This is a genomic window from Herpetosiphon gulosus, from assembly GCF_039545135.1.
GTDB lineage: Bacteria > Chloroflexota > Chloroflexia > Chloroflexales > Herpetosiphonaceae > Herpetosiphon > Herpetosiphon gulosus.
Genome location: NZ_BAABRU010000031.1, coordinates 1 through 41696, shown reverse-complemented (window position 1 = coordinate 41696; position 41696 = coordinate 1). Strand labels below are relative to the sequence as shown.

Here is a 41696-nt window from a genome sequence, read left to right as displayed (position 1 = left end):
CGGGTTGGTCGGCGGTCGTTGGTGCGGGTTTGTGTTTTGCTCGTGGCATGGTATCCCCTTACAAGCCTATTCTGGAAATGCTCGTCTTTGGGTTGGGAACCAAATACACACGCTATTGTACAGTCTCCGTTTCGCCTCAACAATCACGTCTGAACCCGCTTCCTTGATATCGATCCCTCTCCCATTGGGATAGGGACTTTACAGAGCCATTTATCGAGCGTACTCTTTCGAATGTAGCCGCATGCTTCCTATGTCATCGCCACCTGATGACTTATTCTTCCCACACTTTTCTTCAGTTGTTGGTGTGCTTCGCCCAATCTATGGGTGGGATCACACCCCGCAAAGCTCTACGATGCTCATCAGATCCACCACCGAAAACCCTTGCCCAACCAAGTACTGAATTATTGGATAGCAGCGCAGATCAGCTGTTTGAGACCATACGCTGTGCTTGGATGGGCGAATGGGTTGTGGCGTATCTTGGTTATGGAGGAACTTCCCTATGCGTATCATCCATCGTTCAGAACAAACCATCCAAACGGCGCATCATTATGCTGAACGTGCAGCGCATCATGGAGATGCCGTATTTGATGGGGTAATCATTCCGCCTGAGATTAGCGCACGCAACTGGGCTTTGGAAGGAACCGTGCATAGTACCAAGATTGTGACCAATCAGCTTGATAGCACGCGCTATTTCCTAGGACCACAAGTCTGTATTACCCACGATGATAATCGTCGGATAACGTGGGCGGCCCATGTCGAACATTCGCAGGCTGATCAAGCCCATGGGCAGTTGATTTTGAGCCAATTTATTGGCCCAAACCCTGCCGCAGCGGCGGCCTCGCTCAGCCCTGCAATGCGCTACGTTCCACAACTTGAGCGAACCATCATCGCAGAGGGTGAGATTTGGCGCTATCATCTTACCTTGAACAAATTTACTGGAACAATCGTTGCAACGTGGATTACGCGCAGTGCTAAAGGTCTACAATTGTGGCTCGATGGAACATTGGTTAATACCGAATCGTCTGAAGTTGATTTTCCCTTTTTCGGCTTGAGCCAAGTTGCGGTTGGGCATGTTGCGACCGCCCCGCCACCATTCGGCTTGCTGAGTTATAAATGCCGTAATACAGGTCGCCTGTTTATTCGGCGGTATGTTGATGGCCAACTGGGACCAGAAGTTGGCCTTGATGTTGGCGAAATCCGTGGAGGGATCTCATTTGGCATTAGTGGTAAACAGATTCTGGCACGGGTTGATCGGATTACTGCAGGTGGATTAGTTCCAACCCTGCTGCGATCATCGGATGGCGGAAAATCGTTTGATAAGCCCTATGCGATTGATCTTGGTAGCTATGACCAAGATTTTAAGCTTATCCCTGGCTATACCGAACCAATCGTTGATAAAGGTGGCGCGTTTCATGTGCCGATCATCCTCAGTAATGGGCGTGAATCGGTTGCGCTTAATTATATTCCTGAGCATGAGACGATTGTCGAAGCCATTCGCGTGACTGGTGGCAATCCATTGGGCAAACTTGCGGTATTTCCAAGCACAGTTGGCAGTAAAACATCCTTTGGCAATGGCACGAGCGATGGTCATGGCCTAATTATGATTCTTGCGACTGAAGGCCGACTGTTTACCAGTAATTCTTCGGCTGGCGGAATCTATTTTCCCGAAGCTGTTTTGCTGAATCATGAAATGCCCTTAATTGCCGGATTCGCCGCATCGGAATGCTATAGCAGTGGCTTAAAACCCAACGTTGTCAGTATGGATTATATTTATCTTGAAGCAAATTCAATTGGGCAGGTAGCTTCCCCAACGCTCCATTACGAAACATGGGATATGCCGCTGCCATTGCCGCAAGCCACGGCAAAAAGTAAGGGGGCATCAGTGGCTATCACAATCCAGTCTGATGCTGATGTTGAGCCAGGCAAGGTGGTCTTTAACTTTGATGACCCATCGATTGTAATTACCAATAGCACGATCACAAGCCTGCGCACCGCCACCCTTGAAACGAATACCCCCAAACTTTCAGGAAAAAAGGTCTCTTTTGATGTTTTGACCCTTTTTCATCGGCATTATGGCGAGGCGATGATTGATTAATCAGCCAGTTTAGACCCTGTTCGTGTCATAAGTATCACCACGAAGCGATTCCAATCAGCGTCTGTCGTTGTGTTTATCATGCGATAGTGCTATACTAGGTAGGTGAAGTATATCAACTGTATTTCACCTACCTACCTCTTAACTCGGCCATATCCCCCACTCGATAACTATTTTGGTTATCCTATCATTCCGAGTTTTCACTATCAGATTTATGTTAATGATTGTCGGTGTGTTGAACACCATCATTGTTGCTGGCGAAAACGCTACCATAGCGTAATGGTCGCTGGATAGCTGCAATGATTGGTTATTTACGCCTACAAAAATCCCGCATGGTGACGCGCAGTTGCATCGGCATGTACTTAAAGGGATACGTCATCAAGCTCCGAGTCATCCACATAGGGATGGCTTGGAATTAATTGTTGTTGTATGCACCCCTGTTGCTGTATGCACGTTCAATCAACCCGCTGGCTGCGCCGCGAGATAGGACATTTTGATGAAGCCGAATGGGATGCAGATCTTATTAATTGACCATGATGGGCATGGCATCCCCCTCATTGCGTCGATCATCACGGCAATTCAAACCGTCCAGTATCGCCTGATTGCGGTAGCCGACCTCCACCATGGCCTGAGTATGCTGGCAACTCGCCGGATCGATGCTATCTTGGTGCGGCTTCCATTAATGGATAATACAGGCATGATCATCCAAACGCTGTCTGATCATGCATCAACCTATCCACTCATTCTCTCCGCCCCAAACACCGATGATCACACCTTGATCCCTATGCTGCACGTCGGGGTTCATGCCACGTTGTTCGACGATGAACTTACGCCAGCACTTTTTCAGCGGACACTCGACTATGGGTTTGCCCGTGTTGCTCAATTAGCGGCAGAAGATCATGTCCAAACCCTCACCAGCACGCTGGCAGTGGCGCTTGATACAACCCATCAGATTGAACATCATCTAACAATAGCGATTCATGAACTCCAAACGCCCATCAGTATTTTGCTCGGCTATATTGATCTATTTGAGCGACGGGTTGCCACATGGGGCGGAATTCCCCTGCGCGAACGGCAAATGATTAATACGATGCGGATGCAAGCGATTCATGTAGGACGATTGGTTCCAACGCTGCTTGATAGCACGCTGATGACTCACAATCTGGGGCCGATTCAGCGTCGTTCGCTTGAACTAAGTGCGGTGCTGCGAACGGTCGTTGGAGCCATGCAAGGAATGCGAGCTTCGCATCTCTTAGTGCTGCGAGTCCCCGATGTAGCCGTATGGGTTGATGGCGATTATGGTCGCTTAGTCCAAGTGTTTCAGAATCTCTTGCTCAATGCCCTGCACTATAGCGGGATGCATAGTGAAATTACCATCACCCTCGCTGCTGATGGGCAGATAACCATTCAGGATTATGGGGTAGGAATTTCCGCCGATGATCTGGTGCAGATTTCTCGTCCATTTTTTGACACAGCTGATCCTCATGGGGCGGCAAGGATTGGTCAAGGACTTGGCTTGGCAATTGTTCAAGAACTCATCCAGCAACACGAGGGCAGCATTACGATCGCCAGCACGGTTGATCATGGAACAACCATCACTATCCAGTTTCCCTGTAGTGTCCGGCCAACCCGCCTACCGGAACATACTGCATCAATGCTGGTGAACTATCCCAACATTGCTGGTATTCAAGGGAGCACGTTATGAAAAAACGCTATGTTCTACTCTGGCTGAGCCTGATTGGTGGGCTGATGCTGTTGGGGAGTGCTAGCCCCCAACCACAGTTGACGATTGGTGGGCTGAACATTCTCGTGTGGCACATGCTCATGGCGATCGTTCTCACCATGCTGAGTGAGTTAGCGCTGCGGTTCATTGCTTTCCAATATCATGAGTATCGCACACTCTACAACCACCCCCCCACCCATTGGAATCAATGGCCAGATGATCCGCTGCCATCGAAACCGTCCATTCGCTAACCCAACGGCTGTTCCGGAAGGGAGTTCGTTATGGTGGCCTTTTCGCCCACCACGCTCATCGAAACCGTCCTGATGGCCATGCCATGTCCTGATACGCTGGGCGCATGCACGGTGCAAACCATATTTGATCGCCAGCAACATCAGTACCTGGTGGTGGTTGCTGGTTGGCATGGCCAACATCGGATTCATCAGTGTCTGGTGCATATTGCCTATCACGATGAGCGCGTTTGGATTCATTGTGATCACACGATCCATGGAATTCCTAGGAGCTTAATCGCCGCTGGAATTCCTGCCACTCGTATTTTGCAGGTTTTCCCGCTTGCTAACCTGCGCATGCCCTAGCGGCCTATGACGCTCCCGATCATTTAAGAAAGGGGCTATCAATGGATAGTCATTGGTTTACACCCGATCATCAGCACTATTTTCAGGTTGGGATTGATTCCTATCCGCATCCCGTTCCAGTTACCAATGCCCTGCGTTGTCTATTGTTTGGGTTTAGTCAGCAGGATCATCCGCTGGTGATCCATCCTCTGACCTTTGCTGAGCCGAATCATTTTGGCACCTTCACGCAGCGCTGGATGAGTCCTCTGATGCACGGGAACGCGATTGCAGGCTGGACAGGCTTTATGGCTTTACGCTATCTATTGGGCTACTTTAGTCAATGGGTGCTGCTCCCACCTGCTATTCGCTATCAGGCTTGGCATCCGACCGCCCGCACGGTTACGCCACCAGTTCAGGTGATTGCCGCCATTCGGGCTTGGGATGCGGGCTGGGAACATCAGCTTGATAACCTTTTGCCACGGATTGAAACATTGCGCCACCCACAATATGCCGCTCTGGCAGGGTGATTGCTTCCAGTTAGTACAGGAGGTGTGGCATGCCTACACCGAGTCATTCATCGATTCGCTCAATCTTAATTATTGGGAATTATGCTCCACGCCAGTGTGGCATTGCAACCTATACCACCGATTTACGCATGGCCTTGCTTGAAGCGTATCCTCAGAGCAGGATCGAGGTGATGGCCATGAATGATACGCCTGCAGGCTATGACTACCCTGATTCAGTTGTCTTTACGATTGATCAGGATGACCCATATGCTTATTATCAAGCTGCCGATTTTATCCGCTTGAGTTCCTATGACCTTGTGTGTATTCAGCACGAATATGGGATTTTTGGTGGGGCATCGGGGCGTAATCTGCTCTTGCTCATTCGTGCGATCACAATTCCAATTGTGACCACCTTGCATACGGTGTTACGCGAACCAACCGCTGATCAACATACGATTCTGTGGGAGCTTGCTCAACGATCACAACGGATTATCGTGATGAGTTCGCATGCAGTCGATTTAATCCATACGATTTATGGCATTCCATTGGCTCAGATTGATTGTATCCCGCATGGCATTCCTGATCTGCCGTTTCGCGATGGCTATGAGGATAAACAACACGCCAATCTGACTGGCAAGCAGGTTCTGCTTACCTTTGGCTTGCTCTCGCCAAATAAAGGTATCGAAGATGTCTTGAATGCCTTGCCGTCCCTGATCAAACAGCATCCGCATGTGCTCTATGTGATTGTTGGGGCAACCCACCCAACCGTTCGTCAAACCTTTGGTGAGGCTTATCGGGAGATGCTTCAAGCCTTAGTCGAGCAACTTGGAATTCAAGCGCATGTGCGGTTTCACGATCAATTTGTGAGTTCCAGCGCTTTAGCAATTTATATGGGTGCGGCTGATGTGTATATTACACCCTATCATACCCAAGAACAAAGCGTATCGGGTACTTTAGCCTATGCGATTGGGGCTGGTAAGGCGATTGTCTCGACACCCTATTGGTATGCAACCGAACTCTTGGCCCATGGTGGTGGCATGCTGGTTCCGTTTCATGATCCAGCGATGCTTGCTGAGCAGGTTAACACGCTTTTAGCCGAACCCCAGCTGCGTCAAACCATCCGCGAACAGGCCTATCAACGTGGGCGCACGATGCTCTGGTCGGTTGTTGCTACGCACTATATGCAGAGTTTTGTGCAGGCACGGACGCACCCACTCCATCCAGTGCTAGTGCTAGCCAATCAACCAATCATGCCTGATTCACCGATCATCCCGCCGTTATGTCTTGATCATCTGATCGCCATGACCGACGATATGGGCTTGATCCAACATGCGATCTTGAATATTCCCAATCATCACGAAGGCTATGCGACCGATGATAATGCGCGGGCTTTGATTGCCACGATGCTGCTCGACCCTATCCAAGAACCACAGGCGCAGCGCTTGGCAATGCGCTATTTAGCGTTTCTCTGGTATGCCTTTAATCCAGCTACCCAACGGTTTCGCAACTTTATGGGAGCAAATCGGCAATGGCTAGAGGCGACAGGCTCGGAGGATGCCCATGCTCGCAGTATCTGGGCACTTGGCATAGTGCTTGAACAGAGCCATGATCCGGGCTTGTGCGGCGTTGCGCAACGACTCCTCCGTTTTGCGCTTCCGGCGGTGTCTCAGCTGACCCACCCACGGCCATGGGCCTTAGCATTGTTGGGATTCGCTGCCTATCGTCAACGCTTTCCTGGTGATCGCACGGTTATGGCCAGCCAATTGCAACTCGCTGAACAATTATTGTCCCGCTTTCAAGCGGCGCATCAGCCTGATTGGGAATGGTTTGATGACCATCTGACCTATGATAATGCGGTTCTGCCGCATGCGTTGATTGTCAGTGGTCAAACCCTTCAGCGCCCAGATATGGTTGAGGCTGGATTAACGGCCTTGACCTGGCTCTGTGCGATCCAGCGGCCTGAGGCTGAACATTTCAAACCAATTGGTTCGAATGGTTTTTTCCAGCGTGGGCAAGCTCCAGCACACTATGATCAACAGCCAATTGAGGCTCAGGCAACCGTGTTAGCAGCATGTGCAGCCTTTGAAAGCACAGGCGATTCAGGTTGGTACGATGAAGCCCAGCATGCCTTTTATTGGTTTCTCGGCCACAACGATGCGGGTGTAGCGCTCTACGATCAGCGCACCGGTGGCTGTGCTGATGGATTGGAAATTGATCGGATTAATCAAAATCAGGGGGCCGAATCAACCCTCGCATTTTTAATTGGCCGATTGACGATTCAAACACTTACGCCACCAATCAGGCGCGGAACAGCGGAAAACACTTCAGCCAGCGTTACCCGACCACCGCGCATTCGGGCAGATTTGATTCCACCACGTGATTCAAGTTCATTAAGGCCACTGTAGTGTCTCATGGCGAGACAGTCTGGAATAAATGATGATGCAACATAATCGACTCGATCTCTTCGCACGCCATCCAGCCAACCCGATTTTACAAGCAAGCGATTGGCCGTACCCGATTAATAGCGTGTTTAACCCTGGTGCAACTGTGCTCGCCGATGGCACAACCTTGTTGTTATGCCGCGTTGAAGATCGGCGTGGGCATTCGCATTTCTGTGCAGCTCGCTCGGCCAATGGGCTTGATCATTGGCAAATTGATGCCCACCCAACCTTTGCGCCTGATCCACAGCAGTATCCCGAAGAACGCTGGGGGATTGAAGATCCGCGCATTACCTATATTGAGGAATTAGCAGCCTATGGGGTTGTGTATACCTCCTATGCGACTGGTGGGCCTGGGGTTTCCTTGGCAACAACCACCGATTTCAAGACCTTTACTCGCTATGGAGTGGTGATGCAGCCCGAAAATAAAGATGCTGCGCTCTTTCCCGTTCGGATTAACGGCTTATGGGCGATGATTCATCGCCCGATTGGCGCACAAGGGTCGCATATTTGGATGTCGCTCTCACCTGATTTACGCCATTGGGGCCAGCACCAATGCATGCTTGAGGCCCGTAAAGGCGCATGGTGGGATGCCAACAAAATTGGTTTGTCACCACCGCCGATCGCCACCGAGGAAGGCTGGTTGATGATCTATCATGGCGTTCGGATGACTCCTGGTGGTTGTCTCTATCGGCTTGGCGTAGCCCTGTTCGATACCGAACATCCTGAGCGCTGTCTGCGGCGTGGCGAACCATGGGTCTTGAGTCCGCATACGGAGTATGAACGCCATGGCGATGTCCCCAATGTGATTTTCCCCTGTGGCGTGACCGTCCTAGCTGATGGCGATACCCTGCATGTCTATTATGGAGCTGCCGATAGCTGTATTGCGGTTGCGATTGGGAGTATTCGCCAGGTTCTCGATTGGCTGACGATCTATGGAGTGGCGACATAAGCCCAAGCCGCTGAATTGCTGGAAGGCTGTTTGGGCAACTGAACCGCGAATATGCTATCAAGCTAATTGAAGGAAGATCGAAGTTCAGTCGTTCTCGTAGGCACTCAACCAAAAACTATTAACCTCGTTGTGCATAAAACTGTCTCGATATAAAGATACTTGACATGAAGATAAATTACTTATATCTTGATGTCAAGATAAATTATCAATCCCATCAGGATTGTCGCTAGATAGTGCTGATGGGATTTAGCGAAGGCAGCGGCGATGCAACGACTATGGAATATGCTCTTGACCGCGATTGCTCCAATTTTATGGGGCACAACCTATGTCATTACTACTGAGTGGCTGCCAGCCAACCGTCCGTTGTTGGTGGGCGTGATGCGGGCCTTACCAATTGGCTTGATCTTTTTGGCCTTGGGTCGGCAATTGCCCAAGGGCATTTGGTGGTGGCGTTCGTTGGTGCTGGGCGCGTTGAATATTGGCTTCTTCTTCCCATTATTATTTATTGCCGCCTACCGCTTGCCTGGCGGGATTGCCGCCACTTTGGGCGCATTGCAGCCGTTTATCGTGGCCTTTTGGGGCTGGGTGGTGCTCAAAGAGCGGGTCACTTCGCGCTTGCTGTTGATGGCTGGTTTAGGTGTGGTTGGGGTTGGCATGATGCTACTCAATCCACAGGCTCAACTTGATGCTTGGGGCATGCTGGCAGCTTTTGGTGGCGCGATGCTCTATGGCGTGGGCATTACCTTGAACAAACATTGGGGTCGGCCAGTGCCCTTATTGACCTACACCGCTTGGCAATTGGTGGTTGGTGGCCTGATGATTGTGCCGATCGCTTTGTTGATTGAAGGGCCACCGCCAGCTTTTACCGCCAGCAATTGGCTGGGTTTTGGCCTGATTGGGCTTGTCAACACGGGCGTGGCCTATCTCTTTTGGTTTCGCGGCATCGAACGTCTGAAAACCTCCACCATGTCGTTTTTGATTTTGCTTAGCCCAGTTTCGGCAACCGTGCTAGGTTGGTTGGTGCTCGATCAACGCCTGAGTTGGTTGCAAATGTTGGGCGCGTTGGTGGTGCTGGCTAGCATCGTATTAAGCCAACTGCCGAGCCGCCAGCCAACCCCGCGTTTGCAGGTGGCACGCGGGGCTAGCGGTCAGGGGTAAGCGATCAGTAGCATTGAATCCTCGCTGCGTACAAAACTCGTTAAGTTTATCGCACGTTGCCTGCCAACCACCAATCGTCCTTGAGGGGTGCAGGGGATTAAAGCCCCTGCGTCTCCCGCCTTGAGGTTCGACGGAAGGGTGGTGATCAATCCAAATCATGGCTTGAATCGAAAATATATAAAGCCTAATCTGGCTGAAATAAGATTTCCGTGAGCCAATTTAGGTTGCTATAGCCTTCGCGATAGCGCCACCAATAACGATGCGGATCATAAATCAAATTTGGATTTCTCGGTGTATCAATCGATTCTAATTCGTTAATAAATGCTTTGGGCATGGCAATCGTCAAGGCAAGATTGAGCATGATTGCTTCGATTTGCCATTGCGCTGGGTCATCTGCAAAACAGTGTGGTCCCAATGCATCCATTAAGTCGCGGACTGAGAGCAAATTGTACAAAAGGTAGCCACAAGCCTCAGTGTATTCATGCGCATTCGCGCCATATTCATCTTCGAGTGTACCAAAAAAGCGCTTCTGATACTGCTGATAATCCTTGACCAAATCCAAACGCTGCTCATCTGTCCAAGGGTGCGCTTGCACAAGGCTGTGCATAATTTCCCACTGCTTGCGGTAGCGCTGGTTCTCAGGATCAGCGGAATCTTCAAGTAGGTAGCCTTCGCTTTCGATTTCCATCGTTTTATCGGCAATAATCAACTGGCTCATCAAGGCTTGGTCATGGTGATGCAGTTGCCCAACTAGCCACTCACCTTGCGGCGAACGATAACCGCGCATAACTGCCAGTAAGGCACTTAATTGAGTGTCAGGAGAGAATACAAGTAATGGGGCAAATACACAAGGTTCATGGGTCATTGTTGCTCCAAAATATGTAGAAATACTATTCTCGCTATTGCCAAATGATTAAACCACCCGACCTTTGGCAATCGTCTGATCAGCAATCCGCAACACGAATTTTGAGCCTCGTGGCAACGCTTTGATATGTTCTTTAATGCCATGCAAATCGAGATGGCCGCGCATAGGCTGGCCGATCGTAACCGTTTGGCCTTCCTCAAGCAGTAGCAGCCGTTCAGTACCATTCAATTCGTAATTCTCACCTTTGAAAAGCGTGCCGTAGACAAAACCATAATGCTTATGCGAGGCCTTTTGAAATAGCGCCAGCTGCTTGGCCTCAATCGTTAAGTTTGCTACAACCGATCGCCCCTTATCTTCAAGCAGCTGAATGCCTTGGCCTTTGGCCAGAATGGGGTTATTTATTCGAGGAAATGCCGCATTACTGGCATAATTTTCAGTAATCATCCATTGCTGTTGTTCTGCAAGCCAATGTTGATTGCTGCTTGCAGCTTGATTTAGGCTACTTGCCTCGATTTCGAATGCTACTGGAATATACTGCTGCTTCGTTATGATCGATGCTTGCTCCTGTGCGAGTTTCATGTAGCCATTGTGCAGATCATAATCGTTCAAATGCTTGCCATAGAATAATGAATAGACTTGGCTTGGGTTATTGGCTGGCATTTCTAGGAATGTGACTTCAACTGGCAAATCATACTTTGCTTTTGCGCGAACAGCTTGCTCTAAATGCAACATCTGGGTCACATGGCCTGTACCATCAAGCCGTCGCCCTGAACGAATCCAAAACTTTCTACCAACTGCCATTTCTCCCAGTTGATAGTGTGGGTTGAGAAACCAAAAATCGGCCAGAATGGCCCCACTTGGCAACAACATGCGATTGTGATCTGCACTGACGCGAATGTCCCAACCTTGATAGGAGTCGGGACTAAAATGTAATTCGCCGTGAGTGAAGTATAATGCCATGAGCAGAGCACGTTCAGGGTCTTCGTCTTCGAAGGTAATTTCAGCCTCAATGTCATACAGACTATTCATGCTCATCTAGCTCTCCTTTTGCTTGAATCAGCTTATTCTAAAGCATAAATCCTCTCATTTGCCAGTGTTCCCAGCATCTCCCCAACCTGTATTTAGCAAACATCAGCAAGCTGCCCGATTCGCCGACTGCTGCGGAGCGGCTTGCAGCAGCTCTTTTTTGCAGAATATTTCTAATCTAAAATTAATATAAGATAGATTGACATTTATTATCAACTTAAGTTACACTTTTTAGCAGATGAACTGATACTTCGCGAGGTATTGATGAATCCTATCTTGACTCAGTGCCCGGTTTGCTCGGGCGAACTAACCAGTACCCGTTTGGAATGTGCAATTTGCAACACGGCGATTGAAGGCCAATTTACTCTAGGACGCTTGGGTCGCTTGACCCGCGAGCAACTGAGCTTTGTGGAACTCTTGGCACAACATCGAGGCAATGTCAACCAAGTCGCCACTTCGTTGAGTGTCTCATACACCACTGCTCGTATGCGTATGGACGAAATTGCCGCCGCTTTAGGTGCACCGCCTTCAATCACGCGCCCTGATTCGCGTGAGGTGTTGCGTCAACTTGAAACAGGCGAACTGAGTGCGGAAGAAGCACTCAAACTGTTGCAAGGCTAGGGAGGTATTTCAAATGGCAACCGAAGAACGCATGCGCATTTTGCGCCTGATTGAAAATGGCCAGTTGACTGCCGAAGAAGGTGCGCGTTTGTTGGGCGTGATGGAGCCAAACAATCGCGTTTCCCGCCCAGTGCGTGCCCAGTGGGTTCGGATTCGGGTCACCGATTTGAAATCCAACCATCACAAAATCAATGTCAATATTCCGGTTGGCTTGATTAGCATTGGCTTGAAACTCGGCGCTCGTTTTGCTTCCAACAAGCATACAACCCTGAACTTCGATGAAATGCTTGAGGCAATTCGCGGCGGCATGACTGGCAAAATTGTCGATATGGAAGATCTCGAAGACGGCGAACGCATTGAAATTGTGGTTGAATAAGGAGTTTGGACGATGCAACAACGAATTAATGTCGGTATGAATCCAACCGTAGCGGTCCGCATTTGCGAAGGTAATTTGCGGGTAATTGCCCACGATTTGCCCGAAGCTTGGTTTGATGTTGATGAAGATAGTATTAGTTTTCGTGCCCAAGAAGGCCACCTCTCGATCGAGCGCTGCTCCGATGATTTGGAATTACGCCTGCCCCATGGCACAGTTTTGACCCTTGATCTGGTTCATGGCGATCTTGATCTGACAGGATTGAGCGCTGTGCATACCCGCCAAATTGAAGGCGATATTAGCGCCCGCGATGTGCAAACCTTTGAAGGCGATGTGGTGCACGGCGATGCTTCCTTTACTAAAAGCGCCAAGCTTAGCCTTGCCAACCTTGATGGCGATCTCAAAATCTATGAGAACACTGATACTGTGGTGATTAAAAATGTCAATGGCGATGCCAAAATTAGCCAAGCCCAAAATCTAACAATCATCAATGTGCATGGCGATTTGAGTGCGAGCGATTTGTTTGGCGATGTAGCAATTACCCGTGTTAGTGGTGATGCTACGCTGCGTGGCGCGATCAAAAGCCTTGCGCCAATTCATGTTGATGGCGATTTGAAATTGGGCATCAATTGGCTCCCTGAGCAAGTGTATCGCGCTAGTGCCAATGGCGATGTGGTGTTAGAAGTTACTGACGATGCTAATTTGAGCGTCAATGGCTTTGTGCAAGGCGATGTCTCAGGTATGGGCGATCGCGAGCCTGGTTCGATTAGCTTGACTTGGGGCACGGGCACGGCTCGTTTAGAATTGAATGTTCAAGGCGATTTGAGCATTCGCGGCGGAGCCGCCAGCCAATCCAAGAGCGTTGGTGGGAATAGCTGGAGCGCTAACTGGAATTGGAATAATGACGATTTCAACCGAGCCATTCGCGATTTCACCGATGATCTAGCCTCGATGGGCCGCGATATTGCTTCCCAATTCCGTGAAATGAGCCGCGATTGGCGCGATGGCAAGGGCGAACGCACTGCTGAACGCGCTCGCCAAGCGACTGAACGCGCCGCTGAACGGGCTGCTAAAGCCGCCGAACGAATGAGCGTGCGGATCAACGAACGTGAATATCGCTTTGATCCAGAGCGAATTGAGCGTTTGAAAGAGCAAGCCAAGCGGGCTGCTGATGAAGGTATTAGCCGTGCTTACGAGGCGATTGGTCAAGCTTTGGGTAATATCGAAAAGAATATTGCTCACCCAAATGCACCCCGCCCACCAGCACCACCAGCACCGCCTGCGCCGCCAGCCGCACCCCATGCGCCGCATCGGGTGTCGATCAGCGAAGATGATGGCTCATCGTCAAGCCAACATGTGGCCTACACTGGCGATACCGTGCGGATTTCGCCAGAGCAAGCCACCGCTGCCCAAGCTGCAACCGCCGCCCCAGCCGAAACGCCAGCCGTCGATAAAACCCAAGAACGCTTGGCAATTCTGAAGATGGTACAAAGTGGCAAGATTAGCGCCGATGAAGCAGCGCTCTTGCTCGAAGCCTTAGGCTAAAATGTTCAGGCAACAGGATTGGACTAGTTCATATTAACAATCCCTCACCCCCCCAGCCCCCTCTCCCGCCCAGCGAGCGAGGGGGAACCATCTCATCATGAAGGTTGCAATACCCCTCTCTCGCCGCCGTGGGAGAGGGGTTGGGGGTGAGGGAACATAAACCTTTTTAATTCCAATGAACTCATTCAAAGGAAAACTAGCTTGCTAGCTCACATGTTGCTTTTTAAGCCTCATTAACTGGATTACGAACCTCAGCAATCGTCATGGTCGTGAGCAATTGCAAAAATACTTCAACGACTAATGGATCAAAATGCTTGCCCGCCTCGCCCGCCAAATAGTCCATAATCCGCTGATCCGTCCAGCCTTTGCGATACGGTCGATCAGAACGTAAGGCATCCCAGACATCAACCACGGCGAATACTCGTGCCGCCAAAGGAATTTCTTCGGCTTGCAAGCCTTTGGGATACCCGCCCCCATCCCAACGTTCATGATGATAGTGCGGAATATCGAGCGAGCCTTGTAAGTAGCCGATTGGCGCAAGCAGTTGGTAGGCATATACCGGATGCCGCCGCATAATTACCCATTCTTCATCGTTAAGCGGCCCAGGCTTGTGCAAAATTGCATCGGGCACACCCATTTTGCCAATATCGTGCAGCAAAGCGCCCCGCCGCACGTGGATTAACTCTTCGGCACTAAATTGACCCATCGCAGCGGCCAACCGTTCGGTCATCCAGGTAACCCGCTGGGTATGGCCTTCAGTTTCGTGGTCACGCAAATCTAAGGCGCGAGACCAACCTTCAATCGTCATATCGTAGGCGCTGGTAACTTCGCGGTTGATCTGTTGCAAATGTTGGAACATCAAAGCATTATCCAAAGCGGCGGCGACTTGGCTAGCATAGGTTTGCAGCATATCGTTGCGCTCAGCTTGGAAGAAATCGGCCTGATTGCTCTGCAAATTGAGCATCCCAAAGGTGTGGTTATGACTGACCAATGGAAAGGCCATGGTTCGAATTGGGCCATTGCGGGTGGTGGGTTGGGCCGATTCAATCTCAATGTGAACACTGGGCAAGGGTTGTTCAGGGTTATGTTCGTGATACTTGAGCTGATCAGCCTGATTGAGCGTGAGCCAAGCCCGTTGTGCGCCAAAAATACTGACACAACTATCAGCCACATCGCGGGCCAGTTCCTCAACTTTGAGCTTGGTTGTTAAGCGTTGCGAGCTATAGTAAAGCGCTGTCAAAGTTTGCATTTGCAAGTCAAGTTGGGCTTGGGTATCTTTATACGAGCTAAGATCCTCGATCATCGCAATCATAAATAGTGGCTGATCAGCAGCATCCTGCACTAACGATGCGCACAATCGTCCCCAAACAACCCCACCATCTGAGCGAATAAACCGCTGCTCAATTTGATACGAATCGCATAATCCGGCGCGAAGTTCTTGATTTAAGCTGATTTCAAATTGGCGATCATCGGGATGGGTAAGGTTGACAAAGGCCTGTTGTTGCAATTCCTGCTCGCTAAAATTAAGCAGCATACAGGCAGTTGGGTTGGCGCGGAAGGCCAAGCCATTATTATCAATTAAGACGATCCCGATTGCTGCATGTTCGAAGATTGCTCGAAAACGCGCTTCGTTGGTGCGCAAGGCTTGTTCCGCTGCCCGTTGGGTGGTGTTGTCGCGCAATGTGGCAATCGTCACTACTTCATCATTAATTACCCCGAGATCAACATTGACCAAGGCCCAAACCAATTGGCCATCATTACGGCGAAAAGCCATCTCGCGATCGCGAATCTTGCCAGTTTGCTGGGCTTGCTGAATTAAACTAGCCCGTTGATCGGGATCGGCATATAAATGTTCAAGTTTGATTTGCATAAATTCGGCATGGCTATAGCCCATCATTTGGCTGCCAGCTGGATTGATCGCGATGACCGTGCCATCAAGTTTGGCCATGCCAATCCCAATTGGGATGGTGTCGAACAAGAGGCGATATTGGGCTTCAGAATGGCGTAATTCTGTTTCGATGCGTTGACGTTCGTGTAATTCAGCTTGGGCTTTTTGCAAAGCGTTATAGACCAAGCGCCCACTTACCATCTGAAATACCAGCATAATGCCCAAGTAAAAGCTATAACTAAGCCAACGCGAAACTGGAGTATACACAAGCACTGAGGCTGGTAAAAGCTGATTCAACTCAAGTAGCACGGCCACAAATGTTGCCGCCAAACTCAGACCGCCGATGATCAGACTCGCTCGTTCGCTCAACAAAAAGCTAGCCGTAAAAATGACGAAAAAATAGGCAATAATCGAAGGTGAAGCAATGCCACCAGTGCTCAACATCAGACCAGTAAACAACAACCAAAATAACCCAACAAACAGCTTGCTTGCCAGATCCAGCTTGTCTCGTTTGACTAAGAGCCATATCCCGCCACAAAGCAGATTGACGATTGCTAGCAACAATAGGCGCGGCCAACTCGTGGTTGTCGAGGTGAAACTCAAGATCAATTGGATAGGATTAAAGACCCAAAAAACGCTTTTGAGCATGACAATCAATAACTGTTGACGTGATTGGGAATCGGCTAATGTGCGTGGAATAAACGAGCGCCAGTGCATAACTCTCACCATAGATAGACTAGCGTGGTTGAGCGATGTTGGGCAGCAATGCGGCTAGGTATTCGCAGAACGTAGTGGGTTAAGTATACTATAGGCTTGGTATAAGTCGATGGGCTAAATGTGCCAACTTCTTGACAAACAGCGAAAACCGACAGACCATACTCTTTGTTTGTGTGAGGGCCGTTCCCATGCATTTTCCCAGCGATCTCCGCGCCTATGGAATTGAATCGCATTGGCTGAATACTGCGCCAATGACCCGCCGTTTGTTGTTTGTTTATGCTCATCCCGATGATGAGAGTTTTGGCAATGCTGGCACGATCGCCTACTATGCCCATCATGGCGTGAGTGTGCATTATATTTGTGCAACCCGTGGCGAGGCTGGTGATGTTGACCCAAGTTTATTGCAAGGCTACGGCGATATTGCGACCTTGCGTTCAACTGAATTAGGTGATGCAGCAAGTGCTATGGGCTTGGCGGCCTATCATTTCTTAAATTATCGTGATTCGGGGATGCCCAATACGCCAGCCAACGAGCACCCCGAAGCCTTGGTACAAGCCCCGGTCGAAGCTGTTGCCGCCAAAGTTACCGCCGCCATTCGCGCAATTCAGCCACAGGTTGTAATTACCTTTAATGAATATGGTGGGTATGGCCATCCTGATCATATTGCCATGCACCATGCCACGCATTTGGCCTTTGCGCGGGCGGGCGATGGATCATGGCTGCCTGAGCAACTTGATGCAGGCTTGCCAACTTGGACACCACGCAAACTCTACTATTCGACCTTTAATCCCTTACTGATCAAAATGATGCTGCGTTTGTGGCGACTTTCAGGCCGCGACCCACGTAAGGGCGGCAATAATGGCGATATCGATTTTGTGAAAATTTTAGAAGCAGTGAACCCGCCAACCGCCAGCATCGATTGTTCGAGTGTGGTTGACCAAAAAGTTGCTGCTTGGCAGGCTCATCGTAGCCAGCTTGGCCAAATAGGGCTAAGCCTCAAATTGCCACGCCTGTTGCGCCAACGCTTTCTTGGTCGCGAACAATTTAGCCGAGTTATGCCGCAACCCAACGGTTACGAACGCGATTTGTTCGAAGGAATATGATTGGAAGAACAGAGAGCATAGAGGTCAGGGATCAGGGGCTAGGGGCCAGAATTTGAACGCAGAGGGATGTGAAGTTATCGGCTTAGGGCTATCGGAGATTGATTGGAATACCCAAAGCCAATAGCCGATAACCAAATCTTACTTCGCGCTCTTCGCGGTTCCATTTTTCGTATTTTCAACGTTTTATAAATCAACTACTGGCCTCTGATCCCTGATCTCTAGCGCCTTCGTGCTCTTCGTGGATTAAATAATTAATTGTAGGAGAAGTAGAGTATGCAGCCACGTCGTGAGCGGGCTACACCCAAATCTGAACGGAATTGGTGGCGGTTTTTGCCCGTGTTGGGCGCAGTTGGGTTAATTGGCTTGATGCTGGTATTGACCTTCATGCCAAGTAGCCTTGATGAAACCAACCCAAACCCCAGTGAGGTCGCTTTGCTGGGCTCAGTTACGCCAAGCATTCACTCAAGCGCTACGATCATTACCGCGCCGTTTCCAACCACAATCCTTGAACAACCACCAATTCAAGTGGTTGCTGCTACGCCGCAAGCGAACAGTGAGCCAGTGCTTGTTGATGATGCGACACAGCCAATCCTTAATCCTGATTCGTCCGTGTATGCCTTGTTGCATTCAGAAGATGCAGAGTTTGATCGTTTGGTGCGGATTGTAGATGGACGAGTTTTGCCAATTGCGGCTGTTGATTCTGGTAGCGTAAATTCCACGATACTCCTTCAAGCTGAACAGACCTTAATTATTAAACGTGATCAGACGCTACTTGGCTTGGCTACCACAACTGGCGAACTCCGCTGGTCGTTTGAAATACCTGCCGATAGTTTTGATCCTCTGGTAGCTCTTGATGTTACAGCGACAGGGATTTATGTCTTGCATGAGTATGGGGATGAAAGTTGGCAACTCCACCATCTTCGGCTGGCTGATGCTCAGGTATTAACCCCAATGGTTGAGTTTCAGTTGTCGGTAGTTTCCGTTCCCGATTTATTAACAAAAACAGGTCAAGTATGGTTTATAAACAATCAAGAACTCTATCGTATTGACCTCAAAACCAATAGTTATCAGAACTTTGGCAGAGCACTCCATAATGTACTCGTTGGTGATAGTCAAAGTGATGCGATTGGACTATTTCGTTCACCAACCCAGTTGACATTGATTGATCTGCAGACTGAGGTTGAACGAAGCGTGGATTTGTCTCAACCAGTTGACGATTCAATTGAGGTTGGCCTCTTTTCCAATGATCAGCAAGCGTTATTAATTCAAAGTTATCATAGTCCTACGTTTTTGCTGTATTCAATTCAGGATGGAAAAGTCAAGGCAAGGCTTGAATATGGCTACAATAGTCGGGCTGTGCCTAGTACTCATGCTGACCAATGGCTGATTACGCGCATAAATCAACCAGAACCCCAATTACTGCGTTGGAATAGCGCAACTAATACATTAACCGATGTGGTAATACCCGCAGAAATAGTTGGGTATACAATTGTTTGGATGCGTGAACTGAGTGGTGAGCCAATTGTTCCTGTTGCTAACGATCTGGAGATAATTCTTACCCCATCACCAATGCTTGAAGCTCCAATGACAAATTCAATTGCATTGGTTGGTAATTTGACTGCTAGTTCAATCAATATCCAACGAATTGATCTTAATCAACAAACCTTGCCTGTTGCAGCTGATGTTGTACGCGTTTTCCCGCGCTATAATCAGGCTCCACTCTTGTTGCAACACCCGCAGCCAGAACGCTGGCAATTATTTGATCCCATTACCCAACAGAGAGCTTATTGGAAATTCCCAAAACCGCTTCAGGCTGATGAATTTGTGCCGATTTATCATCCCAATCAAGCATCGATGTTAGCGGTAGTGCATCAACGTGTCAGTAGTAGCAATAAGTTTACTGGGTTTAGTCAATTAATCGAATTTAATAGTTTGACTGGTGACTGGCAAATATTATTTGATTCAGACCTTTGGCCCGAATTAGAATATGCCCAACCGATTGCTTGGAAAGTTGGTGCAATCTATTTTCTTCAAACCACCAATATTCAGTATATTATTTGGGAAGTTGAGTGGTATCCTGGGTTTGGTTTTGGTGGGGTGACAAAAATTGCTGAAGTTCCAATTAATTTGGCTGTGTATCCTGAAGCTTCCTCACCGATTGTAGCGAAAATTCTCGTTTCGCCAAATCAACACTGGCTCTTGTATCCGCTCAGGCTGACCGATCAAGGTGTCCTTATGCAAGTCCTTGATTTAAACGATCAGCGAAATCATCAATTTGCTCTGCCGCTTGAAGCATTAAGTAGATTGAGCTTTTCGCCTTTTAACAATAGCTTTGCTGTAATGTTGCCAGATACTGAAAACGGTGGTCATTATCCAGGGTTGTATCAACTGGAGCAACAACAGTGGTATCGATTAGATCCATCAAGCTATGAATACTATACTCAAAGCCCATTTCTTTGGTCGCCTGATGGTCGTTGGTTAGCAGTTGGCTTTGGGCATATTTCAGATCAACAGCGGATCAGTATTTATGACGCGTTTGAATCCAAACTTGTATTGAATAGCCTGATTGATCCCGATTTACGTCCAATTGCGTTGTATGATGATTCCAATACCTTATTAATGCGGCATTGGCAACAACCCCAACTTACTCAAATGACTTGGCATGACCAAGAATGGCAGATTAATTGGCAACTCCAAGGTATTGACCTTGATACTGATAACATTCAATATCTGTATCCGCGTTAACTGGCTCTAGGCGATTGGAACGTTTTTTGACATGCCAATAATTTCAAAAGCCAGTAGCCAAAAGCCCATAGCCAAATCCCCCTGCGTGTCCTGTGTGGATCACAATCTAACGGAAAGGTTTGATGATGGAAGAGCGTTCTCAACGGGCCAAGATTGGTAGTTCAGGCCGACGCTGGCAGGTTGTGCCAGCACTCGGCGGAGTTGGTTTGTTAATTGCGATGGTGTTAGTGGCCCAAACTCCTGAGCCACCTGCGCCGCTACTAACTGCCACCGTCGTAGCCGAAACCATAGTTACTCCGAGTATTTCAACCCAACCAACACCCAATAATCCAATTTCTTCGCTGCCAACGGTCGATTTGGCCGATCAACAACTCCTTTTGGTTGATGTAAACGATGAACTCAAGCTGTGGAATGGTACTGGTCTTGTCCAAGCGCGGGGCAGGATTGAGCACTTCTTTAGCACAAACAATGAAGACCTAACCATTGATTGGCAACGTGAAATGCTGTTTATCCGCAGTTTCTATTGGCTCGAAGCCCGTTCGTTGCGTGATAATCGGCGTTTGTGGCAACTCCCCATCACCGAGCGCGAAGCCGATGTTGAAACCAAAATCTTGGATGTGGTGAGCGATCCATTTAATCAATTGGTCTGGCTCCTCGAAAAACAACGTGCGACCGATCCGTTTCAGCCGGCAACCGTGCGTTTGCGTGGCCTTGATAGCCGGAGTGGCTTGGAGTTACGCCGTTATCAAGCCCCGCTGTTAAACGATCAGCCCCAAGTTTTGCCAACTGTCAATGGCCCTTGGCTTTTGGCTGATGGCCAGTTATGGCCGTTTGACCCAACGAGCAAGGCTTTTGGCGAACCATTGCTGGATAAACTGGAGTTTGCCCAAGTTGCTCCTGATGGCAAGCGGGCTTTGGTTTTTGGTGATGGCATGCTGACTGAATTGGATTTGATTAAGCAGCAAACCTTCAGCCAAACCGAATTAACCAACTTGCCCCAAGTTAGTTCGATTGAGTGCATCATCGCCTCGCCCAACCTTGGCTATGTAGTGATTATTGGCACAATTTTCGAAGAATCAGATCTATCGCAGCAAATTATGGCCTATGCTCGCGAGGGTAAACCCATCGGTAGTTGGCAACGTCAATTACTGGCGTATAGCACACATGGAGTTGAAACTGATATCAGTGACCGCATTCACTTTCTCGATGATCAACGTTTAGTGCTGCTCCATCGCACGGGCGTGCTGGAAATCATTGATTTGACGACTAATTCAAAGCAAGCGATTAGCCTACGAGCAGATGATAATCTCGCTGAACGGTTAGAGCATTGGGATGGGTTTGCATTAATTCCAAATCTAACGCCCCAGGCGTTGATTGAAAATCCTGAGTTAGCATCCTTGGACAGCACAACAGGTTTTTTTGATCCACCATTCGAAAGCGATATTGATGTTCCACTTGCCCCAACCGCCGATCCGCAACCACTTGGCTTGGCGATAGTGCGTGATCAAGTGCTCAAATTGTGGGATGATGGTCGGATTAAAACGATCGATCAATCAAGTAATTATTCGATTATCCGCAATAATGCCCCGCCACTGTTCGTTGATCGTGCTGGCACTGATTTGGCATTTTTTGACCCGACCAACCAAATCACGTTTACCGTGGCTTTGGAGCCAGCCGAAGCCAAAAGTCTGAGTGATTTTGCTGGGATAAGTGCGCCCGATAAGCAAAGCGTGGCGTTCTGCTATAGCTATCATCTTGATGCCAGTGCCGATTCGCGGGTCAATCGCTGTCGTGAGCTTGATTTGCAAACTGGTCAAACTAAGCTGTTTGCTGAATTGCCTGCTGCTACGCTCCTAACCCCGATTTACTGGGATGGGCGGCAATTAACGATTGTTGGCAAGACCTATCGTGAAGCCAAGCAAGCCGATGAATATTTGGTGTGGCAAACTTTAGCCGATGATCGAACGCAAGGCCAAATGCTGTTGCAAGCGCTTGATCTCAAGCAGCTTTGGTATGTGGTTGGTTCGCCCACCGTCATTTGTCAGTCCACAGCTGATGAAATTTATAGCTACAACGTGCTTGAACAAACCAGCCATTTGCTCACCCAGGGCGTGTTTAATCACAGTTTGCGCGTCGATTTAGCTCCCAACGGCCAGAGTGTAGCCTTGCTTGAGCGTGAATATCCTTTGAAATATGGCAAACTGCGCATGTTCGATACCGCCACAGGTGCCGAATTATGGCACGATACCTCGATTAACTACCAATTTGGCGATTGGTCAGGTGATAGCCAATTCTATCTGACTAAACGTTATCAAACAATTAATTCAATCGTCAATACATACACCCGCCAAGGTAAAATTGGCCACTCGTTACTGGTTGCCGACGGATTTAGTGATAGTACGCCCGATTGGTCTGGGCAACGGATTGTGCTCGAAATGTATAATGAGCTGTTTTTGTTAGAGCGCGTCAACGAACATTGGTTGCCCTTGCGCAAATTTTCCGGTTTGCAAGCCATCTCTGATCGAAGTTTCCCATTGACGATGGCATATGTCTATCCACAGCCCTAGCTTAATCCCCATTTGACTAGCAGTCGAAGGCGTGGTTAGCGGCCAAATCCCCAAGGTTTCAGCAGTGTATCCGTCCGTAAAACCGCCAGTTGGGGCGGCACGCTGCTGATTGCCATGGGGTAATTGTGGCCGAATCAACTTGTTTTGCCGCTTAGAACAGGTATAATGGCAAAACATTTGAGCGACATCGAGCTTGCTAGCGAGGAGCATCTGTGGAACCGATATATATCGCCTTGGATTTGGAAACAACTGGTTTAGAACCAGGGCGCGATGAGATTATTGAAGTCGGAGCAGTTAAATTTCGAGGCAACGAGGTTCTCGAAACCTACCAAACCTTGGTCAAACCCAAACAGGTGCTGCCGATTAAAATCGCCCGTTTAACTGGCATCGATGCCCATGAATTGACCACTGCTCCCACATTTAATAGTATTGGTGGCCAATTAGCCAAATTTCTCAAAAGCTATCCAATTATTGGCCATTCAGTCGATAACGATTTGCGCTTTTTGCAACAACAAGGGCTAAAAGTCACGCAGCCACATTACGATACCTTTGATTTGGCGACGTTGTTAATTCCCCAATTGCCCAATTATTCGCTTTCAACGATTGCCGAACATTTGCAAATTCAACACCCTGACGCGCACCGCGCCTTGGCCGATGCCGAGGCCAGTCGCTTGGTGTTTAGCGCATTGCTCGATAAATTAGCCGAATTATCGGCTGCCGAATTGCATAGCATCGCTCAAACCACCCAAAAATTGCAGTGGCCGCTGGCCAAACTGTTTGGCGAAATTGCTAAACGCCGCGTACAAACGCTCTGGCAAGCGCCGATTGAATTTCAACCGAAGCCACTCGTGCGCCCCGTTGCCCTCGAACCAACTGGCAATCAGCAAGAACTCGATGCCCAAGCAATTGGGGCAATGTTTGGCGCAGACGGTGGGTTCAGCCGGATGTTTCCTGGCTACGAGCCACGCCAGCCGCAAATCGAAATGACTGAGGCGATCGCCGAAGCGCTCAATCAAGGCGATACCTTGATGATCGAAGCGCCAACTGGCACTGGCAAAAGTTTGGCTTACCTCGTGCCCGCTGCTCAATGGGCACGCCAGCGCGGCGAACGCGTGGTCATCTCAACTAACACGATCAACCTCCAAGATCAGCTGTGCTCCAAAGATATTCCCACGGTGCAAGCGTTGTTGGCTGAACAACCTGACCAATGGCCCGCCTTGCGAGCAGTACAACTCAAAGGCCGCAGCAATTACCTGTGTTTGAAGCGCTATGAATCCTTTCGTGCTCACCCCGACCACAACGAAGATCAAACTCGTGGATTGTTGAAGCTCCAACTTTGGCTACCCTCGACCAACAGCGGCGATCGCGCCGAATTGATGTTAATTCAGGGCGAGCAACAAGTTTGGAACAATGTCAATGTTGATCCTGACCAATGTTTGCGCCAACGCTGCTCACTCTATAATGAATGTTTCTTCTTCAAAGCCCGCGCTGAGGCCGAAAATGCTCATATCGTGGTGGCTAATCATGCCTTGCTGATGTCGGATGTCAAATCGCCTGGGATTTTGCCACGCTACGATCATTTAATTATCGACGAAGCCCATAATCTCGAAGATGTGGCGACCGATCAGTTGGGTTTTACGATTTCGCAACATAGCCTAACTGGCTTGCTCAACGATATGCATAGCGCTGGCGGTGTGCGTTTGGCGGGTGGCGTGCTCAACGAATGGACCCAAATCTTCCGTTTGAGCACTGTCGATCATAAAGAGCAGCGCAAACTCGAAGATCTCAGCGCCGATTTGCGGCCAAATGTTGATAAAGCCCGCGAAGCAGCACAACAATTATTCAGCATTTTCAACGATATTATGGCCAAAGATCGGAGCGTCACCCAATACGATCCTCAGTTGCGGATTACCAGCAAAGTGCGCCGCCACGCTGAATGGACCCAAGTTGAGCAAACATGGGAAAATTTGAGCATCAATTTGCGCAAGCTGGGCGATGGCTTTGGCAAGCTCCAAGCAATCTTGGATAATCTCGAAGGCCGCGATATCAATGGCTACGACGATTTGGTGATGCGGGTCAAGGGCATGGTCAATGCCTGCACTGAATTGCAACGCCAATTCGATGTGGTGATTTATGGCAATGAAGAAACTGTGGCCTGGCTGACCGCCGATCAACGCCGCCGCGAATTGTTAGTGCAGGCAGCTCCAATTCACGTTGGGCCGTTGCTCACTGAAGATTTGTGGCTGAAAAAACGTGCCAGCATCTTGGTTTCGGCGACGCTTTCGGTCAGCAACAGCTTTGATTACCCCAAACAACGCTTGGGTTTAGATCAAACCACGACCATGCAGCTCAATTCGCCCTTTGATTACAGCAAATCGACCTTGATCTACTTGCCAACCGATATGCCCGAACCCAACGAGCGCAATTATCAACGAGCCATGGAAGATGCCCTGATCAATTTATGCAAAGCAACTGGCGGGCGCACTTTGGCGCTCTTTACCGCCAATGCCTCGCTCAAACAAACCTATCATGGCATTAGCGAAAGCCTTGAGCAAGCCGATATTTCGACCTTGGCCCAAGGCATGGATGGCTCACGCCGCTCATTGATCCAGCGCTTCAAATCTGACCCACGCACGGTTTTGCTGGGCACAGCTTCGTTTTGGGAAGGGGTTGATGTGGTTGGCGATGCCTTGAGTGTGCTGGTGATTACTAAACTACCGTTCAGCGTGCCGAATGATCCAGTTTTTTCGGCGCGATCTGAGGGCTTTGTCGATGCTTTTGCTGAATATTCAGTGCCGCAAGCGATTTTGCGCTTCAAACAAGGCTTTGGCCGCTTGATTCGCTCCAAAGATGATCGGGGGATTGTAGTGGTGCTTGATCGGCGTTTGCTCAGCAAAAATTATGGGCGACAATTCCTTGAATCGTTGCCCGATTGCACGATTCAACGCAAACCACTGGCCGAATTGGCAACAACTGCTGCTCGTTGGTTGGTTTGAATTCATGGATTACCTCACCTTTCAAGGGTAGATTTTATCACTGATTGATGATCACCACCCTTCCGTCCGCCTCAAGCCGGGAAACGCAGGGGGTTTTAATCCCCCTGCACCCCCTCAAGTACAATCAGGGGTAGTCACGCATTGATTGATGAACCATACGATTATTGGTTCGATATGAAACTAATTAAAGACAACTTGTTTTCTTTCTCGCAACCAGCCGCTATAGCAACCTCACGCCCGCCGCAGTGAGCGAGGGGTGGGGGAACGGATCGTTATTTAACGCTCAAGACACTGACACTGCTGGTTGCGCGGTTGCCTGCTTGATCGATCGCCGTGGCCACAACCCGATAGGTTCCAGCTTGCGTTGGGCTGAAATCAAGACTATACGGTGCTTGATCACGCAGAAAAACTTCGCCATTGACCGTCCACTCGACTTTGGCCATCTGACGATCATCTTGGGCTGTGGCTTGGAATTGCAGTGGTTGGCCGCGCAAGGCCGAGGCTGGCACATTGATTGAGATCGTTGGCGTAGTTCGATCAAGGTAGATTGTCACACGCTGCTCGTTCATGCCGTTGCTTTGTTTGACTAACAAACGCAGGCTATAGGCTCCCTCAGGCAAGCCATCAGCGTTCCACATTGCCAATAAGCCATTGGAAATGCCGCCAAAGCCTTCGATAATGGTCGTCCAACTGCCTGGATTTGTGCCAGTACCCCAGGCCACGCTGTAATCGCCTGCAGCACTGCCGCGAATACGAATTGGCGAGGCCAATGCCGCTCCATCACTTGGCTCGATCAAGGCAATTGCCACATTCGCACCGCCAGCATTGGTCGAATTTACCAACGGGCAAGGCTTGGTTGGCGGAGTGCCTAAGCCGCCAGTTTCGCCCCAATTGCCCGCCTCATCGGGATAGATTGCAAAAACTCGATCTTCGCCTGGCTGATTGGGCAGCGCCACGCAATCGCCACTTGGCCCAATCCGCACCGTGCGATAGACGTTTTCGGTTTCGACAGGCTCGGTGCCATTGACAAAATATTCAGTGCGAATATTGGGGCAGGCGGCTGATGGCTTGGTGCCAGTTGGAATACAGACTTCATGCTCGGAAACATTTGAAGGCGGAGTAAATTGCTCAATCGGCAAGCCTTCGTGATATTTGGTCATCAGCCGATTCCAAATTACCGCCGCGCCAAACGAGCCTGGGACTGCTTGCATCGGGCTATTATCGCTATTGCCGACCCACGCGCCAATTACCACACTCGGCGTATAGCCAACCGTCCAGCTATCGCGGTCGTCGTCGGTGGTGCCAGTTTTGACCGCTGCAGGCCGATCATTAGGTAATTCCATGGCATTATCTGGCCCAAACATCCATTCGCGGGCTTTGTTATCGCTGAGCATGCTCGATATAATAAAGGCTAAGCCATTGCCATCAGGGCCGAGCACCGCTTGTTTTGGTGGTTCGCTCCACGCCTCAAGCACCTCACCACGGGTATTGACCACCTTCAAAATCGTCGAAGCGGGCCGATAATTACCTTCATTGGCAAAAACGCTGTAGGCTGTGGTCAATTCGAGCAGCTTAACCTCGCCACCACCCAGCGCCAACGAAAGCCCATAGCGTGGGCGATCATCTAAGGTGCTGATGCCAACCCGCTGCATCAGGCGCAAAAACTCATCAATGCCGACATGATCGAGGGTTTTGACTGCTGGCACATTGAATGAATTGGCCAATGCAACCCGAATTGAAACTGGGCCGTGAAAGCTGCGATCATAATTTTTGGGCGCATAGACTTCGCCGCCTGCAAAACGATATTCGGTTGGCACATCCCACAGCACGCTGGCGGCAGTCCAATCGCGCAGCATGGCTGCTGCATAGACAAACGGTTTGAGCGCTGAGCCAGGTTGCCGTTCGGCCAACGCCACATTAACTTGACCATCAATCGCCGTGTTGTTGTAATCGGCTGAACCAACCAACGCCAGCACTTGGTTGGTTTTGCGATCAAGCATCACAACCGAGCCATTGGTAGCATTTTGCTGGGAAATTTCGCTAATTCGCTGTTGCACCTCTTGTTGAGCAACCGCTTGCCAATGTGGATCAAGCGTGGTGGTGACCCGCAATCCGCCGCGGTAGAGTAATTCAGGGCCGTAGCGAGCTTCAAGCAATTCGCGCACATAAAATACAAAATGCGGCGCGGTTAAATTAACTTGGGCTGGCTTGACATACAACACCTCAGCAAAAGCTTGCTCAGCCTGTTGCGGCGTAATCACCCCATTGCGAACCATCGCCGCCAAGACAATTTCTTGGCGTTTTTTGGCTGCATCGGCATTAATTAACGGATCAAGTTGCGACGGCGATTGAGGCAAGCCAGCCAACATCGCTGCTTGGGCCAAACTCAAATCGCTTACGCTAACCCCAAAATAGGCTTGGGCAGCAGCCTCAGCGCCATAGGCATTATTGCCATAGGGAATTTCATTCAAATACAAGGCCAAAATTTGATCTTTGGAGTAACGTTGGCTAATTTGATAGGCCAAAATTGCCTCGCGAATTTTCCGTTGCGGCGTTTGCTGGCTACGTTCTTCGGGCGAGAGTAACACATTGCGCACCAATTGCTGGGTAATGGTTGATGCGCCACCTTGACCGGATTCTTGATCAGTCAAATTGGCCAGCGCGGCACGGGCGATCGAGGGCAAATTGACTCCAGGATTGGTATAAAAATTACTGTCTTCGACCGCAATTGTGGCCTGTTTTAGGTTTTCAGAAAAGGCGCTGAATGGCACGACTGTGCGCTGACCTGCATTGGGATCGAAAATTTCATACAGCAAGGTTGTGCCATCGCGGGCATATAATTTGGTGGTTTCAAAGGCGCGATGCGTACCCAAATTATCAATTGAGGGCAGATTACGGCTAAAATACCAATAACCGCCCAAGCCTGCCGCAAGCACGCAAAATACGCCAATGAGCAGCAGTTCAACCAGCAGGATGAGTGCTTTGAGCCACCATGGGCGAGCTTGACGACGGGCAACCCGCGCCAACCGCCGCTCTTGGCGTGGAGTTAATTGAGTTTGATTACTGTTTGATTGTGCCATAGTTTTATTTTGTGGCTATTGGCTATTGGCTATTGGCTATTTTAGCCTTAATTGAACCCTAACCCCTAACCCCTGACCCCTAGCTAACGATTTTGCGATAAAATTATAGCATGCAGCCTACACCAACTTCGGGTGATTATGCAGAAAGGATGGTTTGCATGAAGCAACGCAGCATGCGTATTTTGATTCCAGCATTTCTTATTCCACTAAGTCTTTGTATTGTGGCAAGCCTGTTGATTTGGATTTTTGCTCCAGTTGAAGAAAGCTCAAATAGTGATTCGAGTCTTTCAGTTGAAGCAACGCCAGTTCCGGTTAGTGCCTTGAGCGAAGCCCCAAGCAATGATTTGAGCGACGAACAAGCGCGAATCGATTTGTATAAACGAGTTGGCCCAGCAGTTGTCAGCATCGATACCGAAGTTGTCGGTGAGGGCAGTGACGATCTGACTGGCGAGGCGCTTGGCTCAGGCTTTTTGGTTGACGATCAAGGCCATATTGCTACCAATAACCATGTAATCGAAGGTGCAACCCGCATTTTCGTCACCTTTGCTGATGGCCGCCAAGTGCCAGCCACCCTGCGCGGTGCCGATGAAGATAACGATGTTGCGGTGATTAAGGTTGATGCCGCAGCCGTGGGCGAGATTGTGCCGATGGTGTTTGGCAACTCTCGCGAAGTTCAAGTTGGGCAAGATACGATTGCAATTGGCAATCCGTTTGGCTTGCAAAATACTATGACCTTGGGGATTGTTAGCGCAGTCGAAGGGCGTTCGTTGCCAGGTCGTACCCTTGCTAATGGTGGTCAATTTCGCATCAGCCGAATTATTCAGACCGATGCAGCAATCAACCCAGGCAATAGCGGCGGGCCATTGCTCAATAGTAAAGGCGAAGTGATTGGGATCAACACCGCGATTCGGGTGAGTGACCCAACCGCTGCCCCAGCCTTTGCCGGAGTTGGCTATGCAGTGCCTGCCAACACAGTTAAAATTATTGTTGATGATTTGATTAAAACTGGCAAACACGATTCAGCCTACCTTGGCGTGAGCATGCTAACAATCAGCGCCCAATTGGCTCAAGAATTGAAATTACCAGTCAGCCAAGGCGCGTTGGTCACCAATGTGGTTGTCGATGGCCCCGCTGATCAAGCTGGAATTCGCTTGGGCACAACGAGCATTCAAGTTGAAGGTTCTGCATTAATTATTGATAGCGACATCGTGACCGCCTTCAACGGCGAGATTATTCGCTCAAGCGACGATCTGATTGCTCATATCAACGATTCGCGGGTTGGCGATAAGGTCATTTTGACGATCATTCGGGGGGATGAAGAGCAAACGATCGAGGTAACCTTGGGGGCACGCCCTTAAAACCAGCAGGTTAGGCCTATTTTATCACCCCTTGGGGGGATCTTTCGAGAATCTGGATCAAGAGCCGTATCTTTTTTGCAGGCTGCACGGTTTCCCTTATGCCAGACCTCTCCACACAGCAAACACGGGCGGGTGCAATCGACTGATAGCACCCGCCCGATGTTTTTAGCAACAAGCCCGATAATAAAATATAAAAACCTCTGCATGTGATCCCATTTTGCCCCTATTTCAGTTCAGTAACTAGATAGTACCGAAAATTCGCCATGAATTTTGGCAATTCTCGCGGTATAATTAAATACCCGAGCTTGCCATCAATCATCAGTCCAACGACTCATCAATGCTGACTACAGCCTGCCCGATACCCCACATTAGCATACTGGAGTTTGCCATGCATCATCTTCCCCAGTATTCGACCCGCTTAATTGGCCGAAACCGTGTGGTTGCTGCCTTAGCTGCCCTCTTTCAAGAGCAAGCGCATCGGCTTGTGAGCTTGATCGGCGCGAGTGGCACTGGCAAAACCCGGCTGGGGCTTGAAGCTACCGAAACTATCCGCGATAGTTTTACTGATGGTTGCTATTTTATCAATTTAGCGCCAGTTGATGATGCGGTATTTGTGCTACCAACCATTGCCCATACCTTGGGCGTGCATGAAACAGCCAATCAATCGTTGCTCGATAGCGTGGTGAATTTTCTGCGCGGCAAGCGGGTGCTGTTAATTCTCGATAATTTCGAGCAGGTCAAACGCGCTGCTGATGAACTTAAATTGCTGATCGAACGCACTGATCAAGCTCAATTTATGGTAACGAGCCAAGTTGCGTTGGGCTTGGCTGATGAATATGAGTTTAGCGTACCACCACTCGAAGTGCCCGAGCAGTCCAATTTACCAGCCAACCAGTTATTAGAATATTCAGCGATTGCCTTGTTTGTTGATCGCATGCAGGCGATTCAGCCGCGCTTTGTTTTGACCGATACTCAAGCCAAGGCTGTGGTCGAAATTTGTCGGCTACTACATGGCTTGCCCTTGGCGATTGAATTAATTGCTGCCCATAGTTCGGCGCTCTCGCCGACCGATTTGCTATTGCTCGTGCGCAATTATTTGGCGCTTGGCCGAGGCGCAACGATTGCCAAACCAGCCCGCCACCATGTGCTCTACCCAGTGCTTGATTGGTGTTTCAGCCGTTTGTCAGCGCCGCAACAAACCTTATTTAGCCGCTTGGGCGCGTTTATTGGCGGTTGCTCCAACGATGCAGTGATGGCGCTCTATCAAACAGTTGGCGAATTCGCGACCGCTGTTGATACTGGCATTACCAGCTTGAAGCAAAAACATTTGCTCTTGGAAGAAACCATGCCCGGCCAGCAAGCACGCTACATTATGCTTGATGCAGTGCGTGAATATGCCCACCAGCGTTTGCGCAAACGCAAAGAAGCCCATCAGATCGATCTGTATCACGCGCAGTATTACCGTGATTTGAGCATAACCGCCAAAGCTGAGTTGGGCGGCTCCAAGCATGAATACTGGACAAATCGGTTGCTCAGCGAAATTCACAATATTCGTTCAGCGATTCAATGGGCTTTGAGCCATAACGAAGCCAACTTAGCCTTGCAATTAAGCAGCAATTTGGTCATGTTTTGGGTACGCCAAGGCTACCTCACTGAAGGCCGCCGCTGGATCACCGCCGCATTAGAACATCAAGCTAATGCCGAACCCACAATTGTTCGGCCAGCATTGGGTGCTGCGGCAGGTATGGCTTGGTCGCAAAGCTGCTATCAAGAAGCCAAACACTATCTTGAAGCAGCCTTAGCAATCGAATCAACCAACCAAGCCGAAACTGCTCGGCTCCTCAATACGATGGGCTTGGTGGCCTATGAACAAGGCTTGCATCAACCAGCCAGCGCCTATTTTGAGCAAGCCTTGGCGATCTATCGCACCCTCGATGATCAAACCATGCTGGGAATTACGCTCAACAATTTGGGCTTGGTTGAGATTGATCGCGGTAATTTGGCGGCAGCACGCCAAATTTATGCTGAAGTTTTAGCATTATTCCGCCCAGCCAATAATCCCTTCAATCTGACCATGCCGCTGAGCAACTTGGCCTTGATTGAAATTCTCGAATATCGTTATGCTGAGGCCGAACCCTTGCTAGAAGAGGGCTTAGCGCTTTGTCGTGATAATCGTGATTACAATGGTTTGGGCTATTTTCTGACCAACTTAGCTGCTTGTTTAGGTGGCCAAGGTCGCTTCGAGCGAGCGCGGGATTGCCTGGTTGAAGCGTTGATTTTACGCAAGAATGCCCAAGCCAAAATTGGCATGTTGGTTGGAGCCAAAACTGCCAGCGAAATCTTGCTCAAAGCAGGTTTGGCTGAAGCAGCGGCACTCGCTTGGGGCTATGCCAGTGCATTGTTCAGCGAATTGCAATTAACCCCGCTGTGGTATGACGAGCGCCAGCAAACGATGCTCGAAACTGAATTAAGCACCATACTAGGTAATGAACGCTTGGCAAACCTCAAACAAACTGGCGCAAGCCAAACCATCGACGACATTATTAGCCTGATGCAAACTGCCAAGTTCTAAACTAAATCCGATTAACTAGATGCTGCAATCTCTTGTATACTAATGCCGCTGTAACGGATTGTTATCACTTGAGATTGGAGCACTGTTAATGCACATTACTGCGGAGTTAAGCTACGATGGAGCACTTGAGCAACTACGGCGATCATTAAATAACCCTACTGCCAGCTTTCGTGATGGGCAATGGTCGGCAATCGATCGGCTGATTAATGACAATCAACAACTGCTGGTGGTGCAGCGCACAGGTTGGGGCAAAAGCTGGGTCTATTTTATCGCAGCCCAACATATCCGCCAGCAACGTGGCAAAATGACCCTGATTATTTCACCCTTATTAGCATTAATTCACAATCAAATTGAAGCCGCTCAACGCTTTGGCTTAACTGCCGTCAGTATTAATTCAAGCAATCCCGACGATTGGGTCACCATAAAGACCAGTGTGCGCCAAAATCAAGTTGATGTATTGTTGATTGCCCCTGAGCGTTTTGCCAATGAAGCCTTTATGGAAGAGGTGCTGTTGCCAATTAGTCAGCAAATTGGCTTGTTGGTGATTGATGAGGCCCATTGTATTTCTGATTGGGGCCATGATTTTCGCCCCGACTATCGCCGCATTGTTCAAACACTCCAAGTAATGCCAAAAAATTTGCCAATTTTAGCCACGACTGCCACTGCCAACCAGCGCGTAATTGATGATATTCGCCAACATTTAGGGAATTTTGTGGTTGAACGTGGCCCTTTGATGCGTGAAAGCCTGAGTTTGCAAACCATTCGCTTGCCTGATGCTGCGAGCCGCTTGGCATGGTTGGCCCACTACTTGCCTCAATTACCGGGCACAGGCATTATCTATACCCTAACTCACGCCGATACTGAGCACGTTACGACTTGGCTTAATCAACACAAGCTTAGTGCTTGTGCTTATCATGCTGGGTTAGATGCAGAGACTCGCGCCAATTTTGAAAAACGTTTAGCCCAAAATCAAATCAAAGTTTTGGTGGCAACCAGCGCCTTGGGAATGGGCTACGATAAGCCAGATTTGGGATTTGTAATTCATTATCAAGCGCCCAGCTCGATTATTGCCTACTATCAGCAAGTTGGGCGGGCTGGCCGCGCCATTGAACAAGCCTATGGTATTTTGCTTGCTGGCGAAGAAGATGCAGCAATTCATGAATATTTTCGGCGTGAGGCTTTTCCGAGCCAAGCCACAATTGCGGCAGTTTTACACGAGATCAATCAGCATGACGGGGCAAAATTGAATCAGATTCTTCAAAAAATTAATATACGTCGAGGCAAACTGGAGCATGCTCTAAAATTTTTGTCGGTGGAAGCCAAACCACCAGTCATCTACAATCAAAAAAAATGGTATACAACAATCAACGCCAGCAACTATCAGCTTGATCAGGCCAAAATCGAGCGCCTGAATCAGCGGCGTATCCAAGAATGGCAAGCAATTCAAACCTATGTTGATACGCCAAACTGCTTGATGCGCCATTTGGCTGAAGCCCTTGATGATGCACAAAGTAATGATTGTGGGCGCTGTGCCAACTGTCGTGGCAGATTATTGGGCAATCAGCCATCACCCAATTTAATCAACCAAGCAGCGCGGTTTCTCCGGCACTCGGAACAAGTATTAGAACCAAGAAAAATTGCTGCTCCCAATATTCCAAGTGCCTATCGCCAACTGGCAAGCCTTCCTGAGCATTTGCGAGCAGAACCAGGTCGGGTTTTAGCCCGTTGGGGCCATGCTGGTTGGGGCGCAATGGTTAGCCACGATAAAAAGCAAGGCCATTTTCGCGATGATCTAGTCGATGCCCTCGTAGAAATGATTCAACAGCGCTGGCAACCACAGCCTTTTCCAACCTGGGTTGCATCGATTCCTTCGACCAGAAATCTCCATTTAGTTGAAGATTTTGCCCAACGAGTAGGCCAGAAACTGGGCTTACCATGGCTTGCAGCGGTTGTCAAAATCCGCAATAATGAGCCACAGAAATCCCAGCACAATGCTTTTTATCAACAAATGAATGTGCTTAATGCCTTCAAGATAGTAGAATGGAAGGCTGAGCCAGTGTTATTAATTGATGATATTGTTGATTCACGCTGGACATTGACCATCGTTGCCAAATTATTAAAAGAAGCTGGGGCAACTGCGGTGTATCCCTGTGCCTTGGCTTCAACAGCAAGTGATGACGACGAATGACAATCAACGCCCAAACCCATGCAATTCTGTTGCTAACAACCCATCTAGGCAAGCAAACCGAGGTTAAGCCATTAACCACTAGCGAGTGGGGTCGCTTCGCAGCATGGTTACGCAGCCAACAATTCCAGCCAGAACAGCTCCTAAGCCATCAATTACCACAGCTTTTGAGCGAATGGAGCGATCCAAATATCAGCCTTGAGCGGATTCAACGGCTGCTTGATCGCGCAGCAGCCCTCGGTTTTGCCTTGGAGAAATGGCAACGAGCGGGAATTTGGGTGATTATTCGCTCAGATCCGCGCTATCCTCAACAGTTAAAACAACGGCTCAAGCAACTCGCGCCACCAGTGCTATTTGGCTGTGGCAATTCTGAGCTATTAAATACTGGGGGCATTGCCGTGGTTGGTTCGCGGCATAGCACTGCTGCCGAGCTTGAATGGACTGCCCAGCTTGGCACAACCCTCGCCAACCACGGAGCAGTTGTCGTTTCTGGAGGCGCACGCGGGGTTGATCAAGCGGTGATGCAGGCTGGATTGGCAGCAAATGGCCAAGTGGTTGGCATTTTAGCCGATAGTTTGTTGAAAACGAGCCTAGCCGCAACTTATCGCCAAGCACTACAACAGCACCAACTGGTTTTAGTTTCGCCGTTTAATCCTGAGGCTGGCTTCGATGTGGGCAACGCAATGGGTCGCAACAAATACATCTATTGTTTGGCCGATGCGGCGATTGTGGTCAATAGCACCCCCAATAAAGGTGGCACTTGGCATGGAGCACTCGAAAATCTCAAAGCTCAATGGGTTCCGCTCTGGGTCAAACCAAACGCTGCCGCCAGCAGTGGCAATGCCGCCTTGCTCAAACAAGGAGCGCAAACCTTAGTCGAACCAATCGCCGATTTGAGCCAACTGATCAACCACCCTGTGATGCTTGAAGCAGCTCCGCTAAGTTTATTTGATTTGCTTCCTGTTGAATCCAACCCAGCGCCTATTGTAGCCAAACCAGCAATCACCGATCTGCCAGTAACAATTAATTTCTATCAGCTATTTCTCGATTACCTTGAGCAAACAGCCAAAACTCCATTAACCATTGAACAAATAATGCAAAGCCTACAATTAACCAAGCCCCAAGTTAGCGAATGGCTCAAACGCGCGATCGAGGCTGGCTACGTTGTAAAAATCAATAAGCCAGTGCGTTATCATTGGTGTGCAAATACCAAAATATAATCCTTTTGTCATAGGTAACTATATCTTAGGTATTAAAAATGAACGATATTACAGATCGCTATATTCGAAAACGAATTGAAGATTATTCGATTAATAATATCTATTCAATTGTTGGTAGAATTATAATGCGTCAGTATTTACGTAAAAATTTATTGATAGGAATAGCCTTATTTTTATTCACCATAATAGTTAGTATTTCAATGGATGGATTATTCTTGGTTAAAATGATAGCTGCAAGCATCATTTTTGTTGGAATGTTATCCTTCTTTACGTTCTTTGAAACCATACTTTATACAGACAAGAAAGCCTATATCCTCTTCTTGATCACTAAACATTTTCAGCAAACAAACATTCAAGCCTATCAACTAACAACCCTTAAGGATATTACCGCGTTAGAAGCATCAATTGTAGGAACTAAAACTGCCTCGACACTCATTATTATTACAATTCTGATCACGTTTGGGCCAGTTGTCGTTCAAAAAGTGCATCCACTTGCAACCGCAACTATGACCATAGCGTTATTACTAATTTTATTTACACAGATTTTGCAAGGCTACGCTGATGCGTTAATTCGTCAAGCGATTGCGTTGTATGAAGAACAGCATGCATTACTCAAAAAATTACTTGAATAATGCTTGTTATAGTCCAACCTGCAAGGTTTGCATCACTTTAGCCCGACCACCAGCCAACAAGCTCTGAATTGCCCCATCAACCAGCTTGAGTTGCACCTCGATGACGCTGGGAGAGGCTGGTTGCATCAGCCAACCTTGCTCGATTAAAAAGCTGGTTTGCTGTACACCCAGTTGATCGTGCAAATAACAAGCCAACGGGCCAGCCGCCATACCTGTGCCAGCTTCCTCACGAATGCCATAGCGCGGCGCAAACATGCGGGTGCCAGCCGAACGGCCAGCTTGCTTGGTAGCAGGCGTAAACACATAATAGCCAATCAAATCGAGTTGTTCACTGATTTGCTGAATTTGGGCATAATTGGGCTGCAATTCCGCCAGCGTTTGCTCACTCGCCAGCCCAATAATCAAAAAGCTATTGCCCGTATTGACCAAGGTTGGCACAGTGCCATTCAACAAATCGCCGCTGCTGATGTTGAGCGATTGCCAAGCCTGTTGGGTGATTGGATCAGCGAGCGCAAAGGGTTGATAACGTGGGGCAAGCTGTTGCATAAAGGCCTGATCATCAGCCACAATAATTTCGCGTAAACCATCAATGGTTTCTTTGGCGAGCTGACCAGTTGGCACTAAACCTAGTTGACGTAATAAACTAAATGTAGCAATCGTGGCATGCCCACAATGGGCAATTTGGCGGGTTGGGGTAAAAAATTCCAGCTTAATTGTCGCCACATCCGACTTGCTCACAAAGGCGGTTTCGGATAAACCAACCTGCTGGGCGACGGCCAATTTCTGCTCGCTACTCAGTCCATCGGCTTGCAACACCACCCCAGCCGGATTGCCGCCAACTTCGCCATCAACAAAAGCATTGACAATCTGCACTTCAATCTGCATAGTGATTCCTCAAATAGAGATTTTAGAGCTTTGGGAGTATGTATGCTTGAACAGTATCAGCAGGCCTTCGAAAAACTTAAACTATCGCCATCACAAGCTTGGCCCGAAAGCACCCACTTTCGTGCACCCTATAAACCATTGATGCTGCTTGCGGTTAGCGATCTGATTGCCGTTGGCACACTCACTTATAATTTTATCGAGTATTCAGAGCTTTTGCTTGAAACCTTTGACCGATATTGGCGCATTATTTTCGGTTTAACAAAGTTTGCCAATCCGATTCAGCCCTTTTTCTACCTTAAGAGTGAGGGTTTTTGGCATTTGCAAGCACAACCGGGTATGCAGCAACGCTTGGCGGCGACAAAAGATATCAAAACGATCGGCCAATTAAATCAGCTTGTAGTTGGTGCGACCCTTGATCAAGCATTATTTGAATTACTGCAACAGCCCACTACGCGCAATCAACTTTGTCAAACTTTAGTTCAGCATTATTTTACGCCAGAATTATGGCCAGCCTTAGGTATGATCGCCCAAATCAATACTGAAATTTTCGACTATAGTAAACTGTTGCTCCAGCAAAGCCAGCGTAAGTTTCGCGAAATCCCCGCAACCGATGCGCCATACCAAGTTGAAGTACGTTCCAGCGCATTTCGCCAAATTGTCGTACCTAGTTATGATTATTGCTGTGCCATTTGTGGCATTCGCATTATTACTCCCGAAGGTAGGAGCGCAGCCGAGGCGGCTCATATCATTCCGTGGAGCCGGAGTTATAACGATGATCCGCGCAATGGAGTTGCGTTGTGTGGCTTACATCATTGGGTATTCGATCAGGGCTTATTGACGATCACGCCAATCTACAAAGTTCAAATTTCGCCCTTGGTTGATGATCAACCATCTGCCAACCAAGCGCTGCTCGCCTTCGCTCGCCAAGCCATCCAATTGCCCAAGCAAGCGCATTTGTGTCCTGATCCTGTTGCACTTAATTGGCATAACCAATTTGTCTATCGCAAAGAGTAAATCCACATTTGTGCACTAAGGCGTTGCTAAAGTAACTCCAACAACACATTGAAGTATTGAAGGAGTTCATCGATGCAACGTTTTCTTGGTTTTATGCTGATTAGCCTGCTGTTGCTGGCTTGCGGTCAAACAACTGGGCAGCAAATCGAATCGGCGGCAAGTGTGGCTCAAGTAGCCCAAGCCGAACCAACCGACGAGCCAACAGCCAAACCGACTCGCACGCCGCGCCCGACCAACACGCCACGCCCGACCGCCAAACCCAAGCCAACCCTCACACCACGGCCAACCGCGACAGCCACGCCAATTCCCGAGCCAGTTGTACTGAGCGGTGTGGGCCAAACTGTGACTGATGCATTTATGCCGCCCAGTGCAGTCAGCATCATTAAATTAACTCATTCTGGGCGACGTAACTTTATTATCAAAGCCTATAACGACGAAGGTGATGAAAGTTATTTGGTCAACGAAATTGGGCGCTATGCTGGTTCGCGGGTGTTATATGGCGATAGCAGTACATTTTTGGAGATTGATGCCGATGGCGCGTGGACAGCCGAAATCGTGCCAATTGGCTTGGAAGCTGCCGCCGCCGATGGCCTAAGCGGCACTGGCGATCAGGTCAGTGGTCTGTTTATGCCTAACCAAGAAGGGCCAATTCCATTCAATTTCACTCACAACGGTGATAGCAACTTTATCGTCCAAGTCACGTGCCAAGGTGGCATGGATTACGCCCAAAACGAGATTGGCACGGTTGATGGCTCAGCAATTGTCAAATTTTCTGAAGGCCCATGCCTGTGGGATGTGCAGGCCGATGGCGATTGGACAATTAGCCCCAAGTAACCAACAGCCCGCAGATCATGGTTTGATCTGCGGGCTAGGCTTTTACTATGGAGTAGCAAGTTGGGCAATTGTTGCTTCAAGCTCGTTGATCTGACGGGTCGTGGCTTCATGCTGGCTGAGCAAGTCTAAAAGGGCACGTTGACGACCACCAGCATGCGCAATTTGCAACTCCAAACGTTGTAATTGCTGCTGATAGGTTGCTAATACGCTTTGGGCATGCTGCAATTGCTGGCTTGGGTTTATGCTAGCGGTTGGTAATTGAGCCTGCAAATCGTGAATTTGTTGAGCAAGCGCTTCATGTTGACTGATTAAATGCAATGGAGCCGAACGCCTGCCGCCAAAATTGGCGATCTGCTGATCGAGCCGATTCAATTGTTGCTGATAAATAATCAATTGTTCTTGAAGATGGGCTGCCTCGGTCATCAATACTCCTTTTGGTATAAACTGCTAATTTTGCTTAATCAAGCACGAAGGAATATATTCAGCCGGATTACGATCATTCATAAATTCATAACATTGAATCGGCGTGCAGGCATTTAATTCTTGGCCAACTAAGACCGCTAAAGAGACTGGCAAGGCATAGAAGAAATCCCAAGTACGGCGTAACATCCTATCGCGGTGAGTGCGTAATAAGTGCCCAAATTGGTTGGCAATCGCCGAAGCGGCTCGACCTTCGTCGCCAGTAGGAACGGCATTGATTCCAGGCTCAAGCACGCTATAGCCAAAAAATAGCAGTTGCGGAGGTTGTTGAGACCCAAAATATGCTTGGACTGCAATTTTTACATCACGAGTAATACTTAAACCAACAACCGCCTCTTGATTAACTTCGCTAATTATTGGCAGTTCGATTATTGGCAGGCTTTCAGGATTTGGATTATTATGATTACGCCACCATTCAAGGGTTTGCGCATCGACTGACGTTTGGCCACGTCGTTCATAGGCAACCCGTACTTCAAAATTAGCCGAACTGGAAAAAACTGCCCCAAAGGCCATCGCCACCGACAAACGACTATTCATCGGTCGTACCGCCAGCCGCTTAGCTGCTGAGGCATTTAATACTTCACGGAGATCGTAGAAGGCCTGCATGAGTGCGGCCCAATCGGCAGGCTCAAAGCCAAGCTTACGGGTATCAATACATAAAAGCGCAGGCTGGGCATATTCTGCACGTTCATAGCTAAAAATATCAATTGCTAAACTGGTTGCGGCATCACGGGATTGCAGAATTGGCCCAAGCACGGTCGCCAGCACTATTTTGGCTAATTGGGCAGGAGCAAGTGCGTTATCAAGCATGCGAGTTTGGCCTAAACGAGTACCAAATGTCGTAATCATCGCATCTGCTGGATAACTACCACCAATTAAATACAGCAGATGGTTTGTGGATTGCTCAAGGTATTCGTGATAAGGACGCTGGGCAGCATAGCCACTGTCAAGCGATTCACAATACATGATTGCCGCCGCTACTGGAAACGGTGTTTTAGCCTGAAATGACGATCGTTCACGAATCCGGGTAATTCGCAAACCACGTAATTGTAAATGCAAAGCCAGTCCATCAAGCAGCGGATTGGCATCAATTGCCAAACAAAATGAGGGATGGCCTTCAGCAGATTGAACAATTTTATTCTGAGTATTAATTAATTCTTGAATTTGTTTGTCTAATTCATCGATCTTTTCCCTTATTTCATCACGTTGAATTATATTTTTAGTGTTAGCTCGCATATCACCTCCAGCAGAGGCAATTTGTTTGCTCAATAGAGCAAAATGTTTCAGATACATCGCTCGTTCTTCTTGAAGTGTTTTTAAGCTAATCATTGAGCCAGCCCTCCTTAGAATGAAAAAACTGGTCTATTTATAGAAGTATTATTGTTGGTTACGAATTAAGTCTAGATTCTTGATTTTTAGATATATACGCCTGATGTGAGTGATAACGAAAAAATCCCTTGACAAAGCAAGACGGAAGTCCCACGATGGATGTGCTTACCAACCATCAACAGGAGTTCCGTCAATGCCCAGTATACCATTTTCTGATGTG

General features: G+C 48.8%; 29 protein-coding genes. 22 read left to right on the top strand and 7 right to left on the bottom strand.

Translation table 11 applies throughout. From position 1 onward, the window contains the following. Nucleotides 1–499 precede the first annotated feature (499 nt). The 8 genes from ABEB26_RS24245 to ABEB26_RS24210 all read left to right on the top strand — a co-directional run bounded on the left by ABEB26_RS24245 (nt 500) and on the right by ABEB26_RS24210 (nt 9441). Nucleotides 500–2095: a hypothetical protein gene (locus ABEB26_RS24245; RefSeq protein ID WP_345724675.1), complete on the top strand. Its 1596-nt coding sequence runs from the start codon at nt 500–502 to the stop codon at nt 2093–2095. Between the two features lie 493 nt (nt 2096–2588). Further along, entirely contained in the window at nt 2589–3797 is a 1209-nt protein-coding gene (locus ABEB26_RS24240) for a sensor histidine kinase (RefSeq protein WP_345724674.1), read from the top strand. Next, complete coding sequence (locus tag ABEB26_RS24235) at nt 3794–4066, top strand: hypothetical protein (RefSeq protein WP_345724673.1); 273 nt, start codon at nt 3794–3796, stop codon at nt 4064–4066. Before ABEB26_RS24240 ends, ABEB26_RS24235 begins: the two co-directional genes overlap by 4 nt. 30 nt (nt 4067–4096) lie before the next feature. Next, entirely contained in the window at nt 4097–4408 is a 312-nt protein-coding gene (locus ABEB26_RS24230) for an element excision factor XisI family protein (protein ID WP_345724672.1), read from the top strand. A gap of 41 nt (nt 4409–4449) precedes the next feature. Beyond that, nucleotides 4450–4914 carry a hypothetical protein gene (locus ABEB26_RS24225; protein ID WP_345724671.1) on the top strand — a complete coding sequence of 155 codons (465 nt, stop codon included), beginning with the start codon at nt 4450–4452 and terminating at the stop codon, nt 4912–4914. Between the two features lie 29 nt (nt 4915–4943). After that, nucleotides 4944–7298 carry a glycosyltransferase family 4 protein gene (locus tag ABEB26_RS24220; RefSeq protein ID WP_345724670.1) on the top strand — a complete coding sequence of 785 codons (2355 nt, stop codon included), beginning with the start codon at nt 4944–4946 and terminating at the stop codon, nt 7296–7298. A 28-nt stretch (nt 7299–7326) separates the two neighbouring features. Further along, a complete protein-coding gene (locus ABEB26_RS24215) occupies nt 7327–8283 on the top strand; it encodes a glycoside hydrolase family 130 protein (RefSeq protein WP_345724669.1) in 957 nt (318 codons plus the stop codon). 264 nt (nt 8284–8547) lie between these two features. Then, on the top strand, nt 8548–9441 hold the full coding sequence (locus ABEB26_RS24210; RefSeq protein ID WP_345724668.1) for an EamA family transporter: 894 nt from the start codon (nt 8548–8550) through the stop codon (nt 9439–9441). Between the two features lie 184 nt (nt 9442–9625). On the opposite strand, the gene ABEB26_RS24205 is transcribed toward ABEB26_RS24210, so the two are convergent. After that, the gene (locus tag ABEB26_RS24205) at nt 9626–10306 is read right to left on the bottom strand and encodes a hypothetical protein (RefSeq protein ID WP_345724667.1); all 681 of its coding nucleotides are present in this window, start codon (nt 10304–10306) and stop codon (nt 9626–9628) included. 48 nt (nt 10307–10354) lie between these two features. Further along, complete coding sequence (locus ABEB26_RS24200) at nt 10355–11341, bottom strand: hypothetical protein (RefSeq protein ID WP_345724666.1); 987 nt, start codon at nt 11339–11341, stop codon at nt 10355–10357. Between the two features lie 255 nt (nt 11342–11596). On the opposite strand from ABEB26_RS24200, the gene ABEB26_RS24195 reads away from it, so the two are divergent. Genes ABEB26_RS24195 through ABEB26_RS24185 form a run of 3 tightly spaced genes read left to right on the top strand, consistent with a single transcriptional unit; the run spans nt 11597 to nt 13871 of the window. Further along, on the top strand, nt 11597–11953 hold the full coding sequence (locus tag ABEB26_RS24195; RefSeq protein WP_345724665.1) for a DUF2089 domain-containing protein: 357 nt from the start codon (nt 11597–11599) through the stop codon (nt 11951–11953). A 13-nt stretch (nt 11954–11966) separates the two neighbouring features. Further along, the gene (locus tag ABEB26_RS24190) at nt 11967–12329 is read left to right on the top strand and encodes an SHOCT-like domain-containing protein (protein WP_345724664.1); all 363 of its coding nucleotides are present in this window, start codon (nt 11967–11969) and stop codon (nt 12327–12329) included. 12 nt (nt 12330–12341) lie between these two features. Further along, on the top strand, nt 12342–13871 hold the full coding sequence (locus ABEB26_RS24185; RefSeq protein ID WP_345724663.1) for an SHOCT-like domain-containing protein: 1530 nt from the start codon (nt 12342–12344) through the stop codon (nt 13869–13871). 223 nt (nt 13872–14094) lie between these two features. On the opposite strand, the gene ABEB26_RS24180 is transcribed toward ABEB26_RS24185, so the two are convergent. Further along, nucleotides 14095–16476 carry a PAS domain S-box protein gene (locus ABEB26_RS24180; RefSeq protein ID WP_345724662.1) on the bottom strand — a complete coding sequence of 794 codons (2382 nt, stop codon included), beginning with the start codon at nt 16474–16476 and terminating at the stop codon, nt 14095–14097. Nucleotides 16477–16664: 188 nt separating this feature from the next. Here ABEB26_RS24180 and ABEB26_RS24175 point away from each other — a divergent pair, with 188 nt between their 5' ends. From ABEB26_RS24175 to ABEB26_RS24160, 4 genes are all read left to right on the top strand, one after another. Continuing rightward, nucleotides 16665–17579: a PIG-L family deacetylase gene (locus ABEB26_RS24175; RefSeq protein WP_345724661.1), complete on the top strand. Its 915-nt coding sequence runs from the start codon at nt 16665–16667 to the stop codon at nt 17577–17579. 273 nt (nt 17580–17852) lie between these two features. Continuing rightward, a complete protein-coding gene (locus ABEB26_RS24170; protein ID WP_345724660.1) occupies nt 17853–20324 on the top strand; it encodes a hypothetical protein in 2472 nt (823 codons plus the stop codon). 125 nt (nt 20325–20449) lie between these two features. Continuing rightward, entirely contained in the window at nt 20450–22891 is a 2442-nt protein-coding gene (locus ABEB26_RS24165; protein ID WP_345724659.1) for a hypothetical protein, read from the top strand. A 212-nt stretch (nt 22892–23103) separates the two neighbouring features. Then, on the top strand, nt 23104–25887 hold the full coding sequence (locus ABEB26_RS24160; protein ID WP_345724658.1) for a helicase C-terminal domain-containing protein: 2784 nt from the start codon (nt 23104–23106) through the stop codon (nt 25885–25887). 272 nt (nt 25888–26159) lie between these two features. On the opposite strand, the gene ABEB26_RS24155 is transcribed toward ABEB26_RS24160, so the two are convergent. Continuing rightward, nucleotides 26160–28967 carry a penicillin-binding protein gene (locus tag ABEB26_RS24155; protein WP_345724657.1) on the bottom strand — a complete coding sequence of 936 codons (2808 nt, stop codon included), beginning with the start codon at nt 28965–28967 and terminating at the stop codon, nt 26160–26162. 158 nt (nt 28968–29125) lie between these two features. Between ABEB26_RS24155 and ABEB26_RS24150 the strand changes: the two genes are divergently transcribed. The 5 genes from ABEB26_RS24150 to ABEB26_RS24130 all read left to right on the top strand — a co-directional run bounded on the left by ABEB26_RS24150 (nt 29126) and on the right by ABEB26_RS24130 (nt 36934). Further along, a complete protein-coding gene (locus tag ABEB26_RS24150) occupies nt 29126–30325 on the top strand; it encodes a S1C family serine protease (RefSeq protein WP_345724656.1) in 1200 nt (399 codons plus the stop codon). 388 nt (nt 30326–30713) lie between these two features. After that, entirely contained in the window at nt 30714–32897 is a 2184-nt protein-coding gene (locus tag ABEB26_RS24145; protein ID WP_345724655.1) for an ATP-binding protein, read from the top strand. An 88-nt stretch (nt 32898–32985) separates the two neighbouring features. Then, on the top strand, nt 32986–35085 hold the full coding sequence (locus ABEB26_RS24140; protein ID WP_345724654.1) for a RecQ family ATP-dependent DNA helicase: 2100 nt from the start codon (nt 32986–32988) through the stop codon (nt 35083–35085). Continuing rightward, nucleotides 35082–36302 (top strand): DNA-processing protein DprA, encoded by a 1221-nt coding sequence (locus tag ABEB26_RS24135; protein WP_345724653.1) that lies wholly within the window; start codon nt 35082–35084, stop codon nt 36300–36302. Before ABEB26_RS24140 ends, ABEB26_RS24135 begins: the two co-directional genes overlap by 4 nt. Before the next feature lie 38 nt (nt 36303–36340). Beyond that, nucleotides 36341–36934, top strand: a complete 594-nt coding sequence (locus ABEB26_RS24130) for a hypothetical protein (protein WP_345724652.1) — start codon at nt 36341–36343, stop codon at nt 36932–36934. A 6-nt stretch (nt 36935–36940) separates the two neighbouring features. Here ABEB26_RS24130 and ABEB26_RS24125 read toward each other — a convergent pair whose 3' ends face one another. After that, complete coding sequence (locus ABEB26_RS24125) at nt 36941–37819, bottom strand: PhzF family phenazine biosynthesis protein (RefSeq protein WP_345724651.1); 879 nt, start codon at nt 37817–37819, stop codon at nt 36941–36943. Between the two features lie 42 nt (nt 37820–37861). Here ABEB26_RS24125 and ABEB26_RS24120 point away from each other — a divergent pair, with 42 nt between their 5' ends. Both ABEB26_RS24120 and ABEB26_RS24115 read left to right on the top strand, forming a co-directional pair. After that, on the top strand, nt 37862–38833 hold the full coding sequence (locus ABEB26_RS24120) for an HNH endonuclease (protein ID WP_345724650.1): 972 nt from the start codon (nt 37862–37864) through the stop codon (nt 38831–38833). 72 nt (nt 38834–38905) lie between these two features. Then, the gene (locus ABEB26_RS24115; RefSeq protein WP_345724649.1) at nt 38906–39667 is read left to right on the top strand and encodes a hypothetical protein; all 762 of its coding nucleotides are present in this window, start codon (nt 38906–38908) and stop codon (nt 39665–39667) included. Nucleotides 39668–39712: 45 nt separating this feature from the next. Here the strand turns inward: ABEB26_RS24115 and ABEB26_RS24110 are convergent, their stop codons facing one another. Next, nucleotides 39713–40090: a hypothetical protein gene (locus tag ABEB26_RS24110; RefSeq protein ID WP_345724648.1), complete on the bottom strand. Its 378-nt coding sequence runs from the start codon at nt 40088–40090 to the stop codon at nt 39713–39715. A gap of 24 nt (nt 40091–40114) precedes the next feature. Next, on the bottom strand, nt 40115–41476 hold the full coding sequence (locus tag ABEB26_RS24105; protein ID WP_345724647.1) for an SAVED domain-containing protein: 1362 nt from the start codon (nt 41474–41476) through the stop codon (nt 40115–40117). Between the last annotated feature and the right edge of the window lie 220 nt (nt 41477–41696).

Bases quoted from the DNA above. Each gene is read 5' to 3' on its own strand.
- ABEB26_RS24245 (WP_345724675.1), top strand. From the start codon at position 500: ATGCGTATCATCCATCGTTCAGAACAAACCATCCAAACGGCGCATCAT.
- ABEB26_RS24240 (WP_345724674.1), top strand. From the start codon at position 2,589: ATGAAGCCGAATGGGATGCAGATCTTATTAATTGACCATGATGGGCAT.
- ABEB26_RS24235 (WP_345724673.1), top strand. From the start codon at position 3,794: ATGAAAAAACGCTATGTTCTACTCTGGCTGAGCCTGATTGGTGGGCTG.
- ABEB26_RS24230 (WP_345724672.1), top strand. From the start codon at position 4,097: ATGGTGGCCTTTTCGCCCACCACGCTCATCGAAACCGTCCTGATGGCC.
- ABEB26_RS24225 (WP_345724671.1), top strand. From the start codon at position 4,450: ATGGATAGTCATTGGTTTACACCCGATCATCAGCACTATTTTCAGGTT.
- ABEB26_RS24220 (WP_345724670.1), top strand. From the start codon at position 4,944: ATGCCTACACCGAGTCATTCATCGATTCGCTCAATCTTAATTATTGGG.
- ABEB26_RS24215 (WP_345724669.1), top strand. From the start codon at position 7,327: ATGATGATGCAACATAATCGACTCGATCTCTTCGCACGCCATCCAGCC.
- ABEB26_RS24210 (WP_345724668.1), top strand. From the start codon at position 8,548: ATGCAACGACTATGGAATATGCTCTTGACCGCGATTGCTCCAATTTTA.
- ABEB26_RS24205 (WP_345724667.1), bottom strand. From the start codon at position 10,306: ATGACCCATGAACCTTGTGTATTTGCCCCATTACTTGTATTCTCTCCT.
- ABEB26_RS24200 (WP_345724666.1), bottom strand. From the start codon at position 11,341: ATGAGCATGAATAGTCTGTATGACATTGAGGCTGAAATTACCTTCGAA.
- ABEB26_RS24195 (WP_345724665.1), top strand. From the start codon at position 11,597: ATGAATCCTATCTTGACTCAGTGCCCGGTTTGCTCGGGCGAACTAACC.
- ABEB26_RS24190 (WP_345724664.1), top strand. From the start codon at position 11,967: ATGGCAACCGAAGAACGCATGCGCATTTTGCGCCTGATTGAAAATGGC.
- ABEB26_RS24185 (WP_345724663.1), top strand. From the start codon at position 12,342: ATGCAACAACGAATTAATGTCGGTATGAATCCAACCGTAGCGGTCCGC.
- ABEB26_RS24180 (WP_345724662.1), bottom strand. From the start codon at position 16,476: ATGCACTGGCGCTCGTTTATTCCACGCACATTAGCCGATTCCCAATCA.
- ABEB26_RS24175 (WP_345724661.1), top strand. From the start codon at position 16,665: ATGCATTTTCCCAGCGATCTCCGCGCCTATGGAATTGAATCGCATTGG.
- ABEB26_RS24170 (WP_345724660.1), top strand. From the start codon at position 17,853: ATGCAGCCACGTCGTGAGCGGGCTACACCCAAATCTGAACGGAATTGG.
- ABEB26_RS24165 (WP_345724659.1), top strand. From the start codon at position 20,450: ATGGAAGAGCGTTCTCAACGGGCCAAGATTGGTAGTTCAGGCCGACGC.
- ABEB26_RS24155 (WP_345724657.1), bottom strand. From the start codon at position 28,967: ATGGCACAATCAAACAGTAATCAAACTCAATTAACTCCACGCCAAGAG.
- ABEB26_RS24150 (WP_345724656.1), top strand. From the start codon at position 29,126: ATGAAGCAACGCAGCATGCGTATTTTGATTCCAGCATTTCTTATTCCA.
- ABEB26_RS24145 (WP_345724655.1), top strand. From the start codon at position 30,714: ATGCATCATCTTCCCCAGTATTCGACCCGCTTAATTGGCCGAAACCGT.
- ABEB26_RS24140 (WP_345724654.1), top strand. From the start codon at position 32,986: ATGCACATTACTGCGGAGTTAAGCTACGATGGAGCACTTGAGCAACTA.
- ABEB26_RS24135 (WP_345724653.1), top strand. From the start codon at position 35,082: ATGACAATCAACGCCCAAACCCATGCAATTCTGTTGCTAACAACCCAT.
- ABEB26_RS24130 (WP_345724652.1), top strand. From the start codon at position 36,341: ATGAACGATATTACAGATCGCTATATTCGAAAACGAATTGAAGATTAT.
- ABEB26_RS24125 (WP_345724651.1), bottom strand. From the start codon at position 37,819: ATGCAGATTGAAGTGCAGATTGTCAATGCTTTTGTTGATGGCGAAGTT.
- ABEB26_RS24120 (WP_345724650.1), top strand. From the start codon at position 37,862: ATGCTTGAACAGTATCAGCAGGCCTTCGAAAAACTTAAACTATCGCCA.
- ABEB26_RS24115 (WP_345724649.1), top strand. From the start codon at position 38,906: ATGCAACGTTTTCTTGGTTTTATGCTGATTAGCCTGCTGTTGCTGGCT.
- ABEB26_RS24110 (WP_345724648.1), bottom strand. From the start codon at position 40,090: ATGACCGAGGCAGCCCATCTTCAAGAACAATTGATTATTTATCAGCAA.
- ABEB26_RS24105 (WP_345724647.1), bottom strand. From the start codon at position 41,476: ATGATTAGCTTAAAAACACTTCAAGAAGAACGAGCGATGTATCTGAAA.